Raw genomic sequence first — 57,671 nt, 5'->3', positions numbered from 1 at the left:
GGCGGGGATGATCGCGGCGATCATGCTGGGCTTTGCCACACCGGTCGAGGCCGGCGTCGCCGCCATCGCGCTGACCCTTCTGGTCGGGGCCGCGCTGTACCGCACGCTTACATTCGGGCGGATCTGGCAGGCGCTTCTGGTCAGCGCCAAAATGAGCGGCGCGATCCTGTTTCTGATCGCGGCGGCCAGCCTTTATGCATGGATCATCGCCTTCGAGAACCTGCCCGCGCTGGTGGCACACTTCCTGTGGACCCTGTCCGACAATCCGCTGGTCTTCCTGCTGCTGGTCAACCTGCTGCTGCTGGGGTTGGGAATGATCTGCGATCCGCTTCCCGCATTGATCCTGACAGTGCCGGTGCTGCTGCCTGTCGCGGTGGACCATTACCATATCGACGCCATACATTTCGGTCTGGTGGCCTGTTTCAACCTGACCATCGGCCTGATGACGCCGCCGGTCGGGGTCGGGCTGTATACGGCCGCGTTGCAAAACAACCTGCCCACCGCCGCGCTGATCCGCGTGCTACGCCCGTTTCTGGCCGCCGCGCTGGCGGTGCTGGCGCTGCTGACCCTCTGGCCGCGCTTCGCGCTGGCCATTCCCTCGTTTTTCCAGTGACCCACCACGGAGACCCCTTTCCATGTTCCGCAGTCTCGCTCTGGCCGCCATTGCCCTTTCAATCCCGCTGGCCGTTTGCGCCCAGCCTTTCCGTCTGGGGCTGATCACCCCGCCCACCCATCAATGGACCAAAACCGCGCAAGAGATCAGCCAAGAAATCGCGCAAGGCACCGAAGGGCGCGTGCAGATCATGGTCATGCCCTCGGGCCAGCTGGGCAACGAGGCGCGGATCTTGCAGCAGGTGCAGACCGGAGCGGTGGATTTCGCCTTTCTGACCGGTGGCGAATTCGCCAATCGCGATCCCGATTATGGCGTGTTCTACGCCCCATATCTGGTCAGCAACACGCAGGAGGCCGCCCAGATCCTGCAAGGCGGTGTGGCGCATACGCTTCTGGACCGGCTGGATGGCTTCGGCCTGAAGGGCTTGGGCTGGGGCATGGCGGGAATGCGCCAGATCGTGATGTCCGGCCCCATCGAGACCCGTGACGATCTGCGGGGCAAACGCATCCGTACCGTGCCACTGGCCCCCGAGATGGCGTTCTGGTCAGAACTCGGTGCCGCCCCGACACCGATGCCGCTGCCCGCGCTTTATGACGCCTTCGCCAATGGCCAGATCGATGGCATGCAGATCGACCATGAAGGCACATGGACCGCCGGATACTGGCGTAATGCCAAGGTTGTGCTGAATTCCAACCATATGATCTTCCCGATGCTTGCCGTCGCCTCGCAGCGCAGCTGGGCCAAGATCTCGCCCGAAGACCAGACCCGAATCACCGCAATCATGGAGCGCGAACTGGCCCAGATGAATGCCGCCTATGCCCGGATCGATGCCGACAATCTGGCCGAACTCCGGCAGGCAGGGGTGGATGTTCGAAATGTTGATCGCGACTGGTTTGGCGCGGCGGTCGATCGCTGGTATGCCGCATGGCGACAGAAAGCGCCGCTTCTGACGGTGCTGGAACAGGAGATCAACGAATGATGTATCGTCGGGAGATGGTCATGGGCAGCATTCTCACTCTGGCCCTTGCCGTTCCGCTACGCGCGCAGCCCTCGACCAAGCCGCTGCCCCCGTCGCAACTGGATACCGGATCGGCAGTCCGCGATGTCTACAGCTTCACCTTGCCAGCGCCCGCCGCACCCGCCCCCGAGGAAGGGGCGGCCAATCCGGATTACCGAATCGGCGTGCTGGTGCCGAAAGGGCCGGCACCGGCCAAGGGCTGGCCGATCCTTTACATGCTGGATGGGCAGGCCGTGATGGAACGGCTGACCGACGAGATTCTGGCCAAAATCCCGCAGGCCGCACAGCGGATCATTGTCACGGTGGGCTATCAGACCCCGCAGCGTTTCGCGACGGCGGCCCGCGCCCGCGACTACACGCCGCCGGACCCGAAAGGCCTTGCCATCAAGGACCCGCGCACCGGCACCTCGGCGGGGCATGCCGACAGTTTCCTGCATTTGCTGGGCACACAGATCATCCCGCGCGCCGAAAGCTTCGCGCCTGTCGACCCGCAGGAGCGCACATTATGGGGCCATAGCTATGGCGGGCTTTTCGTCCTTTACGCCGCAAGCCAGCCCGACAGCCCCTTCGTGGCCTTCACCTCGGCCAGCCCCGCCCTGTGGTGGGACGAGGCGCGCATCGGCCCCGCCTTCGAGGCACAGATGCGCGCGGGCCGCTGGTCGCGCCGCCCGCTCGACATCCATATCGGCAGCGCCGAACGCGCCAAGGCCACCGATCCGGGCACGAAACAGACGGAAGCTTTCGTGAAAATGCGCGGGGCCTTGCCCGAACATGCGCTGGAAGATCTTGTGAGCACCGCACGCGCCGCCGGTATCCCCGGCCAATTCACCCAGTTTCCGGGCCTCAGCCACGGCCAGAGCTTCGTCGCCTCCCTCTATAAGACAGTGGGGGTTGCAGAATAGGTTTCTTCTCCGGTAAATGCCGGAGCAGAGACGTAAACGGGCCGCCCTGGCCCGGTTCGCCCCGACATCGGGGACGACAAACGCCACGGAGAAGTCCGAAGCCAGAGGGTCATCCATCAGAACTTGCACACCTGAAAGGGCGCAACATGACACACTCTCTTCTCCGGTCTCCGGTCTCGGCCAAAGGTCAGGCTGTCGGGGCTGCCGCAACGGCATTGCTTCTTGTGTGGAGCAGCATCGCACTGGCCGACCCCTTCACGACCCCCGGCGGGTATGAGGGCCGCATCTCGGCGCAGGGCGCGAACCGTTCGCCGATCTTTGCCGGAAGCAAAGCCGAGATCGAGGCACAGGGCCTTGCCCCCAATCAGCCGGTCTCGCTGCGTCAGGCAGGTGAAGTGCTGGGCAATGGTGCCAGCTTTGCGGCCGATGACAAAGGCAATCTGAAGGCCGAGCTCGAGATCCCCGCAACCGCCAAGGCCGGGCTTTATCCTGTGGTGGCAGAACTGGGCGGCGACACCCCTTCGGCCACCGTCTTCGATCTGAAAGTCTCGAAACAGCTTCCCTTCAGCGGCAGCGAGAATTACGCGCTCAAATCCGTTGAAATCGTGCGCAACCCCTATCAGGTAGCGGTTGGCAAGGACGCGATCTATGTGACCGGCGCCGTGGGCCGCCCGCCCGTCAAGGAAAGCGAGCTGGCAAAGATCGACCCGCAATCGATGGAAATCACCACCCGCGTGACGCCGCAGGCCGCCCCCTCGAAAGGGGATCGTGAAGGCGGTGTCTTTGCGGTTTACGGTATCGGTCTGGACGAGCAGGACCATCAGGTCTGGGTGACCAACAGCCGCCAGAACACCGTGGCCGTCTATGACAGCAAGGACCTGTCGCTGATCAAACAGTTCCCCGAAGACAGCGTCGACCACCCGCGGGATGTTCTGCTGGCCAATGGCAAAGCCTATGTCAGCGCGACCTTCACCCCCGAGATCTATGTCTTCGATGCCAAGCATCTGGATGCGGAACCGGCGGTGATCGAAATCCCGTCCTCGCAGCGCGGCCAGCGTTTTGCAGCCGCCAGCCTCTCGCTTGCCCCCGAGGCGAACGAGCTGTTCGTCTCGTCGCTGGGCAGCAATGAGGTTGCGGTGATCGACCTGAAAGATGACAGCGTCAAAGCCACGTGGAAAGTGCCCCATTCGGTCAGCACGATCGGTGTGGCCGCCAGCGCCGATGGCAGCAGGGTCTATACCGTTGCGCAGGGCAATGATGCGGTCTCCATCCTTGACGGAAAAACCGGCGCGCTGATCAAACAGGTCAATGTTGGCGCGAACCCGCTGAATGCCGTGGTCGAGCCGAAAAGCGGCAATATCTTCGTGGCCCTGCGCGGCGCGCATGCGGTGGCGGTGATCTCTCCCGAGGGCGAGCTGCTGGCCAATCTGGATGTCGGCTCGACGCCGAACCATCTGACGCAGGACGGCGCGGGCAATGTCTATGTCGTCAACAAATCGGGTGGCGAGGATGATCCCACCGCGAACCGTCTGACCCGCATCAGCGCAAAATAACCCCCAAAGCAAAACATTGTGCCGCGCAGCCCTCTGCGGATTGCGCGGCCCCTCTGTTTATCGGAGAGTGACATGTCCAACCCGACCCAGATCTGGCCCGCCGACCGTGCCCGCAGCTATCGCGAAAAGGGCTATTGGCGCGGAGAAACCTTCCCGGCCTTGCTGCGCCAGCGCGCCGCGGCCCATCCCGACCGCATCTGCCTGACCTCCGGCACCCAAAACTGGAGCTATGCCGAACTGCACACGCGCGCGCTGCGCTTCGGGGCGGGGCTTGTGGCACTGGGGTTGCAACCGGGCGAGCGTATCCTGATCCAGATGGGGAATGTGCCCGAATTTTTCCAAGCCGTGTTCGGTGCCTTTGCCGCAGGGCTGGTGCCGGTTTACGCGCTGCCCGCGCATCGTCGCGCGGAAGTGCAGCATCTGGCCGGAAAATCACAGGCCCGCGCGATCGTGGTTCAGGACAAGATCGACCGTTTCGACCATGCCCAGCTGGCGCTGGAGGTGCAGGCCGAGCTTGACGGGCTGGACCATGTCATCATTTCCGGCACCGCCCCCGAGGGCACATTGACGCTTGAGGATATTCAGGGCGATCCCGCCTGCCTTCCCGTCGACCCCGATCCGCAATCGGTGGCCTTCCTGCAGATCTCGGGCGGCTCGACGGGCCTGCCCAAGCTCATTCCCCGCACCCATGACGATTACATCTACTCCCTGCGCGGCAGTAACGCGCTTTGCGGGATGGACGAGAACAGCGTCTATCTGGCCGTGCTGCCCAATGCGCATAACTTCACCATGTCCTCGCCGGGCACCTTCGGGACCTTCTATGCCGGCGGGCGGGTGGTGCTTTGCCCGACACCGCTGCCACAGATCGCCTTCGGGCTGATCGCGCGGGAAAACGTCACCATCACCGGCCTCGTGCCGCCGCTGGCCCTGCTGTGGCTGGACGCTGCGGAAAAATTGCAGCCCGATCTCTCCAGCCTGCAAATCCTGCAGGTGGGCGGGGCGAAATTCCTGCCCGAGGCCGCGCGCCGCGTGACCCCCGTTCTGGGCTGTCGCCTGCAACAGGTTTTCGGCATGGCCGAGGGTCTGGTCTGCTATACCCGCGCCGAAGACAGTGACGCGCTGGTCATCGGCACTCAGGGCCGCCCGATCTGCCCCGATGACGAGGTTCTGGTGCTGGACGATGCCGGTCATCCGGTTCCCGACGGCCAGCCGGGCAACCTGCTGACCCGCGGCCCCTATACGATCAGCGCCTATCACGACGACCCGTCCGCCAATGCGCGCAGCTTCACCGAAGATGGGTTCTACCGCACCGGCGATATGGTGATCCGTCTACCGTCGGGGCATCTGGTGGTGCAGGGCCGCAGCAATGACCAGATCAACCGCAATGGCGAGAAGATCTCGGCGGAAGAGGTCGAGGATCTGCTGCTCAGCCATCCTGCGGTCTTCGACGCGGTGGTGGTATCGATCCCCGATGCGCGTCTGGGCGAACGGGCCTGCGCCTTCATCCAGCCGAAAGAGGGTCAGAGCACCGATGCCAGCGCGCTGCGCGCCCATCTGCGCGCGCGCGATGTGGCGGCCTTCAAGATCCCCGACGAAATCCGCATGGTGACAGGGTTTGCCACCACCGCCGTCGGCAAGATCAGCCGCCGCCAGCTGCGCGAGAGCCTGCGCGCCAGTGTTCTGGCCGAAGAAGCTGCGGCACAGGAGGCCTGATCATGCGCGACACCCTGACCTTTGCCCAAATGCTGGATGATCTGGCCGGTGTTCTGGATCTGCCGGCCAACGAGATCGACCCCGAGGGCCATCTGGGCGATCTCGGGCTTGATTCCATCGCCCTGATGCGGCTGCTTCTGCTCTGGCAGGAAACCCAGCCCGATCTGCCCGTCGAGCGGCTGTATGAATGCGAGACCCTGAACGAGTTCTGGGCCATCGTCGAGGCGGCGCCATGAAAGACCATCTGTCGCAGGATAGCGGTGTCCAGCTCTGGTCGCCGCTGACAGAGGCGCAGGAGGGGATCTGGTATGCGCAAGCGCGTATGCCGCATAACCCCGCCTTCATGACAGGGCAGGCGCTGCATCTGCACGGGCCGCTGGATCGCGCCCAGCTTGAGGCGGCGCTGGCCGAACTGGGGCAGGAGGCGCACTGCCTGTCGCTGCGGTTCCGGCAGGTCGCGGGACAACCCGAGCAATCGCTGGATCCGGCCTTTGCGCCACGCCTGCAGCACATCACCTTCGACACGCCCCCCTCCGAAGCGGACCTCCGGACGCGCCTTCTGGCCGAGGCCCGCCGCCCGCTGGATCTGGCACACGATCCGCTGGCAAGTTTCACCCTCTGGCAGATCGCCCCCCAGCACCACATCCTGACCGAGCGCATCCACCATCTGGCCGCCGATGGCCGCGCGATGGTGGAGATCACCCAGCGTCTGGCGCAGCTTTACAACGCCCGTATCACAGGGCAGCCCGCAGGCACGCCGCTGCCGCCACTTGCACGCGCCTTCGAGGAAGATGCGCGCTTCCGCGCCTCCCCCGCCCGCGCGAGCCAGCACCGGTTCTGGCAGGAGAAAATCCGCCTTCTGCCCGAGGTCGAAGACATCGCCGCCCGTGGCGGGCAGGGCGACGGCACATGGTTCCACCGCCACGAACTGCCGCTTTCCGCCGAGCTTTGTGCCGATCTGGCGCAGCTCGCGCATATTGCGGGGGTGCATTGGACCGATGTTCTGGTCGGGCTGGCCGGCGCATGGCTGGGGCGCCATCTGCCCTTGGTCTCACGCGGGGAAAGCGACGAGGTGGTGATCGGTCTGCCATTGCAGAACCGTATGGGCAAGCTGGCCCGCGTGCCCTCGACACAGGTCAATGTCCTGCCGCTTGCCCTGCGCGTGCAGGAAGACGCACCGCTGGGGGACTGGCTGCAGGAGGTGGGCCGGTCTCTGGCGGAAATGCGCCGCAACCCCCGTTATCGCGGCGAATTGCTGGCCCGTGAGGCAGGGCGCATCGGGGCAGGGCGCAGGCTCTGGGGGCCGCTGATCAATATCCTGCCCTTCGAGGCCTGCCCGACATTCTCCGGTTGCACAAGCCAGCTACAGATCCTGTCGGCGGGCTCGGTCGAGGACCTGACCATCTGCTATCGTGGCACGCCCGAAACAGGGCTTTTGCTGCAGATCGATGCCAATGATGCCCGCTACAGCGCCGAAGAGACCGAAACGATGACACGGCGTCTGGGCTGTTTTCTGGCCCGTGCCGCCCTTGCGCCGCAGTTGCGCCTTGTCCCGACCCTGACCGCAGAGGAAACGCAGGCCCATCTGGTCGCGCGCAACCAAACCGCCCATCCCCTGCCCGAGACCACGCTTTGGGACCTCATCGCCACGCAGATCGCCCGAAGCCCCGACGCCTGCGCGCTGCGCTTCGGTGATCAGGCGGTGAGCTATCGCCAGCTTGATGCCCGCACCGAGGCTCTGGCGCAGCATCTGGCCGCTCTCGGGGCCGGACCGGGCCAGATCATCGCCGTGGCCCTGCCGCGCTCGGTCGAACTGGTCGTGGCATTGCTGGCGGTGATCCGCGCGGGGGCGGCCTATGTACCGCTCGACCCCGAGGACCAAAGCGCGCGCAGCGCCGGTATTCTGGCACAGGTCGCGCCTCTGGCGGTGATCGCGCAGGACGGCTACCCCTGCGGCGACTGTCCACAGATCGACTGGCCACAGATCGACTGGTCACAAGTCGATTGGCAGCACGTCTCTCCGACCACGACAGGCGGCCCCGGCAAAGGCACCACACCGCGCCCTGCCGGCCCCGACGATCTGGCCTATGTGCTGTTCACCTCTGGCTCGACCGGCGCACCGAAAGGTGTGATGATCGAGCACCGTGCCATCGTGAACCGCCTGCTATGGATGCGCGAGACCTATGGTTTCGGACCCGCAGACCGGATCCTGCAGAAAACTCCCGCAACCTTCGATGTCTCGGTCTGGGAGTTTTTCCTGCCCTTCCTCTGCGGGGCCAGCCTTGTGGTCGCCCCGCCCGGCGCGCATCGCGATCCTGTGGCGCTGGCGGGGATCATCCGCCGCGAAAAGATCACCACCCTGCATTTCGTGCCCTCCATGCTGGAGCTGTTTCTGGCGGCCCCTGCCTCTGAAGGGCTGACAATCGCGCGGGTCTTTGCCAGCGGCGAGGCGCTGCCCACACGTCTGGCCCGCCTGTTCGCACAGCGTATCTCGGGGGCGCTGCACAATCTGTATGGCCCGACAGAAGCGGCTGTGGATGTCACCTATGCACCGGCAGATCCGGCACAAAACGGCCCGCAGATCCCGATCGGTCATCCGGTCTGGAACACCGGCTGCTATGTGCTTGACCATTGTCAGCGCCCCGTGCCCGACGGGCTGGCAGGGCGGCTCTATCTGGCGGGGGGGCAGCTTGCCCGTGGCTATCTGGGCCGCCCCGATCTGACCAAAGAGCGTTTCGTGCCCAACCCGTTCCCCGCCGCACCGTTTTCACCGAAAACCGCGACCGGAACGGCGATCATGTATGATACCGGCGATCTGGTCACCGCCGATGCGCAGGGCAGCCTGACCTTTGCCGGTCGGGTCGACCATCAGATCAAGATCCGTGGGGTGCGCATCGAACCCGCCGAAATCGAGGCCCGCATGGCGCAGGCGCCCTGTCTGAAACAGGTGGCGATGATCGTCGATCAGGATGCAACGGGGCAGGCGCGCCTGCTGGCCTATGTGGTCCCGCGCGAGGATGCCTCGGCGGCCGATATCCGCAAGGCCTTCGAGACGGCGCTGCCTGCCATGATGCAACCGGCCCATATCCTGACCTTGCCCGCGCTGCCGCTGAACAGCAGTGGCAAGCTGGACCGCAAGGCCCTTCCCGCACCGCAGACGACGGCAGGCGAGACCAAGGCACTGCCCCGCGCAGGCACCGAAACCCTGCTCTCGCGGCTGTATGCGGAAATTCTGGGGCTGCCCGAGCCGGTCGACCGCAAAACGGATTTCTTCCTTGCGGGCGGGGAGTCGCTCAGGGCGGTCCGGCTGTCTTTGCGCATCGAAGAGGAAACCGGTCGCGATCCGGGGCTGGGGGTGTTGCTCGAGCATCCGGTTCTGGCCGATCTGGCAGAGGTGCTGGATCAGGGCGCAAACCGGAGCGCCGCGCCGCAAGATCACGGCACGAAACCTGTCTTGCGCTTGCAAAAGGGCGCGCCAACGGGGCCTGTCATTTTTGCCATCCACCCTGCGGGCGGTCTGGCATGGTGTTATCGCAGGCTGGCGCAAAGCCTGCCCGAAGCCACGGTCTACGGGCTGCAATCGCCGCTATTGGAACACGGCGGCCCGCTGCAAGGCGATCTGAACGCGCTGGCCCGCAGCTATCTTGACGAAATCGCCGCTTTGTGGCCGCGCGAGGGCAAGGTCTATCTGCTGGGCTGGTCTTTGGGCGGCATCATTGCGCATGCGATGGCCGCCGAAGCCGAGAGACGGGGGTGGCCGCTGGCACGGCTGGTGCTGATGGATGCCTATCCCTCGGCCTGCTGGCGCGATCAGCCCGAACCCGATGACGGTACCGCCCTGCGGGCCATTCTGGCCATTGCGGGCTTCGACCCCGAAGCGCACCGGCATCTGGAAACGGTCGCCGAGGTCACCGGCTTCCTTGCCGCCCGTCAGCACCCGCTGGCCCAGCTTCCCGCCGCCATTCTGGCGGGGGTGATGCGCTCGGTGCGGGCGACCAACCGCTTGGTGCGCGACCATCACGAACCGCAGGTCCATTGCCCGACGCTGCATCTGGCGGCGCTACGGGACCAGATCGGGCAGGGGGGCGCGCAGGGGCAGGGGGGCGATCCGCAAGGCCATCATGCCGGATTGTGGGACAGCTATTGCCAGACGCTGGAGCGGATGGAGTTCGACTGTCACCATCCCGATATGATCGGGCCGGAGGTGGTCGAGGCGCTGGCTGGAACCCTGCGTCTCCCCAGCCCGAAATAAGGTCACCGGCAGCGCGGGAGGGTCCGCGCTGCCGGTCTGTTTCCGGCCGATCTCCGGTCAGGCCTTCAGGTCGGCATTATAGACCGTCCCATCCGGTGCCTCCCCCTGCGGCGCGGGCAGGGCGCTCGGGTCCTGATGCAACGAACGCAGCAACCCGAATGCCATCAACAGCACCAGCACCGAGATCGGCAGGGCTGCGGCAATCGCGGCTGTCTGCAACGCCGAAAGGCCGCCTGCCGCCAGAAGGGCCGCCGCAACCACGCCCTGCGCCGCGCCCCAGATGATCCGGTGGCGGGTCGGCGGATGCGGATTGCCCATCGACAGGATTGTGGTCACCACAAGCGTGCCGCTATCGGCGCTGGTAATGAACCATGTCGCCAGCAGGAAGGTCGCCAGCGCCGAAACGCCCCATGCCAAGGGGCCATTGCCCGCAAGACCGTCAATCGTGGCGTAAAGCGTGCCGCCGAGATTCCAGTTGTTGACCATCTCCAGAAGGCCCGCCGTTCCCACCCCATTCGGTGCGGTCAGCTCTTGATAGAGCGCGTTGCCTCCGAAGATCACGATCCAGAGAAACGCGATAAAGGTCGGCACCAGCATCGCGCCACACATGAACTGACGGATCGTGCGGCCATAGGAGATCCGCGCGATGAACATGCCAACAAAGGGCGCCCAGCTCAGCCACCATCCCCAGTAGAAGATCGTCCAGCCGCCCTGCCATTTGACATTGCCCGGCTCGGAGGCGGTCCAGAATCCCATCGGAATGAAATGGGTGACATATTGCCCGACCGAATTCAGCAGGAAATCCGTCAGCCAGCCCGAGGGGCCGACAAGGAAGAAAAACGCCACCAGCAGCAGAGTAAGCAGGATATTCCACTCCGACAGGATCCGCACGCCGCGACCAAGGCCGGACACCGCGCTCAGCGTGGCCACCGCCGAGATCAGCAGCACCAGCGTGATCTGCATGCCGGTTCCGGTCGAGGTGCCAAACAGCACGTTCAGCCCCTGCACCATCTGGGTGGCCCCCAACCCCAGCGAGGTGGCGATGCCGAAGACGGTGCCAAACACCGCCAGCAGGTCCACCGCATGGCCCAAAGGCCCGTAGATCCGCTGGCCCAGCAACGGATAGAGCGCCGAGCGGAAGGTCAGCGGCAGCTTCTTACGATAGGCAAAATAGCCAAGCGCCAGACCGGTCAGCGTGTAGATCGCCCAGCCATGCAGCCCCCAGTGGAAATTGGTCACGCGGACTGCATCAAGCGCACGCTCCAGCGTCATGGCGTGATGGCCCTCGGCCTCGGCAAAGGGATTGTTGGGATAGCCCCAAGCGGCGGTATTGTCGAAATAGAACAACGGCTCGGCCACACCGAAGAACATGATCCCGATCGAGACGGAGGCCGAGAACAGCATCGCGAACCACGAGAAATTGCCGAATTCGGGGCGGCTGTCATCATCGCCCAGCCGGATCGCGCCGAAGCGCGAACACATGATATACAGGGCAACGGCCAGAATCGCGAGGATCGTGGCGATATAATACCACCGCAGCACGCTTTCGACCCATGCACGGATCGCTCCGAACACATCCGTCGCCATATTCAGATTGAGGATCGTGAACAGCACGAAGACGGCCACCATAACCTTGGCCGCGACACTCATTCCATTATGCAATCCGCGCATGGGACCGCGTTCCGCGACGCGAGGCGGCGCGGGGATCTTGTCTGGCTGTTGCGCCATTGTCATTCTCCCTGTTGCAACAGGCGCGGCACTGGTCTGCGCCACGCCCAGCCTTTCAACGCCTCAGCGCATGATGAAAGGATCGGGGATCGGATCATCGCTGGTCCGAAGCCACACAGTCTTGACGGTGGTGTAATCCAGCGCCGCCGCCAGACCACCCTCGCGCCCGTGGCCCGAAAGCCCGTGCCCGCCGAAAGGTGCCATAGGCGAGACCGCGCGATAGGTATTGACCCAGACGATCCCCGCACGGATCTGCCGGATCATCCGGTGTGCCCGTGTCAGATTCCGGGTAAATACCCCCGAGGCCAGCCCGAAGGCCGTGTCATTGGCCAGCGCGATGGCCTCTTCCTCGGTGTCAAAGCCCACGACCGACAGCACGGGGCCGAAGAATTCGCGGGTCACACACTCGGCGTCGCGCGCCGCCGAGCAATCCAATATGGTGGGCGGGAAATAATAGCCCGCGCCCTCGGGGGCCTTACCACCCGTCACCAGCTTGGCCCCCTGTTCCAGCGAACGGGCGATCAGCGCTTGGGCCGTGTCGCGCTGGCGTTTGGTGCAGAGCGGGCCGATCTCGGTCGCCATATCATCGGGCGTACCGATCACGCAGGCTTCGGCCTTGGCCTTGAGCCTTTCCAGAAACGCCTCTTTGACCGAATTCTGCACCAAAAGCCGCGAGCCTGCGACACAGCTTTGCCCCGTGGCCGCGAAAATCCCCGAGACCTGCGCATTGGCGGCGCTGTCCAGATCGGCGTCGTCAAAGACGATAAAGGGCGATTTCCCGCCCAGTTCCAGCGAGGTCGAGGCAAGGTTTTCCGCCGAGTTCCGCACGATATGCCGCGCGGTTTCCGGCCCGCCGGTAAAGGCCACATGGGCGACCTTGGGGTGGCTGGTCAGAACCGACCCGCAGTCTGCGCCAAAGCCCGTCAGGATGTTCAGAACACCCTTGGGGAAGCCCGCCTGATCGAAGATCCGCGCGAATTCCAGCATCGGCGCCGGACCCTCTTCCGAGGCTTTCAGCACCATCGTGCAGCCCGCCGCCAAAGCAGGGCCGATCTTCACCGCCGACAGGAACAGCTGCGAGTTCCAAGGCACCACAGCCGCCACCACACCGATAGGCTCACGGCGCAGCCAGACCTCCATATCGGGCTTGTCGATGGGCAGATGCGCGCCCTCGATCTTATCGGCCAGACCGGCGTAATAACGGTAATATTCAGCGACATAGGCGATCTGGGCGCGGGTCTCGCGGAGGATCTTGCCGGTGTCGCGGGTTTCAAGTTCGGCCAGCACCTGCGCGTTTTCCGCGATCAGATCGGCCAGCCGCAGCAGTAGCTTGCCGCGTGCGCTTGCGGTCATGCCCGCCCATTCGGGCGCCAGAAAGGCGCGATGGGCGGCTTCGACCGCGCGGTTGACATCATCGGCCTTGGCCTCAGGCATCAAAGCCCAAGGCTGGCCCGTAGACGGATCAAGGCTTTCGAATTGCGCGCTGGCGTCTTCGAACTGGCCGTTAATGTATTGCTGAAAGCTCCGCATCGGCCCCCTCCTTCTGGAAGGCGGGCATCACCTCGTTGATGAACCGCAACAGCGAGGCCTTTTTCCGCTCGAAGCTCTGGCTGGAATCGATCCAGAAGGAATATTCGTCATAGCCCTGCGCCTCGTAGTGGCGGAGGCGCTGGATGACTTGATCGGGGGTGCCGATGACCAGATCGCGCTCCATCGCCTCGGGGGTATAGAAGGGATGGGCTGCGATTTCTTCCTCATTTAGCGGTTTGATCAGCCCTTGGGTGATCTCGCGCTTATTCATGAACCATGCGCCGAAGTAATTGTAGAAGCGGTTGAATTCTTTCGCCGCCTGTTTCGCATCTGCCGCATCCTCGGCGACATAGCTATGCATCAACAGCATGATCTTGGGGCGCGGCACCTGCGGATTTTTGGCGCAGGCCTCGTTGAACGTGTCGATCAGATGCTGGACCTCTTCCTCGCCCTTCCACAAAGGCGCGACCTGCACGTTGCAGCCATTGGCCACGGCGAATTCATGGCTATTGGGGTCGCGGGCGGCCACCCAGATCGGCGGGCCGTTTTCCTGCAAAGGCAGCGGTGCCGAGGTGGTTTTGGGGAATTGGAAGAATTCGCCCTCATGCGCGTAATCGCCCTTCCACAGCGCCTTGACCGCAGGGATCAGTTCGCGCAAGCGCTGGCCCGCGCCCCAAGCATCCAAACCCGGCATCATCCGGTCATATTCAAATGTATAGGCGCCGCGGGCAATGCCCAGATCCAGCCGACCCTCTGTGATGATATCGGCCATCGCGGCCTCGCCTGCCAGCCGGATCGGATGCCAGAAGGGTGCAATCACCGTGCCGGTGCCAAGGCGCACGGTCTTCGTATGGCGCGCCACATCCACAAGGCTGAGCAGCGGGTTGGGCGCGATGGTGAAATTCATCCCGTGATGTTCGCCCGTCCAGATGGCATGCATGCCGCCCTCATCGGCAATCTTACACAGTTCGATGAATTCGTCGTAAAGCTGTTTCTGGTTATCTTCGGAAGAGATGCGCTCCATATGCGCGAAAAGCGAGAATTTCATACCGTTAGCTCCCGGCAAAGACCCCGCGGACCTCGCCGCTGGTCTGATTTCCGTAATAGACCCCGAAGCTGCCGATGCGGGCTTCCTCGACGAAGCGCTTGAGCATCTGGCAGGTGGCTGGATCGGCAAGATCCATCAATGTCGACGGGACGAGTTCGGTAAAGGCGCCAAGCGCGGGCGCCTCTCCTTCGGCATCACAGTGAAAGGTAATATGCTGGCACGATCTGGCGGTATCTTCATAGACCGCATAGAGAAATCCCGGCTGGGCGTTGAGCCCCGTGGCGGCAAGCAGTCGCGCCAGCGCCGCCGAGACCCCTTCCGCCCCGACCTTGACTTCCGGCAGGGTCAGACCGCCCTCCCGGTCATTGACCAGCAGAACACGCTCGCCCTGCCGGATCAGCGCCGAGACCCTGACCTCGACCCCAGCCTCGATCCTGTCGAGCGCCTTGGTCTCCACCTGCGGGCGCACATAGGCCCCACGGGCATAGCCCAGTCCGGAGGCGGGGCTTGTGTCAAACGCCTCGACACGGCCAAGCAAGATCACATGGTCGCCCGCCTCGATGATCTGGTGCAGCGCGCAATCAAACCATGCAGAGACATCACCGATCACGGGCGCTCCATGCGGCCCGGGCCACCAATGCAGATCGCGGAAGCGGTCCTCGGAGGGTCTGGCAAAGGTGTTGGAAATATCCTTCTGGTCTTCGGCAAGGATATTCACCGCAAAACCCCGCCCTTGGGTAAAGGCCTGATAATTGCGCGAGCTATTGGCCAGACAGACCAGCAGAAGCGGCGGGTCCAGCGACACCGAGGTAAAAGAATTTGCCGTAAACCCCAAAGGATTGCCGGTGCCGTCATGGGTCGTGACCACGGTCACACCGGTCATGAAGGCGCCAAATGCGTCGCGTAGGGCGCGTGGATCGATTGCGGTCATGGTACGACCTCCCCGAGAACCGGTGTTGCAAGCCATTCCTCCAGCGCGGCATTCACCCGCGCAGGGTCCGTCAGATTGACCATATGGCGCTGGCCTTCGATGGTCAGCGCGTGCCCATAGGGCGCGGCCTTGGCCATGGCTTCGGCCATTGCAGGGGTCGAATTGGGGTCGCCCGATCCGGTCAGGGCCAGCAGCGGGCAGCGGATCTGGCCGAACCTGTCGGCATAGAGACTGTCGCCTTCGGCAAAGGCCCGATAGGCGGTGGCATAGCCTCTGGGATCAACCGCACGCAGCCAATCCGCCACCTGCGCCCGCACCGCCTGTTCTTCCGGAGCATCCGAAAACCAGCGCGCAAGCGGTGTGGTCAGATCGAAGACACCCTTGGCAATGAGGGCGGCACGGGCAATCACCGCCTCGCGAGCCGCCACGTCACGGCGGAAGACCCCGTTCAGAAGCGCGACCCGCGCCACCTGATCGGGATGCTCGACCGCCATGCCACCACAGACCAGCGCCCCCATCGAATGGCCCGCCAGATTGACCGGCCCCAGATCCAGCGCCTTGAGCACCTGATGCAGCCAGTCCACAAAATCAGGCAGGCGGGCGGCGTCGGGCAGGGGGGAAGACCGCCCATGACCGGGCATATCAAGCGCAATCACCCGATAGCGCCCCGCCAAGGCGTCAACCTGCGGACCCCAAGCGGCGGAGTTCATCCCGACGCCGTGGATCAGCACCAATGGCGCGCCTGTCCCTGCCTCTGTAACCCCGAGCGTCCCCAGACGCTCAGACAGATGCAGGGTTGTCGACATCGCCACCCATCTCCTTCAGATCCTGATAGCGGTCACCAATGCGGTGATGCGGACGGCCACCGATCGAGGCCCCCAGCGCGATGACGATCTCGTCTGCGGCGGGGGCATCGGCCACCGACAGCTGCATGGTCAGATAATGGCTGCGACGGCCGCCATCATTCTTGTCCATCAGCGGGATATAAAGGGGGGCATTGGCCGGACCGCGCGTATTGCAGAAGGCCAGATAGGATTTCGCACCGACCGCTTCGCGGTAGTGGTTGCCAAAGCGCAGCGTATGGATCAGCGCCGAGGCATGTTCGACCTCGCCATTCAGGCCGACGATGGCCGATTTGCCATAGCCCTCGACCCTGTCGCCGCCACCTGCGGCCTCAAGGATCATCTTGGTCAGTAGGGCCCCGAGACCCGGTGCGCAATCAAGGATTTCAGGGCGGAGGTCTTCAACAAAACCCTTTCCTGCCCAAGGGTTACGGATAACCGCAATGGCCGCGATCATGCGCAAGGGGGTCTCGGCCACCTTTCCGCCCTCGATCAGCGTGTCTTCGATATGCAGCAATGTCTTGCGAATCTCAGCAGGCATTGAACGCTCCCAGTTGGATATTTTTTAGTATTATGGACTCATGGGATACCGTAATACAATCTTACAATCAAGCTTGTCGTTGCGCCGTGGCTCTGTTACGAAGGGGCATGACAAATCTTGGCCTGAATAAGATCGACCAACAGCCTGTCACCCTGCGCGAAGTGGTGCTGGACCGGCTGCGTGACGCGATCATCAATGACGTGTTCAAACCGGGAGACCGGCTGATAGAGCGCGTGCTGTGCGAACAGCTTGGCGTCAGCCGGACGGTGGTGCGCGAGAGCCTGCGCTATCTCGATGCGGAAGGACTGGTCGAGCATGTGCCCAATCGTGGCCCGATCGTCGCGCGGATGACATGGGATGATGCCCGCCAGATCTATGACATCCGTCGCAAGCTGGAAACCGACGCCGCCGAGGCCTGCGCGCGCAATATGACACCGGCGCAGGAACGCCGCCTGCGGCAGGCACTGGCGGAGCTGGAATCTGCCGCGCTCCAGAAGGAAAGCTCGGCCCTGTTCAAAGCCACCACACGATTTTACGAGGTGATCTTTGAAGGCGCAGGGCACACGATTGCATGGGAAGTGGTCAGCCGCCTCAACAGCCGTATCTCGCGACTGCGGATCATGACGCTCACCAGCGACGACCGCGCGACATCCGGTCCAAGCCATATGCGCAAAATCTGCGAGGCCATCGCCGCCCATGATCCACAGGCCGCGCGACGCGCCGTGGAAGAGCATGTCACCGATGCATCGGCCATCGCCCAGAAACTGCTAGCCCAAACATCCGGCACTTGAGGAGAAACCGCATGGCCAAAGCCTATTGGATCGCCCGCGTCACCGTCACAGACCCCGAAGCCTATACCGGCTATCAGGATCTGGCACCGGCGGCGTTCCGGAAATATGGCGCGGTGTTTCTGGCACGGGGTGGCCACACCCACAGCGTGGAAGGCCCCGAATGGGAACGCCATGTGGTGATCGAATTCGCGGATATGGCCACGGCGCGCGCCTGTTATGACTCGCCCGAATACCGCGCGGCCCGCGCCGCGCGTGCAGGTGCCTGCCATGCCGAGATCTTCCTGACAGAAGGTCTCTAGGCGGAAGTTCGTGCGCCCACGCACGGTTTAGGTGAATTGGTTTACATAATGCCGATTAATCGCCATATCTTGTGTAGCGGCATAGCTAAAATGCCCCTTATGAACAATTCAGGAATGCCACGGTGTTGATGATGTAACCGCCCCCCCGACGGCATTTATGAACGAAGGTGGGATCGCGATAATCCATATTGGAAAACGGTCGTGTCTGGGATTATCACGGTCGGACTGGATCTGGCGAAGTATGTGTTTCAAATTCATCGGCCCGATATCGCTGACAAAGAGATCTCTCGCAACAAGCTCCGGCGAGGTCCTGATCCTAGAGTTCTTTGCCAAGCTTTCACCCTGCCTTGTGGTAATGGAGGCCTGTTCAGGCGCTCATTCTTGGGGCCGCAAGCTTACGAGGCTTGGAAAAGAGGTCAGGTTCATTATGGCACGGCGCTACTGACCGAACAGCTCGAGAAACGCCTCGCGATCCGTCCGGGCGATGGCCGGCTCCCGCCGGACTGGCTCGAGGACAGACAGCCAGTTGCGCGCAAGCCTCCCGCAGGTCAGGATCTCGACGAGCGACAGCTATAATTACAATACCGCTCAGGGTTTTCTGCCGCTGCGCCAGCGCATCGCCACCACGCTCGCCGAACGCGCCATCCCCCGCCGCCCCGAGCAGATCCTGATGACCCATGGTGCCAATCACGCGCTCGATCTGGTCATCCGTCGCCATGTCAGGCGCGGCGATGCGGTGCTGGTCGATGATCCGGGCTATTATCCGCTTTTGCCAAGCTCAAGCTCGCCGGTGCCCGCATCATCGGCGTGCCGCGCGACGCCGATGGCCCCGCCCCACTCTGGCCTTCGCGCAGACACAGGCCAGAGTGGGGCGGGGCTTTTCTTCACCCAGTCGCTCCTGCATAACCCCACAGGCAGCTCGATCTCGCTGCCAATGCTTTCGCCATCCTGCATCACATGACGGCTACGAGGATGACCATCATCGATGACAACCCGCGGGCCGATCTCATCGCGCAGGACCAGCCGCGTCTGGCGGCACTTAACGGACTGAAGTCGGTCCTCCATGTGGGGAGCTTCTCTAAAACGCTCGCGGGGAGTTTCCGCTGCGGCTATATCGCGGGCCCGCCCGATTGCATTGCCGAGCTGACCGTGCTTCTGGTCATCACCAGCGTCTCGACCTCGACCCATAACGAGCGCATCCTGCAGGCGCTGATCGAGCGCGGGCTCGACCCGACGCTACGGGATGTGACATGGCAAGGGCGTTTTCCAAGAGATAAATTCAGCTAAGCAGCTTTGCACGAAATTGGCTCTCTCCTGACGCTGTTCAGAGTGAAGAGGCATGCTTCAGAGTTCCTCTTAAAGGTGCAGCTGGGGAGTACGCCAGTCATCACTGATGAAGCTGAAGACGAAGTTACCGATAATGACACCGCCACCGCTTCTGCAGCCATACAGGCCGAGGCCAGTACCAGTGACTTTGCCATCAAACGGCTAATGAGTGATCTCTCAGGGCACCAATTTGAGGAGTTTATAGCCCGTCTTTTAGAATGCATGGGTTACACCACACGCGTGCCCCCGAAGTCGGGCGACGGAGGGGGCGACGTGATCGCGCATATGGATCTTTTGGGCTTTCAGCCGCCCATCGTAAAGGTTCAATGCAAGCGCACAACCAGCCAGCCCTCCACCCTGATGTTGACCGACTTCTTGCCACCTTGGGGGACGGAGAATATGGCCTTTTCGTAAATTTTGGTTCCTATACCAATGGGGCGGTCGAGTAGGAACGCAACAGGGCCAAGCTACGACTGATTGGCGGAGATCAATTGGTCGAACTGGTTATGGAAAATTATGAAAACTTGTCGCCCCGCTATCGGGCAATTACACCATTGAAGCGGATTTTTGTTCCCTATCTTCAGCCGGATTGAGCGATCACTCGTCTCCGAGTGAAAATGCGAGCAGTAAATGCTGGAGATTGAAAATTCCGCCAAAAAGACCGGTATTTGGAGGCAAGCTTTGCTCGTCGCTTGGGAACGACCCTTATTACAAGAGGTTTAACCGCAACACAGTCACGCACACTTCTGCCGACACTAAAGAATTCGCATTATGGCACTTTGTGATGCCTGTCAGGCGTTGTGGTGCAGCAGCGTTGCCGGATAATCCGGACGCAGGACCGGCATGTGCGGCATCTGCGCTTGCGCAATATTCACGCGCCCCAATCGGGTCGGCACCCCGTCGAATTTCCGCGCATCACCGATATAATCCACGTCATATCCGGCGCGACGGATCAGCCTTTCGAAAATGAATTGCGGCATGACCATCAGGAAATGGTCCAGATCACGGTTCTGGCCGAATTCATAGATTGTCCGGAAAAGCGAGCTGATCGCATCCTTACGCTGTGCGGCATTCAACTCGGCAGAACAGCCAAACCTTGTCGCTTCCCAGATCTTCGGGGATTTCGGACAGGCCGGTCCGGGCCATTCCGGCCAGAGCGTCTCGATCATATAGGGCGAGGTTGTCGGCACCAGACGCGACAGGGCGCAAACATGGTCATCCTCGTCCAGCGCCACCACATAATGGGCGGCAGGTGTGTCGAAGCTGTCAAATTCCAGATCCCCGTCCTCCGGCAGATCCCATTCGAGACGTTCCACGAAAATGCGACGGCGGAGCTGGAAATGCTCCAGCCAATAGCGGTGGAATTTCCCCAAATTCAAAGCATTGATCACAACGGTACGCATTCGGTCGGCTCCAGTTTGACACGAGGGTTCAGTCCGAGGTCGTCGCGCCGCAAAAGCCGAAAAGTGCTTATAACCTGACATGATACAACTTTAGGTCACTACGTCACTTCGCAGAGCTTGCGCCACCGGAAGTCGATATCGAAATATCTCATCCATAATTTTTATTAGTTATCCGTGATTTAATGATAAATAACCAATTTTGGTGGTTTTGTTAACCAAAACTTTACGCCTTCATGGCGCAGAAATCGCCGCCGGACGACTCAGCTTAAGGTTGATCTTTGGCGACGTAGTGGTAACGGTTGAGGACGTTATGGGGCAGAAAAAACCGCGTGATCTTGTCGATTATGCCCGCTGGATCTCTGGCGGATTATGCCTGGCCGCTGGCATCGCCAAAGCCTTTCCGCAGGTCGAGGATGTTGCCGCCACGCTCGAACTGATGGCCGCCGCCAATGCCGCCAACCTGCTCGGGCCGCTCAGCGCCTTTATCGTCGCACATGTCGCGCTGGTGACAACCCTTGTGGGGCTGGCCCTCGGGTTGACGGGGCTGGCTTTCCTGACCAACCGCTATCTGGTCGTGGCCTGCCTGATCCAGCTCGTCCTGTTCAGCTGTTTCGTGACATTTCTTTTTAGTGCCATTCCCGCCATCCTACTGGTCGATGCGCCCTTCTTTGCGGTCACGCTCTTGGTGCTGTGGCGGGCGCTTGCGGCCCCCCGTGCCCACTCCCACCCCTCGCTTATCAAGGAATAGACCGTGGACCGGCGCATATTTCCAGACACAGCCCCGCGGGTCCTGCCCCTTGTCGATCCGGGGCTTCCCCATATTGCCGTGGTCGGCGCGGGCCTTTCGGGGCTGCGGGCCGCCTACGAGCTGATCAAGGCGGGCGCGCGGGTGACCCTTTACGAGGCCGCCTCGAGCCCCGGCGGCAATGCCTGGCTGGAAACGCATGGCCATCTGGAATTCCCGACGGCGGGCTCGTGCTTTCGCTTTCCGGCACCGGGTTCGGATACGGACACCCTGCTGCGGGAGATCGGGCTGCGCGACAGCTGTCACTCGACGACGCGCTCCATGCAGGTGCTGTTCCGCACCTCGGCTTTGGTCCGCAGCCTGCCGACAATCACTCTGGCCTGCCTCAAGCATCCCAGATCGCTTCTGGACCCGAAGCTCTGGGGGCTGACCGCCAAGCTCTGCCTTGCCAGCCTGACGAACCAGCCGCTGGTCAAGGCGGACAAGTCACTCGGGGATCCGATCTTCCATGATCTCTATACTTTTCTGGACCGCCTCGCGCCGGACGGGGGCAGCTACCCTGCCCTGCCCTGGACGGAAAGCTGCGGTATCTCGCGCGAGGATATGGAACGGCTCGACCGTCTGAGCATAGAGCAGTTCCTGTTCGATCCCGCCGCGCGGCAGGCGCTGCCCCGACATCTGCAACCGCCCGCAAAGATCGGTGCGCTTGCCCGCACGGTCATCACCACGACACTGGCGGTCGAGGGGCTGTTGCTGAGCAACTGTTCGGCCTATGTCGGCCTGCATTTCCTTGTAGGCTATCTGCGCGGCGACCTGTTCAGCTGTCGTGGCGGAAACGGCGCCGTGGCCCGCCGTCTGCTGGAGCATCTGTCGCAGACCCAGCGCTTCACCCTGCATCTGGAGGCCGCCGTGTCGGAGGTCTCGCAGAACGAGCGCCGCTATAGCCTCTGCGTCAACGAAGGCGGTCAGGACCGCATCTTCGCCTTCGACGGCGTCGTGGTGGCCACGCCCAAGGATGTCGCGATGCAGATCGTGCAGGGGTTGCCGGTCGGCCAGCTTTCGGCCATGCGCGAGATCGAATATTCGGATTACGCTATCGTCAATGCCGAGCTGTCCCAGCCGATCTGGACCGAGACCTTCGGCGGTTATTTCATTGGCGACACGGCCCCGCGCGCCCAACCCGGCAGCTATTGTCAGGCGGGGGGCATCGTGAATGCCAGCTGGTCGGCCTTCGGGGCGCAGACCGAGCGCGGCGGCCTGACCTTCCTGAAACCCGTGCCGCAGCGCGCCGATCAGGGACGGCTGGCCAATGACCCGCCCGCACAGCTACGGCAGGCCGCCGAGGCCGAGGTCCGGCGGGCGCTGCGGGCCATCGGCGTTGAAGAGACCCTGCTGGAGATGGTCTGGCTGCATCGCTGGCCACGCGGGCTTGTGTCCCCCCGCCCCGGTCAGGTGGCACGCGATCTGTTCAAACAGGCCAGCCAGCCTCTGGGCGCGATCACATTCGCCAATCAGGACAGCGTCGGGGTCGGCGCATTGGAATCCGCGATGGAGGCCGGACATCAGGCCGCCCAGTATCTGATCACCCATCTTGCCATCCCCCCCCAACGCGCCGAGCGCGCTGGCTCTACCCGCGTATACAAGGAGACACCGCAAGATGTTTATACACCAGCTTGACGGACGGGCCCCCGATCAGCGCAGCCTGCTTGGCGGCAAAGCCCTGTCACTGAACAAGATGGTGGCCGAGAGTCTGCCGGTGCCAGAGGCCTTCTGTATCACGACCGAGGCCTTCACGCATTTTCTGCAAGCCAACCGGCTTGATCCGCAAGATCCCGAGATTGCGGGCAAGGTCACATCCGCGGCCCTTCCTGCCGATCTGGAGGCCGATCTCCGCGCGGCCTATGCGCGTTGGGGCGACCGGCCGGTGGCGGTCCGCTCGTCTGCCGCCGCCGAGGATTCCGCGCAAAGCTCCTATGCGGGGCAGTTTCTGACCTGCCTGAACCTGCGCGGCGCCGACGCGGTCATCGCCGCCATGCGCGCCTGCTGGGCGTCCTATTTCAACGGCGCGGCACAAAGCTATGCCAAACAGCGCGCCGAAGACAGCAGCGCGCCGCTGATTGCGGTTGTCGTGCAGCATATGGTGGATGCCGATATTGCGGGTGTGCTGTTCACGCAGGACCCGATGGCCAATAACGCCCAGACCATGCGGATCGAAGCCGCATGGGGCGTGGGCGAGGGGCTGGTCTCCAGTCAGGTCAGCACCGACAGTTATATCGTGGCCCGCGACAGCCTGACACTGCTCTCGCATACCATCCGCGCCAAGACCATGAGCACCCTGCCCCAGCGCAGTGGCGGCATCGCCCTTGTCGAGACGCCCGCCCACAAGATTGACAGCCCGACCCTGTCGGAAGACACCGCCTGCAGACTGGCGGGGCTGGCCGACCGGCTTATGCGCTCTGCCGCCTATGCGGGGCTGGATCTCGATATCGAATGGGCCATACAGGGGGACACGCTCTGGATCCTGCAGGCCCGCCCGATCACCACACTGGCACAGGACCAGAACACGAAGGTCTATGCCGATAGCGACGAGACCGACCCCGAGCGCCGTGAAAACGCGCTGTTCTCGCGGATGGATACCGGCGAGATCGTGACCGGCCTGATGTCGCCGCTGGGCCTGTCCTTCTGCCGCTTCTACCAGAACCATATCCACGGGCCGGCGGTCAAAACGATGGGCCTGCGCAAGCTTCTCGAACCGCATACCTTCATGGGGTATGTGCGCGGCCATGTCTATCTGAACATCTCCGCCTCGGCCTTCATGCTCACGCAATGCCCGCCGACCCGCGACATGCGTAAATTCACCCAGCGCTACGCCACCGACGATGTGGATCTGCGCGCCCATACCAACCCCTATGGCGTGCCGCCCAAGGGGCTGGAATATCTGCGGGCGGTCGGGCATTGGGCCCGCCAGCAGGTGCATAACCTGCGCACGGCCGACAAAACCGCCCAGGCGATGGTCCAACAGCGCAAGGCCCGCACCGCCGCCTCTCTGGCGCTGGACCTGCCACAGATGAGCCTGCCCGAACTGAATGCCGAACTGGAGCGTATCGATATCGCCTTCCGCGCGGCCTGCGCGGCCTATATGCCCTTTTTCCTGCAGAGCTTCGCGCTTTATGATGCGCTGGCCGAGACCTGCCAGAAACTGTTCAAAACGCAGGGCAAGGGGCTGGAAAACCGGATCAAGGCCTCGCTCAACAATCTGCGCACCATCGAGGTCACACGCGGCATCGCGGCCCTTACGGAAACCGTGCGCGCTCAGCCCGCCCTTGCCGACCTGATCCGCCGCACCCCCAGCGCCGATCTGGGCAGGGCGCTGGACAGCACCGCCGAGGGCCGCGCCTTTCTGACCGGCGCGTTCAAGACGTTCATGGAGGAATTCGGCTCGCGCGGGCGGCAGGAATTCGAGCTGACCCTGCCCCGCTGGGCCGATGATCCCTGTTATATCTTCGATGTGATCCGGCTCTATCTGGAAAACCCCGTGGATGTCGATGCCATCATGGCCCAGAGCGAGACCCTGCGCGGGGCCGATACCGAGGCGCTGATGGCCAGCCTGTCGCGCAAGGACCGGATGAAGCTGCGCTTCATTATCAAGACCTATGCGAAAATGGCCGATCTGCGCGAGACGGTGCGCCCTGCCTTCATTTGCGAGACATGGTTCTATCGCCGGATCATCGTCGAGGTTCTGGGTCGGCTGGAACGGCAGAATATCCTCAAACAGTCCGATTTGCCCTATATCGACTTTGCCCTGTTCCGCGATTACGTGGCAGGCCGCAAAACCGCGCAGGAGGCCTTCCCTCCGGCGCTGATCATGGCCAACCGCCGCGAGAACCTGATCAACCTGCGCTCGGAAGAGCCGCCGATGGCCCTGCTGGGCGGCTATGTCCCGCAACCCGCCGAAAGCGTGAAAATCGCGGAAGATGGGCAGCTGAACGGCATGGGCGCAAGCCCCGGCATCACCGTGGGCACCGCCCGCGTGATCACCGATCTGCCGCATCAGGCGCAAAGCTTCAAGAAGGGCGAGATTCTGGTGGCCCGCTTTACCGATGCCTCATGGACGCCGCTGTTCACGCTGGCCAGCGGCGTGATCACCGATATCGGTTCGGCGCTGTCGCATAGCTCGATCGTGGCGCGCGAATTCGGCATTCCGGCCGTGGTCAATACCCGCACGGCCACAGCCCAGATCCGCACCGGCGATATCGTCGAGATCGATGGCGACCGTGGCATCATCTCGGTCGAACGCCAGAGCGCCGCCAGCCCCCTCCAGCCCCCCGTCGATCTCCCCCTGACCGTTCCGGCCTGACAGGTCCAGCAGACATCCCTTCGACCCTAAGGAAGATATTATGGATATTTGCGTCAGCGTCATAGTTGTCACGCGCAATGCAGACCTGTTCCATGCCGGTGCCTCGGTGATTTCCGACCTGCGCGACACATTGTTCGACGAGGTCACGCTGGACAGTGACTGGAGCGTGCTGGACCACGCCATGCCCGAGGCCGGACCGCATTACCAGACGGCGCGGACCCGCGCGATCCGCGCCCTTGCGGGGCATCAGAACCGGCTTTCGCTGAATGTCGTGCATGCCCAAAGCCTGTCGGGCGCGCTCGACAGGCTTCAGGCCTGTGACCGGCGCGATAACGTGCATCACATCGGCATGGCCTATATCGATTATTCCGACCCCTATCACGCAGGGCGTTCGACCGCCGAGATCGAGAATGATCTGAACTGGTTCTATGACCGGCTGCGCGCGCGCAACCTGCAGGCGTTCCAGACGCCGACCTCGACCGCCGTGTTCCAGTCGGCGGAGATGCCGCATTACCATATCCACCCGATGAATTTCATCCGCTGCCTGCTGCCCGGTGATATGGATGTGCTGCGCGCCCATCTGCTGTCGCTATGGATGGATTTCTACGAACTGAGCCTTGCCAATCGCAAGATCCGTCCCGGTAGCCAGAAACGCCCCACCAGCCTTATGGCCTCGACGCTTGCGGCGTTTCTGGCGCAGCAGGCGGGGTCGAACTGGGTCTTGCAATATTATACCGGCTCTGTGGTCTCCAGCCTGATCACAGCGTTCGAGGATCAGGCCGCCGCGCAGAACGTGCCTGTCCTGCGCGGCCCGAACGAGCATTCTCTGGCCTGCGGGGCGATGGCCAACTGGCAGCTTTACGAAAAGCCCTCGGTCACCATCGTCACCTCGGGAATGATCGATGAATTCCGCGGCACTTTTGCCAATCTCTACGAGACCCGCGCGCGCGGTTTCCTGATCTGCGCCGAACAGAAACCGGCGCTGTGGTATGCGTTCCAATCCACCATCAACCCCGAATTCGACAGTCGCGACGTGCTGCATGCGCGCGGTGTGCCCTTTGTCTATATCAGCGAGCCGCAGGATCTGGCGCGGGGGCTGGAACAGGCGATGGCGCTTTATGCCGCAGATCGCGGACCGGTGGTCATTCTGGCCACGCAGGCCGTCATGAATATGGCCGCGCCGCCCACCCCCCGCGTTCCCTCCCCCTGCGTCCCCACCCCCTGCGTTCCCGTCCCCGCACAGGACCAGACGCAAAGCCACGCGCCGCCCGCCGCGCTGGATGATATGGTCGATCTGGTCAATGGCGATGCCGAAGGCCTGCTTTTACAGCCCGGCGCATTGCCGCCCCGCTGCCGCCAGCTTGTGACCGAGCTGGCCGAGGCAAGCGGCATCGCGCTGGTCGACAGCATCCTGCATCCGGGCATGGTGGCCAGCCATCACAACGGGCGTCCCAACCCCAACTATCTCGGCACGCTTGGTGTTTATGGCTTTTCCGATCCGGTCTACCGCTATCTGTATCGCGGCGGCCGGATTGCCCCGCGCGAGACGCAGGCGCTGATTTTCATGGAGGACAAGATCTCGCAGGCGGCCACGCCTTTCGGTGAAAGCAAGCTGCGCCAGCAGTTCCAGATCGCGCAGATCGTCCGCCGCAGCGACCACCTCGCCCCCTTTGCCGATCTGGCGATCCGCCACGACCCCGAAGCCGCCCTTGCCTATCTTCTGGCGCGGCTGGATATCTCCGACGCCCTGCTGGCCCGCCGTCGTGCGGCGATCGCACTGGCCCGCGAGGGCGAGAAGGACCTGTCCAGCAGCCTGCCCGTCCTGCCGATGACACCCAATTATTTCTTCGGTCAGCTGGGCGCGCTCCTGCGCCATATGATCGAGGCCGAGGGCTACGATTTCACGGGGCTTTACGATGTGGGACGCTGCGGCATCTCGGCCATCCGCAACCTGCCCAGAACCCGCGCGGGCTTTTCGGGCTGGTACGGGAGGGCGCTGATGGGCGATGCCTATACCGCAACGGTCGCATTGGCGCAGACCGCCGCCACCGATCTGCTGGTCTTTGTCGGGGACGGGGCACGCGCTCTGGTGCCCGACATCCTGCCCAGCCTGCTGGAAAACGCCCTTGCCAACGGGGCGCGCCGCGACCTGAGCGTGACCATTTTCGTGCTGGCCAATAGCGGCCTCTCGGCCATCAATTCGTATCAGGAGCGGATCCTGTTCAACCGCACGTCCCGGCAGATGCGGGTGCTCAATCTGGGCACGCAGGACAGCCAGCAGGATATGTGCGGCTATCAGGTCGTGACCCGCGCCATCAACACATTCGACCCCGACGCCCTGCGCCATGATCTGCGCAAACGCGGGCGGATCAATCTCTTTACCGTCAATCTGGCCCATAACAACGAGGGCGACGGCATGTCTCTGGCCCATGTTTCGGGCTGGCAGCAAGACCAACTGGCGGGACGGCGCAACCGCCCGCTCCGCGCCCATACCGAAGAAAGGATCTAGCCATGCGCTTCGGTTTCATCGCCCATCCGACCTCTGTCCCTTTGAAACGCTATGTGAAAATGCTCGATCTGGTGCAGCGCAGCAGCCAGGATTTCCACAGCGGCTATTCCCGCGATCTCTGGTCGCATAACAACCTTGTGCCCTTCATGAATTTCGACCGCATCGTCAGCGCGACAGGGGCCGAGACCTCGGGGCAGGTGCGCTATCTGCCGCTGACCGCACAGGAAATGATCCATGACGCTCAAGGCAGCCTGCGCCGCGTCATCCAAGGCACAAAATCGCTGGCCGCTGACGGGGCCGATCTGGTGGGGCTGGGCGGGTTCACCTCTATCGTCGGGCGTCGCGGGATCGAGGTCGCCAATGCCAGCCCCGTTCCTGTCACCAGCGGCAATTCCCTGACCGCTTATGCCGCCTATCGGGCGCTGCAACAGGTCATGCGCTGGATGCAGCTACGCCCCAGCGATCACCGTGTCTGCATCGTGGGCTATCCCGGCTCTATCGCGCTGGTGATTGCGCGGTTGCTGCTGGAGGAAGGCGTCGAACTGGATCTTGTCCACCGCCAAGGGGCCAAACCCGAGGATCTGCTCGCGCATCTGCCCGAACGCTGGCACCACAAGCTGCGCCTGAGCGGCGATATCTCGGCCTTCTATGGCGAGACCCGCTTTTTCGTGGCCGCCACATCGGCGGGCGGGGTGATCGACGCACATCGCCTTGCCGCCGGTTCAATCGTGATCGATGTGGCGCTGCCGCGCGATGTCGAGGAAAGCGTGGCCACCCAGCGCGAGGATATCCTGATCATCGATGGCGGCTGTGTGACCGCTTCCGATCAGGTGCGGATCGGCGGCGAAAGCCTGAATCTAACCATCAAGCAGCAACTCAATGCCTGTCTGGCCGAAACGCTGGTGCTGGCTCTGGAAGGCCGCGCCGAGATCTATTCCATCGGGCGCAGTCTGGACAGCGAGAAGGTGCTGGCGATTGGCGAGATCGCCCAGCGGCATGGCTTTGCCCCCGATCCGCTGGCCTCCTATGGCCAGCGCGTCGAGCCCTCGTTCGTTGCCAGCTTCCGCCGCTATCACTGCACCGACCGCCCAAAGGAAAGCGGGCTGACCGCGCAACCGATCCTCCCCGAACGCCACAGCCAGACCCATTATGATACCGCGCAGCGTTTCCGCCGCCATATCAACCCCTATCTGGCCGATTTCCTGCAGACCCTGCATTGCGACCGCGTCTTCGAGACGGCGCAGGGCGTGGTGCTGACCGATACCGAGGGGCAGGACTATCTGGATTTCGTGGCGGGCTATGGCTGCCTCAATCTGGGGCATAACCCGCCCGCCGTGGTGACCTCGCTACAGGCGTTTCTGGCCGGATCGCAGCCCAATTTCGTGCAATATGTCTCGTTCCCAAAACAGACGGCGCTGCTGGCCGAGCGGCTTTGCCAGACCGTGGGCGGGCGGATGGAGCGGGTGTTCTTCTCGAATTCGGGCACCGAGGCCATCGAGGCCGCGCTGAAACTGGCGCGCGCCGCCTCCGCGCACCACATCATCGCCCATGTCGAGAACAGCTATCATGGCAAGACCCTCGGCGCGCTTTCGGTGACCGGACGCGACAAACACCAGCGCCCGTTCCGCCCGCTGCTGCCGGGCACGGTCTCTGTGCCCTTTGGCGATCTGGACGCGCTGGAGGCGGTTCTGTCGCAAGGCGATATCGCGGCGTTCATCGTCGAGCCGATCCTGGGCGAAGGCGGGGTGCATGTGCCGCCCGAGGGCTATCTGCGCGGCGTCCGCCAGCTGTGTGACCGCTATGGCGTGCTGCTGATCCTTGACGAGGTGCAGACCGGTATGGGGCGCACGGGGCGTTTTCTGGCCAGCCAGTGGGAGGGCATCCATGCCGATATCCTGTGCCTGTCGAAATCGCTCTCGGGCGGTCTGATGCCGATTGGCGCGACGCTGTGCCGTGCGGAGACATGGGACCGTGCCTATGGCAGCAGTGACCGCTTTGTGGCGCATAGCTCCACCTTTGGCGGAGGCAATATGGCCGCAGTTGCGGGGCTTGCCACGCTGGAGGCGATGGCCGACGGGACGGTGATGGACAATGCCCATCGGGTCGGTGAGGCGCTGCGCCACAAGCTGGCCGAAGCCACCGCCGAATTCCCCTTTATCGGCGAGATCCGCGGCAAGGGTCTGATGCTGGCGGTGGCCTTTGCCGCCGACTTCTCGGGGGCGGTCTCGGCCGGGGCGCATGAATTTGCCACCCGCCTGCCCGGCGACTGGCACATGACATGGCGCTTCCTGCCCGATCAGGTCCGCGAGAACCTGCTGGACGCGATGCGCCGCTTCGAAGGGTCGCTGTCGGAAATGTTCTGCATGCGCTTCGTCACCAAGCTGGCACAGGATCACAACATCCTCACCTTCGTCACCGCGAATTCCAACACCGTCATCCGTCTGCAACCCCCTCTGACGCTGACGCAGGATCAGGCCGACCGTTTCGTCGAGGCCTTCCGTGCCGTCTGCGCCGACATGTCGACCTTCCTGAACTGAGGACCAATTCATGGACACTCCCCTTGCCCATGTCAGCGGCACCCTGTTGTCATTTTTCAACGCACAGGCGCTGATCAGCGGCTACGAGCTTGGCATTTTCGAGGCCGCCCGCGACGGGGCCCAGGCCCGCGAGATCTGCGCCACCTGCGCCCTGCCCGAAAGTTCGGGCCAGCAACTGCTGATCGCGCTGGCAACGATGGGCTTTCTGAGCCGCACCCAAGCGGGCTTCGCGCTGCCCGCCGATCTGCGCCCCTATCTGCTGCGGGACGGCGCAGCCTATATGGGCGGGCTGGCCCGCCATGCGGCCAAATTCCTCTACCCGCTCTGGGGACAGGCCGCCGCTGGCATCCGCGAGAACCGCAACCAGCGCGAGAAGGTCTTCAACGACCCGCGCAAATGGTTCGAGATGCTGTATTCGGACCCTGCCGATGTCGCGGATTTCCACGCCTTCCTCAGCGTGCTGGCCGATCCTTTCGTGGAAAGCTTTACCCGTGACTTCGACTTCACCCCCTATCGCAGCTTCCTCGATATCGGCTCGGGGCGTGCCGCATTGCCGCGCGCGGTGCTGGCGGCCAATCCGCAGCTTGACGCCGCGGTCTGCGACCTGCCCGAGGCCGCGACCCATATGCGCAAGGAACTGGCGCAGGCGGGCATGGACGGGCGCATCGCGGTGTATGAAGGGGATGTGATCACGGGGAACCTGCCCGAGATTTCGGCCGATCTCGTGCATATGGGCTGGATGCTGCATGATTACAGCGCCGAGACCCAAGCCACGATCCTGTCCAACCTCTTTGCAGCCCTGCCCCCCAAAGCCACCTTCATCGCCAGCGAGACACCGCTTGATGATGACCTGTCCGGCCCCGCCTTTGTCGCGCTGTTGTCGATCAATATGCTCGTCTCCTGCGATGGCGGCATCGAAAGCACGACGGGGCAATATCTCGAACGTTTCCGCGCGGCGGGCTTTGTGAACGTGCGTGCCGCATCGCTGGCGGGACCGCGTGTCCTGCTGATCGGCGAAAAACCCTGACCCTGAAGACTGGACCCGATTATGGAACAACAGATCCTTGAGATTATCGAAGAGAATTACGGCCTTGGCCAAGATCAGGCGCTGACGCCCGACACGCCGCTGCTGGAGCTGAACATTCTCGATTCCAGCGCCTTCTTCGACCTGATCGAGCTGCTTCAGGCGCAGTTCGACATTCAGGTGCCGCTGACGAAAATCGTGCCGGAAAACTTTGCCGATATCCGCGCGATTGCCCGCATGACCACCGAGTTGATGACACCGGGCGTGGCCTGACACGTCCTGCGGACGCCCCCAACAGGAGAGATGAGATGAGCGACGACCAGACCACCCTGGACCTTTCGCGTGACGAAACCGCGCTCGCGCTGACCCTTACGGTCGTGCAGCACCATACCGGCTACAGCCCCGAACAGCTTTCGCCCGAGGCCGAATTCGAGGCCGATCTGGGCATTGACAGCATCGTCCTGCTGGAGATCCATTCCGATCTGATGGGCCGGTGCAACTGTGCAGGGGGCAGTCTGGACGGGATCCGTTCGATCCGTGATCTCACCCGCCAGCTGCTGGAGCGGCTTGGCGCTGCGCCCCTGCCCGAATTGGCGGCGCAACCGGCCCCGAGCGGGGCGGCGGATCTGGTCGACACCCTGCTCAATGCCGCGCAGGACGCCCCCACCGAGGACGTGCGCCCCGTTGCGCCGCAAGACACCCGCACCATGCGCGATTTTGCCGACCTGCCCAGCCGTGACCTGTTCCATAAGGCCAGGGAATTCAGCGCCTTCTATCAGGCCCAACGGGCGCAGGGCTATTACTGGTACGGAATGCCGCTGGAGACCCCCTGCCAGAACCGCGCGGTGATTTTTGACGAGGTGGCGGGCCGCCCCCGCGAATTCCTGATGTTCGCTTCGAACAACTATCTCGGGCTGGCCAATGACCCGCGGGTGCTCGAGGCCATCCGCGATGCCGCAACCCGCTATGGGGCGACCAATACCGGCTGCCGCCTGATTGGCGGGTCGAATATCCTGCATAAAGAGCTGGAAACAAAACTGTCGCTGCTGAAGGGCACCGAGGATTCCATCGTGTTCCCCTCCGGCTATTCCGCCAATCTGGGCACGATCTCGGCGCTCTGTTCGCAGCGTGACATGGTCTTTACCGATGCGATCAACCATATGAGCATCCAAGATGGCTGCAAGCTGTCGGGGGCCTCGCGCAAGATCTACCAGCACAGCATCGCCTCGCTGGAACGCACGCTGGAACGCAGTGCCGATGCCGAGGGCGGGCGCCTGATCGTGACCGATGGCGTGTTCTCCATGCATGGCGATATCGTCGATCTGCCGCGTCTGGTGGAGCTGGCGCGCAAATACGACGCCAAGGTGCTGGTGGATGATGCCCATTCCACCGGTGTGCTGGGCAAGACGGGGTCGGGCACCAGCGAGCATTTCGGGATGAAGGGGCAGGTCGATCTGGAACTGGGCACCTTCTCGAAAACGCTCGCAGGCGTTGGCGGCTTTGTCGCGGCGCGGGCCGAGGTGGTGGAATATCTGCGCTTCTACGCCAATTCCTATGTGTTCGCCGCCACCATCCCCGCCCATGTCGCGGCAGGGTTGATCATGTCGATCGAGCTGATGATGACCGAGCCGCAACGGCTGGCCACACTCTGGCGCAATATCGACCATCTCAAGAGCCGCCTGCTGCGGGCGGGCTTCGATCTGGGCGAGACCCAGAGCGCGATCCTGCCCGTCGTCATCGGTGATGACCGCAAGACACTGGAACTGGGGCGTGCGGTCCGGTCCCGCGGGATGTTCTGCCAGACCGTGGTCTTCCCCGGCGTGGCGGTGGGCGATGCACGGCTGCGTATTTCGGTCACCTCGGAACATACGCTGGAAGATCTCGATCTGGCCGCCCAGATCCTGATCGAAAGCGCCAAGGAAGTGGGGATCGAGGTCGATGACTGACATCTCCCGCCAGCAGGCCGCGCCGTTCACACCGGTCACACAGGGGCTGCGCGTTCATGCAGCCCGCACGCCCGAGGCCCCGTGCCTGAAGGGCGAGACGCCGCTGTCCTATGGCGCGCTTTACACACAGGTCGCGCGTCTGGCCGGTCACCTGCAGATCGCGGGCCTCTCGGAAGGGCATCGCCTCGCGATCTGGACCCAGAAGGGCCCGCAGGCGATCACCGCGATCTGGGGGGCGCTGGAAGCGGGGCTTGCCTATATCCCGCTTGACCCCTCGCAACCGGGCGAGCGGGCGGCAAGAATTCTGGCCGAGGCGCACCCCGAGGTGCTGGTGGTCTCGCCCGATCTTCTGGCCCATCTGCCCGGTCCGCTGCCCGACAGCCTGCAACTGGTCATCTTCAGCGATTGCGCCGACACGGCGGAACTGCCCGCGCTTCCGGTGCCCAGCCTGCGGCTCGACCGGCTGGCTCCGGTGCCGCACCACCCCGCACAGCCGCAACCCGACTGGATTGCCGCGATCCTGTTCACCTCGGGCTCGACAGGTGTGCCGAAGGGCGTGCAGATGTCCTATCGCAATCTCGATGCCTTTATCGGCTGGGCGGTCAAGGAATTCAGCCTCGGCCCCGCCGATGTGATCGGCAACCATGCCAGCTTCCACTTCGATCTCTCGACCTTCGATCTGTTCGCGGCGGCGCGGGCGGGGGCCTCTGTCTGGCCGATCCCCACAACAGAGCAATCCAATATCATCGCCATTTCCGAGGGGCTGAAGCGGTATAGGGTGACAACAGTTTATGCCGTGCCCTCGATCCTGACCATGCTGACCCGTGCCAAGCGGCTGGCCCCTGCCCATGCCCCGGCGCTGCGCCAGATCGCCTTCGCAGGCGAGGTCTTCCCGATTGGCGATCTGCGCGCGATGGCCGCGCAGGTCGGGGCGGATATGCCGCTTTACAATCTCTATGGCCCGACAGAGACCAATGCCTGCACGTTCCATCGCATAACCCCTGCCGATCTGGCAGCCGACCATCCCGCCCCGATTGGCCGCCCCCTTCCCGGCCAGCGCGCGTTCATCCGCGACCCCGAGACCGGCCATGCCGTAGCGCCGGGCGAAAAGGGCGAACTGGTCATCGAAGGGACGATGGTCACGCCCGGCTATCTCAACCATCCCGACCCCGCGATCCAGCGCGATCATGCGGCAGGGCGCCATGCGACGGGGGACATCGTGTCCGAACAGCCCGAAGGTCTGGTCTATCACGGGCGCATCGACCGGATCGTCAAGATCAACGGCAACCGTGTCGAGCTGGGCGAGATAGAGGCCGCGCTGGCCCGCCATCCGGCGGTAGCCCAAGCGGCCGTGGTGCAGATCCTCGGCCCGCGCGGGGCGGCACTGGTGGCCTTTGTGACTCCGGTCCATGCCGCGCATCCGCCCGCGCAAATGGAGATCTTGGAGCATCTGCGCGACCTCCTGCCCCGTTTCATGCTGCCCCGCCATATGAAGATCATGTCGGATCTGCCGCGCACCCCCAATGGCAAAACCGATATGCGCCACCTCCAGCGTATCGCGGAAGATGCCTTCCTGCCGGGCCCGCGCCACAGCCACAGAGTCGAACCCGTATGACCCAGCCCTCCCGCACCCTTGCAGGCGCCAGCCCCGCAATGCCATATCCACAGACCCGTCTGGCCTGCAAACTGGCGATTGTCGCGGCCAGACACGCGGTAGCGGGGCCGGTGCAACCCTATCCGCCGAACCGGCTGGCGGCCTGCGACCCGCGGATCGCGGCGGAACTGTCCGGCCTACGGGTGGCGCTTCTGCCCCCGCCTCCCTGCCCGGCGGCAAGTTTCCGGATCCCGCCGATCTACGAACGGGCCGTCTCTATGCTGACGCTCAATCTGCTCTGGCTCGCGCGCGAGGCGGTTTCGGCACAGCCGCTTTCGGACCATGCGGACCGCACCGATATCCTTGTCACCATCTGCGGCGGGTTCGATGCCACATTGCGCAATGCGCTCAAGGTGGCGGGCGTGCGCGCATTGGCCCAGTCCCCGCCCGAGCCTCTGGCGCAGGGCCGCAAGCGTTTGCAGGAGGCCTTCGGCTCGACCACCCATGACAAGGTCGGCGAGATGGCCAGTATCATCGCCGCCCGCATCGGCATCGAAACCAAGGCACGGGGCCGGATTCTGGCGCTGGAAAATGCCGAGGCCGGTCTGGTCAACGCCTTGCAGATGGCCTCGCTCAACCTGAGTGACGGAAGCAGCGACAGGGTGATCATCGGCACCGGCCAGCGTATCGAAGGGGCGCATATGGCGGCGGTGCTACAGCATCGCTTCGGGCCGGATCTGGTGCTGGAGGAAGGCGCAAGCCTTCTGGTCCTGCGCAGGCTCGATCTGGCGCAAAAGGACGGCGACCCCATTCTGGGCGTGATCGAGACCGCCGATCTTGGTGCAGTCGACCCCGTTCAGCCCCCCGCTCCGACAGGGCGTTACGGGCTGGGCCACGAGGTCGCACGCCAGTTGCGGGACGCGCTGGAAACCCTGCCACAAACCGGACAGGCCGTGCTTGCGGGCCGTTCGCTTTACGGACAGCGCTGGCAGTTGCGCCTGTCGCGCGACGCCCAGCACGGCACTGAGAACGGCGCACAAACCAACGCATCCCCCCCACCGCGCGCCGCCCCCTTGGCCATTCTGGGCAGCGGGGCCTGCTATGGCCCCTTCACCACGCGCGCGCAGGTCGGTCAGGCGTTTCGCGACGGCGAAAATGGCATCGGCCCTGTCAGCGCGGAAGCCCTGCCCCGCAGCTGTGCCTTCGATCCCCAGAAACAAGCCCCCCTGACCAGCTATTCCGATCAGGGGGCCGAAAGCCCTGTCACGGCGGCTCCCGATGCCACCCGCGCCTTGGCCTACAGGGTCGCGAAGGAGGCGCTGTCTCAGGCGGGGGCCACGCCGGACTGGGGGCGCTGGTCGATCATTCTGGCAACGCAGCTTTGCACCAATCTGGAACGTCAGGTCTCGAACGCGGTGCACCAAAGCGCGCTCGAGGCCATTCTGGGCAGCGATATCGCCCCGCCGCCCACCCCGACGCCCGCCCCGCTGCCGCAGACCCCGCTTTGCGAGATGCTCCCGAGCCATCTGGTCAGGCAGCTCAGTGTGGAATTCGGGCTGGCGGCCAGCGGCCTGACGGTCGAAAGTGCCTGTGCCTCATCACTGGCGGCGCTGGATCTGGCCCGCGCCCAGTTGCGCGCGGGGCAGGCCGATGCGGTGCTGGTGATTGCGGCGGAAACCCCGATCAACCAGCGCGATTTCACGCTCTGCTCGGCGCAAAGGATGCTCTCGGCGGGCCGCATCGCGCCCTTCTGCCAGACTGCGGATGGTTTCTCGCCCGGGGACGGGGCGGGCGCGGTGGTGCTGCGGCGGCTGGCGGATTGCGCCACCGAGACCAGCGAGGCCAGCACGATCGAAGGGGTCATTCTGGGCATTGGCGGGTCGTCGGATGCGCTGTCCTTTACCGCCCCCGATGCCAGCGGCCAGATGCGGGCGATGCAGCGTGCGCTGGAAGATGCGGCCATTGCCCCCGAGACGGTCAGCTATGTCGAGGCGCATGGCACCGGCACCCGACGCGGCGACGGGATCGAGATCGAGGCGCTGAATGCGGTCTATGCCGCGCAGCGCCACGGACCGGCCAGTCTGGGTTCGGTCAAATCGCTGATCGGGCACAGCTTTGCAGCCGCCGGTATGGCGGGACTGTTCCGTGCGCTGGAGGCCGTACAGACAGGACAGACCCCGCCCACCCTGCTGCGCGGCGCGCTGAGCACGGAACTGGGGCTGGAGGCTGGCGGCTGGCAGATCCGTCCGACGGCGGACACCTCTTCCCCTGCGGACCGCATGCCCGCCCCCCATCGCCGCGCCGCCGTCAATGCGCTTGGCACGGGTGGCACGAATTTTCACATGATTATCGAAGCAGCCCCCGCTGCATTGGACGAAACGGATCATATATGCATTTGATTATCCACAAAATCCGCCTGCTCGCCCCCGAACAGGCCGCGGCCTTCGAAGCATGGGTGCTCGGCACCGATTACGCGACTTGCCCGCAGCTGCCCAGCGTCGAGGCCTTCAGCGTCCAGCGTGCCGATGCCGGACAGGGCTTCGACTATTTCGAGGTCATCACCGTCACCTCGCAAGCCGCCTTCGAGGCCGATATGGCCAGCGCGACCTTTGCCAGCCTCGTCGCGGCATTTTCCGGCATGGCCGAGGTTGTCGAAGAGCTTTCCGGCGCGCAGCTTGGCCAAGGCTACCGGCGCGCGGCCTGCCTATGATCACCGTCACCCATCTGCGTCTTGGCCCCCATTGCCCCACCGCCCTGACGCTACAGGACGGGCCAAGCGACAGGCTGCGCAGCTTGGCCGCAAAGGTGCTGTCCCCACCCGAGCACGATCTGTGGTACAGTTTCGGACAGCACAAGAAGCAGCGCGAGTGGCTGGCCGGTCGGCTGGCCGCCAAGATCGCATTGCGGCGACAGATGCCCCGCTTGGGCCCCTTGCGGACGCTCTCGCTGCTGCCGCGCGAGGGGCGCAGCGGGCCGGTGGCGGGGCCGCAGGGCTGGCAGGTGTCTCTGGCCCATAGCGGCGCATACGCGCTGGCTGCCTGCGCGCGCCATCCTCTGGGGGTCGATATCGAGACGCGGACCACGTTCCGGCCCGAGATCCTGCCCTATTTCCTGAGCACGACCGAGCGCGATCTGCTGGGCCCGCTCCCCCCGGACGACCCGCGTCTGCCAGTGCTCTGGGCGGTCAAGGAAGCCGTGTTGAAAACCCGCCTTGCCCGCAGTCTTGCCGAGATTTCCGACATCTTCTGGACAGGCTGGGGCCACGGGTGCCGCATCGCCGTCAGGGATGCCCGCCTGCCCTGCCTGACCGCGTTTGGCGGGATCTGGCGCGGCACGGCGGTTGCGGTGGCCTCGGCACATATCCACACGGAGGCCCGCGCATGACGCAGATCCCACCGCTGATCACCCAAGCCGCCTCGATCGCACGATGGGCACCGTCATCTCATAATTGCCAGCCGTGGCAGGTCAGCCTGCAGGCCCTGCCGCAGGAGCGCAGCTATCAGGCGCTTCTGACGCTGGATGAGACGGCCCGTCTGGCGGCGCTGGACACGCTTGCGGCGGAGATGGCCCTGAGCCTCGGGCTGTTTGCAGGCATTTTCTGCCATGTGCTGGACTTGGGCGGCGCGCAATGGCGCTGCCATGTCGAAGGGGACAGGGCGCTGCGGATCACGATCACCCTGCCGGCTGTGGAAACGCGCACGGGGCTGGATGCCTTTGCCGAACAGGTCCGCAACCGGCGCACCACCCGTGGCCCCTTCGCCGCAACCCCCATCAGCCGCGCCGATTGCGCGCGTCTGGCGGCACGCCACTGGCCACTGCTGGGCACCGGCCAGCCGGCCGACCTAAGGATCATCCAAGACCCGCAGACCCGTCAGAAGGTGGCGGCTCTTGTGGCCCATTACGGGGCGCTGGATTTCTCGAATTTCGCTGCATGGTCAGAGACCTACCGCCATATCCATTTCCAGCCCGCGCCACAGGTCGCAAAAACGCGCGGCTTCCCGATCGAGGCGCTGCTCGGGCCGCTACCGACGCTCAGGCGCAAGCTGCTGCAACTGCTTCTGCATCCGGTCACGATGCAATGCCTGCGCCCGTTCGGGCTGGCGCGGACATTGGCACGCGAACTGGCCGATCTGGTGCGCACCACCCCTGCCATCCTGATTTTGCAGGCACGGACACCGAACCTGTCCTTTGGCGATCTGCTGGAAACCGGCAACCGGCTGGCCGAGCTGTGGCTGGCGGCGGCGCATCTGGGGTTGCAGATCCATCCGCTGAGCGTGCTTCTCCAACACGCGCGCCCGCGTGACGCATTGCGCCTATCGCTCCGGCTCACGGAGTGGCCCTGTTTCATCGCCCGTCTCGGAGCACAAAAACCGGCGGAGATCGTCACCCCGCGCGTGGAAACCAGTGTGATCCTGCATGCGACCTCCGCGCAGCGCGACCCCTGTGCCGCTCCCTGTGCCGACCATTCCCCCTTACTGTCTGACTGAAGGTCTGTCATGGATTTCTCCCTTTCCCCCGAACAGCAGGAGCGCAACAGCCATCTGGCGCGCTTTGCCCAAGATTTTGCCGCAACCTGCGCCAAGGACCCGCAGTCCCCGTCTGGCTTCTCGCGCCCGCAATGGGACAGGCTCTGCGCGATGGGGCTGGCGGGGCTGCCGCTGCCCGAGACCTATGGCGGCACCGCGGCAGGTGCGCTTGAAACCATCCAGAGCTACGAGACAATCGCCCGTCATGTCCCCGATCTGGGCTTGTTGTTTTCGCTTTGTGCGCATCTCTTCGCCTGTGTCATTCCGGTCTGGCGGGGCGGCACAGACAGCCAGAAAACCGACTGGCTGCCCGCAATGGCACAGGGCCGCAAAATCGCCGCCAACGCGATTTCAGAAGAGGGGTCCGGCTCGGATGTCTTCGCCATGAAAACGCGGGCAGAGAAACAGGGGGGGCACTATATCCTCAACGGCACGAAGCGGTTTATCACCAACGCCCCTGTCGCGGATATGCTGGTGGCCTATGCCCGGACCGATGCGACCTCTTCCTTTTTCGGGATCAGCTGTTTCGTGCTGCCCACCGATCATCCCGGCGTGACGATCAGCGCCGAGGAAAGCAAGTCAGGCCTGCGCTCCAGCCCGTGGGGCAGCGTGCATTTCCAAGATTGCGCGCTGCCGGAAAGCTTCCGGATCGGGCCGGAAGGTGCCGGAGCCAGCCTGTTCCACGAGAGCATGGTCTGGGAAAGATGCTGCCTGTTTTCCATCTATCTGGGCGCGATGGAGCGCATTCTGGCGCTCTGTCTGGAGCATGCGCGCACCCGCGTGCAATTCGGGCGCCATATCGGGGCCAATCAGGCCATCTCGAACCGGCTGGTCGATATGCGCCTGAAAATCGAGACCGCACGGCTTTTGCTGTATAAGGCGGCATGGCTCTATGATCAGGGCAAGCCCTGCGAGCAGACCGTCGCCCTGAGCAAGATCTGGATCGCGGAATCGGCGGTGCAGATCGGACAGGATGCAATGCAGATTTTCGGCGGCGAGGCGATGACGGCTACCCATCCCGTGAACCGGTTTCTCAATGACGCCATGCCCGCGCGGATTTTCTCGGGCAGCTCCGAAATGCAGCGCGAGATCGTCGCCCGCGCGATGAAATTACGTTAACCATTCAAGAAAGATATAGAAATGACCCCTGTCTATTGGATCATGATCGCGATCACCGTGCTGTTCACGCTTTTGAGCATGCTGTCGGCATGGCGCACGGGCGACACCAAATGGCCCTTTGTCTTCGGCTTTTTCAGCATCCTGCCCGTCACCATCGTGCTGGCCGTTCAGGGCGAGGGCGCTGCGTGGCGGCGCTGGATGATCGTGGCGCTGGTGGCGGTCTATGTGGCGCGGATGCTGTATACGCTGCTGATCTGGTTCAATGCGACAGGGGCGGCCAAGCTGAAGGATCAGGTCAAACCCAGCCAGTTTCTGGTCCTGCCGCTGGTCTTGGTGCCGGTGTTCTGCTGGCTCTATCCGCTGCCCTTCTTTGCCGCGATGGACCGCACCGATCCGTTCGGGCTTTATGATGCGCTGACGCTGATCTGCTATGCTTTGGGCACGCTGTTCCATCTGGGGGCGGATTACCAGAAATGGGCCTTCAAGCAGAACCCCGAAAATCGCGGCAAGCTGCTGCATGGCGGGTTCTGGGGCCTGTCGCGCCATCCCAATTATTTCGGGGATTTCCTGATTTACCTGTCTTTCGCACTGGTCTCTGTCTGGCCTTGGGGGCTGGTCGCGCCGGTGGTGAACCTCTTGCAGTATTTCTTCGATGCGATCCCGAAAAACGAGAAACTCTCGCAAGAACGGCATGGCGAGAACTGGGCGCGCTACTGCCGCTCGACCCCGCTCTTCCTGCCCTATGGCGCGTTCAAATCCTGACCACCGCGCGGGTTGATCGCGCCAATATCTCTCACGACAATAAAGGCAGAATGTCCATGTCGGGTCTTCCCTCTTTCCACCCTCGCTTGAGGATCTTCATGGCCGTTCTGGCACTGGGCACGGCACAGGCCTGGCCCGCGCTGGCGCAGGACGCGCCAAGCGTGCAAAGCCCCGCCCGCGTGTCGGGCTTTGCACGGCTGCGCCCGCAAGATGGCGTGCGCTATCTGACGGGGCCTGCGGGGGATACCACCTATCGCATCAGCAAGGTGCTGGTGCATGAGGGAGAGATGGTCACGGCCGGTCAGCCGCTTCTGGAACTGGATACCGGCGGGCCTCTTTCGGCCACCGTGGCTTTGGCCGAGGCCGGTGTGACCGAGGCAGAGGTCTCGGTCAATTTCGCCCAGATCGATATCGAACGGAAATCGCGGCTGCGCAAATCCTCGGTCTCGCCGATCTCGCAAAGTGATTACGACACCGCCCTGCAAACGCTGGAACTGGCCAAAGCCCAGCTGGTTACGGCGCAAAAACAGCTTGATTACGACAAGATCCTGCTGGAACAATCGGTGATCCGCGCGCCCACTGACGGAATGATCCTCGACCTGAACAAGCGCATGGGCGAAGGGGTGATTGCCGGAGAGGACCTGATCGAGATGGGCGATGTCGCCCATATGGAGGCACTGGCCGAGATTTTCGAGACCAAGGCCCGCTTTGTCGCAGTCGGGCAGACCGCCAGATTCGAAAGCCCCGCGCTGGCGCATCCCGTCAGTGGCAAGGTGCTTCGGGTCCTGCCGAAAGTGACCGAAACGACGATCTACGCCACCGATGCGCTGGAAAATCTGGAAAAACGGGTGGTGCAGGTGGTTATCGCGCTGGATCGCCCCAAAGATGTCCTGCTGCTGAACGGTTTTCAGGGGACCGTGCTGATTGAGACGCGTGGGGCGGCCCGATAATGCCCGCACGCAACCAAAGATTTTCGCTGGCATGGCGGCTGCTGAGCTTCGAGCCGCGGCGGCTGCTGGCGGCCATTTGCGGCGTGGCGTTCGCTGTGGTGCTGATCCTTGTGCAGATCGGTTTCTACAACGCCATGATCGACAGCGCCACCAAGGTGCATAGCAGCCTTGAGGCCGATCTTGTCATGCTGCCTGCCGATTTCGAATATTTCGGCGCCGAGCACCAGTTCTCCCGCATGCGTCTGCACGAGGCGATGGCGACCGAAGGGGTGCAGGAGGTGGCCCCGCTTTATGTATCGCTGATGAATTTCAAGAATATCGAGAACGGCTATTCGCGGTCGATCATGGCCATCGGCGTAGAGCCGGACAAGCCCGCGATCAACCTACCGGAACTGGTCGCGGCGCAGGACCAGTTTGCCGTCAGCGGCGCGGTGCTGTTTGACCGTAAAAGCCTGCCCGCCTATTTCGGCGACATCACCGGTGCCTTTGCGAAAACCGGCCATGTCGATACACAACTGGCCGACAAGCCGGTGCGGATCACCGGACTTTTCGATATGGGCACCTCGTTTATCGCCTATGGCACCGTCGTTATGGGCAGCCCCACCTTCTTTGCGCTCCGCCCCGATCTGAGCGCGGCGGAACCCAGTCTGGGGCTGATCAAACTGGCCCCCGGATATGATCCGGCAACGGTGCGCGACAGGTTGCAGGCCGATCTGGAGGCCAAGGATATCAAGATCGTGACCCGCGCCGATTTTGTGGCGCTCGAAGCGAATTACTGGAATACCACCGCCGCTATCGGGTTTATCTTCATCACCGGTGCTTTGATGGGCATTCTGGTCGGCTCGGTGATTGTCTACCAGATCCTTTACACCGATGTGACGGACCACCTGCCCGAATATGCCACCCTCAAGGCGATGGGCTATCGCGACAGCTATTTTTCGGCGCTGGTGCTGAAACAGTCGTTGATCCTGTCCTGTCTGGGCTATGTGCCGGGCGTGGCGATTTCGGCGCTGATCTATTATTTCACGGCCCAGAGCACCGGCTATGCGCTGCGACTGACACCGGGCTGGTCGCTTGCGGTGTTCCTGATGACCTCTGGCATGTGCCTGTTCTCGGGCATTCTGGCCCTGAGACGCCTGCGCAAGGCCGATCCGGCGGAGCTTTTCCAATGACACATCCCGTAATCGAATTTTCCGGCCTGTCGCATAGCTATGGCAGCAAGGCATTGCGCCGGCAGGTTCTGTTCGACCTGAGCGGCAGGTTCGATCCCGGCGAAATCGTGATCGTCAAAGGCCCCTCCGGCTCGGGCAAGACCACATTCCTAACCCTGATCGGCGGGCTTCGCGCCACTCAGGAAGGCCAGATCAGCGTTCTGGGCCAGCGTCTGGATGGCACATCGGCGCAGCAGCGACTGCAAATCCGGCGTCATATCGGTTTTATTTTCCAGATGCATAACCTGATCGGGGCGCTCACGGCCACCCAGAACCTTCTGATGGCGTTACGGCTGCATCCCGAAATCCCTGCGCCCGCCAAAGCGGCCCGCGACCTGCTGGAACAGGTCGGCCTGTCCCACGCGCTGGACAAATATCCGCGCGAGATGTCGGGCGGCGAACGCCAGCGGGTGGCCATTGCGCGGGCGCTGGTCACCCGTCCCAAGATCGTGCTGGCCGACGAGCCGACCGCCTCGCTGGATGGCAAGACCGGCAAGATGGTGGTGGAGCTGTTGCGCGATCTGGCGAGCCAGAACGGCTCTGCGGTGCTGATGGTGACCCATGACGCGCGTATCCTCGATACCGGAGACCGCGTGCTTGAAATGGAAGACGGGCGCATCCGCGCGGCGTGATGCCGGACGGGTCGCGTCGTCAAACTGTCATCCTCTTTACGTTATCCTACCTTTGAAGAGTTTCTGTGCGCCGGTTTTGGTGTTACGGTCGCGTCAGCAATTATCGACCCCGCTCAAAAGCGCCGTAATTATTTTATCGGATATGTTCAGAACCGCGTTTGGGTAGCTATTTGACGTCATAGACGAGGATTTAGAGATGCGAGACAGCACAGGCGCGGCAGCCACGAAATTGACGGACACAATCGAGCATAATCTGGCGCATCTCGATTTCGACTATTACGCGATTTGCGCCATCGGGGCACAGGATTTCACGGCGGCAAAATCCCTGCCCACCATGCATGTGACGAATTACCCCGAAGAATGGGCCCGCCATTATGCCAGCCAGCAGCTTTATAGCTATGATCCGGTGCTGCAATTCGGGCGCCTTGTGTCCTATCCGGTTAAATGGTCGGATCTGAAACATGCGTCGGGCTATGGCGACACGCATGGCCATGTCCAACGGCAGGCGCAGGATTTCGGGCTGTATTCCGGCATCTGCATGAGCATCCACAATCTTGATGGGAGCCTGCTTCTGGCCTCGCTGTCCAAAGCCAATCCCTGTGCGTTGAACGACACGTTGATGAACGAGGCCGCGCGCGCCTTACAGTCTCTCAACGGGGTGTCAGCATCGCTGAAGCTGGCCGGAAAAAACGATTACGACCTGACCAAACGCGAGATCGAATGCCTGAGCTGGGCGGCCATCGGCAAAACCTCCAGCGATATTTCCGCGATCCTGCATATCAGCAATAACACGGTGGATTGCCATTTCAAAAGCGCGATGCGCAAGCTTGCGGCCAATAGCCGGACTTTCGCGATCATCAAGGCCATGCGCAGCGGCATTCTGTCGATCTGAGGCGACCGGAAACACAACGCCTCCGCTTCGGACATCCAAAGCGGAGGCGCAGGACATACGGGATGACGGGTCTTAGAAATCCCAGTCTTCGTCTTCGGTGGCCACGGCCTTGCCGATCACATAGCTCGACCCCGAGCCCGAGAAGAAGTCGTGGTTCTCGCTATCGGGCGAAAGTGCGGCCATGATCGCGGGGTTCACCTCGCAGGCTTCCGGCGGGAAGAGCGGCTCATACCCCAGATTCATCAGCGCCTTGTTAGCGTTGTAATGCAGGAAGTGGCGCACATCTTCGGTCAGCCCGATACCGTCATACAGCTCTGCCGTATATTGCGTCTCGACCTCATAAAGGTCGAACATCAGTGCAAAGGCAAAATCCTTGACGGCGGCGCGCTCTTCTTCCGAGACTTTCTCCAAAGCACGCTGGAACTTATAACCGATGTAATAGCCATGCACCGCCTCGTCGCGGATGATCAGGCGGATCATATCGGCGGTATTGGTCAGCTTGGCGCGGCTGGACCACCACATCGGCAGATAGAAACCCGAATAGAACAGGAAGCTTTCCAGAAAGACCGAGGCCACTTTTTTGCGCAGCGGATCTTCGGCCTTATATTCATTCAGGATCAGATTCGCCTTGCGCTGCAGATGCGGATTTTCTTCCGCCCAACGGAAGGCCTCATCCACCTCTGCGGTCATGCACAGCGTCGAGAAGATCGACGAATAGCTGCGCGCATGCACGGCTTCCATGAAGGCAATATTCGACAGAACCGCCTCTTCATGCGGCGTCACCGCATCTGCCATCAGCGTCGGCGCACCAACGGTATTCTGCACCGTGTCGAGCAGCGTCAGGCCGGTGAAAACGCGGATCGTCAGTTGGCGCTCTTCGGCTGTCAGATTGGCCCAAGAGGGCACGTCATTCGACAGCGGCACCTTCTCGGGTAGCCAGAAATTCGAGGTCAGGCGGTTCCAGACCTCAAGGTCCTTATCGTCCTGAAGCCGGTTCCAGTTCACGCCCTTGAGCGGCGCTTTTTTCGTTTGATCAAGCATAACTCTTCCTTTCCCGACAGTTACAAGCTGCAGGAGACACAGCCCTGCACTTCCGTGCCTTCCAGCACGGCCTGACGGAGCCGGATGTAATAGATGGTCTTGATCCCCGATTTCCACGCGCGGATCTGCGCGCGATTGATATCGCGGGTCGTCGCGCTATCGGGGAAGAACAGGGTCAGCGACAGGCCCTGGTCCACGTGCTCGGTTGCCGCCGCATAGGTATCGATCAGCTTTTCGGGGCCGATCTCATAGGCATCCTTGTAGTATTCAAGGTTGTCATTATCCATATAGGGTGCCGGATAGTAGACGCGGCCGATCTTGCCTTCCTTGCGGATCTCGATGCGCGCGGTGATCGGGTGGATCGAGGCGGTCGCATTGTTGATATAGCTGATCGAACCGGTCGGCGGCACGGCCTGCAGGTTACGGTTATAAAGACCATGCGCCATCACATCATCCCGCAGCTGCGCCCAATCGGCGCGGCTGGGCAGAGTGATGCCGAATTTCTCGAAAAGGGCTGTCACCGTCTCGGTCTCGGGCAGCCAGTCGCGGGTGACATATTTCTCGAAGAATGACCCATCGGCATAGGCCGATTTTTCAAAGCCCACAAAGCTTTCGCCCTTCTCGCGGGCAATCAGATTCGAGGCCCGCAGCGCGTGATAGGCCACAGCCGCGAAATAGGCGGAGGTGAAATCGATCCCCTCTTCCGAGCCGTAATGGATACGCTCACGCGCCAAGAACCCGTGCAGGTTCATCTGGCCCAGACCAATCGCATGGCTCTGGTCATTGCCCTTACGGATCGAGGGCACAGCGTCAATCGCCGACATTTCCGACACGGCGGTCAGCGCGCGGATCGCGGCCTCGACGGTCGCGCCAAGGTCACCACCATCCATCGCGCGGGCGATGTTCAGCGAACCGAGGTTGCACGAGATATCCGTGCCCATATGCGCGTAGCTGAGGTCTTCATTGAAGGTCGAGGGCTCGGCCACCTGCAGGATTTCCGAGCAGAGGTTCGACATGGTGATGCGCCCGTCGATCGGGTTGGCGCGGTTCACCGTGTCTTCGAACATCAGATAGGGGTAGCCGCTTTCGAACTGGATTTCGGCCAGAATCTCGAAGAAGCGACGCGCGCGCATCTTGGTCTTGCGGATACGGGCATCAGCGACCAGTTCTTCGTATTTCTCGGTGACCGAGATTTCCGAGAAGGCACAGCCATAGACTTTCTGGATGTCATGCGGCGAAAAGAGATACATCTCGGCATCGCGTTTCGCCAGCTCGAAGGTGATATCGGGGATCACCACGCCCAGCGACAGCGTCTTGATGCGGATCTTCTCGTCGGCATTCTCGCGCTTGGTGTCGAGGAATTTCAGGATATCGGGGTGGTGGGCGTTCAGATAGACCGCCCCTGCCCCCTGACGCGCACCCAGCTGGTTGGCGTAGGAGAAGCTGTCTTCGAGCAGTTTCATCACCGGAATGACGCCCGAGGACTGGTTCTCGATGCCTTTGATCGGCGCACCGGCTTCGCGCAGGTTGGTCAGCATCAAGGCCACACCGCCACCGCGCTTCGACAGCTGCAGCGCCGAGTTGATCGAGCGGCCGATGGATTCCATATTGTCTTCGAGACGCAGCAGGAAGCAGGACACCAGCTCGCCGCGGCTTTTCTTGCCCGCGTTGAGGAAGGTGGGTGTCGCCGGTTGGAAACGGCCTGCCAGCATCTCTTCGGTCAGCGACAGCGCCATCTTGCGGTCACCCCGCGCCAGCGACAGAGCCACCATCACCACGCGGTCTTCATAGCGTTCGAGGTAACGCTGACCGTCACGGGTCTTCAACGTATAGGCAGTGTAATATTTGAACGCGCCAAGGAAGGTCGGGAAGCGGAACTTCTTCTTGTAAGCGGCATCCCAGATCTGACGGCAGAAGTCGCGATCATAAAGCTCCAACACAGCAGCGTCGTAATAGCCCTCGTCCACGAGGTAATCGAGCTTCTCATCCAGCGAGTGGAAGAACACGGTGTTCTGGTTCACATGGTTGAGGAAATAGGCGCGCGCGGCCTGCTTGTCGGCCTCGAAACGGATCTTTCCATCCGCATCATACAGGTTCAACAGCGCGTTCAGCGCGTGATGGTCGAGCCCTTTTACGGCGTCTGCTTTGTCAAGCATTGTGCTCTCCAGAATTTCTCGAGCCCGTCTCTGACACGGGCAATATCTAGGTCGGTGCCACTCAGCTCGAATCTATAGAGCAGAGGAATCTTGCATTTTTCGGCAATCACTTTGCCCGCATAGCCATAGTAGATCCCGAAATTGGTGTTTCCGGTGCCGATCACCCCTTTGATATTCTTGCGTATCTCGGGGTTGTTCAAAGCATGGATCACGGGTTTCGGAACCGCCCCCCGACCCTCGCCATCGCTATAAGACGGGCATATTAGCACAAAAGGCAGCTCGGCCAAACTGGCCGAGCGATCTTCTGTACCACCAATGCGGATAGCGGGCAGTCCAAGTCGGGTGATGAAGCGATGCGTGTTTCCGGTGGCCGAGGAAAAATAGGCCAGCCCGGTCATCGGATCGGGTCAGGCGCCAAGGCTTGCGATGCGGTCCGGACGGAAGCCTGCCCAGTGGTCGGCACCCGCCACAACAACAGGTGCCTGACGGTAGCCAAGGCCGGTCACTTTTTCCATCGCTTCGGCATCCAGCGTCAGATCGATGACATCATGCTCGATCCCACGGGCATTGAGCGCGCGGATGGTCGCAGTGCATTGAACGCAAGCGGGCTTGCTGTAGACGGTAATAGACATAGGCTCTCGACCCCGAAGCAAAGGGGCGGACATTCGGGAAGGTGGATCGCATTTCTGCCAAACTCCCCCCGGACGCACCGCCCGTGGACATTATCGCATTCAGGCTGGCCGCTGACAGGCCAGAGACGGCCTGCCCACCTGTCCGCTCCGGCATTGCAACAGGATAGCCTGCCACAGCGGAGATTTCGGACGGGCCGGAACTGTAGCGGCCCTTTGCGTGAGGCTGATATGGTATCCAACCCCACCTGATGCGCTATATATAGTAGCCACTTTGCGCTCAAAGTCCAGTGCCTTTTTCATCCGGCCCTCTGCAGGCCGAACGGGGTATATCACCTTGGCCCTGCATCTGAATCGCGGGACTTTCGAGTTACAAAGAACCCCGCCCAAAGCAAAGCGCAAAAAAATAATTCTGGGGCTAGACGGGGTTTTCCGACAGCGCACACCGAATCGACGCTCCGGATTCGTTCACGGGAGGTTCAATCTCGGGCTGAAAACCGGAGACGGCCTCGCTCTGCAAAACATAAAAGGGCCGCCCCGAAGGACGACCCGAACCGGCATGCGGCCACTATATCTTGCGGAAAGACGCGCGCCTTAGCCCATACGCTCCGACGAGAACGATCCCGGAGAGGCAGGAAAGACCACCGTTTTCGACCCGTTGATGAAGACGCGGCGATGGGCATGGGCATGGATCGCCCGCGCCAGCACCTGACTTTCCACATCGCGCCCCAGCGAGACGTAATCCTCGGGCGATTGCGCATGGGTCACCCGCACGGTGTCCTGCTCGATGATCGGGCCCTCGTCCAGATCGGCGGTCACATAATGCGAGGTCGCCCCGATCAGCTTCACCCCGCGGGCAAAGGCCTGCTTATAGGGGTTCGCGCCTTTGAAGGACGGCAGGAAGGAATGGTGGATATTGATGATCCGCCCCGACATCTTCTGGCACATCTCGTCCGAGAGGATCTGCATATAGCGTGCCAGCACGATCAGCTCGGCACCTGCCTCCTCGACCACCTGCATGATGCGGGCTTCGGCCTCGGGTTTGTTTTCCTTGGTCACCTTGATGCAGTGGAAGGGGATATCCTGATTCACCACGACCTTCTGGTAATCCATATGGTTCGAGATCACCGCCACGATCTCCACCGGCAGCGCGCCGATGCGCGCACGGTACAGAAGGTCATTCAGGCAATGCCCGAAGCGCGACACCATGATGACGACTTTCATCTTGGTGGCCTCGTCGTGGAAGGCGAAATTCATACCGAAACTTTTCGCAGTCTCGGCAAACTCGCTGCGCAGGCTTTCACCATCATTCCCCGTTTCCGAGGTAAAGCTGACCCGCATGAAGAAATTCCCCGTCTCGAGATCGTCGAACTGGGCGCTATCGGTGATGTTGCAGCCTTTATCGGCCAGAAAACCCGAGATGGCCGCGACGATGCCGCGCTGGGTAGGACAGGTTACAGTCAGGCAATATTTGGTCATGTGAGTATCCGAAAGTCTTTCGCCAGAGAGGTATAGCCCCATCGGAGGCATGAAGAGAAGAGGAACCGGTCAAAGACCGCCCCGATTGCACGTGATATTCCCGGACGCCCCGCCCGCAGGCAGGCCGCCAGCCGCAAGGCCTGATCTCGGGCCCCGCCGCATCAGGCCCCGCATCAAGACAGCCGCGAAGCCACCTCGTAAAGGGCATGCCAGAGGCTGCCAGCATAAGAGCGCATGCCCCAGATCCGGCAGTGGTCGTCTGCAAGCCGCAGCAGGAAGACCGACATATGATGCAGGCCGGTGCGGGTGGCCTGCCCTGTGGCCTTGGCGCTATCGGGCAGGTTGACCAAACGTTCCAACAGGCGGTCCATCTCGGGGCCTGCGATGTCGAAGGCCACCCAGCCATCGGTCTGTTCGGTGACCGAGGCCGCAGGCACTTGGGCTTTGACCCATGCCGCAAAGTCTTCCTCGGCGCGGGCCTCACCCTCGATCAGCCATTGCTCCGGTCCCGCCCAGAAGGCAGTCAACCCCGCGCCTTGGGTCAAGGCCCCCGGTGCAGGCAGTGGCAGCCCCGCCACTTCGGTCAGGCTTTGCCCGTGGCGCGCCGCCACAGAGGCCAGCGCGATATCGGGGCGTTCGGTCAGGGTCATCGACCCGAGGGTTTCGGTTTTCGGACGGGTGCCGCCAAGGGCGGTCTGTGCAATCAGATCAGTCACGGGCTTAGTCACGGAGACGCTCCCCTTCGGGGTCAACAAAATGGGCAGGCACAATCCGGCAGTCACAGCCCGAATTTTCCAGCGGGTTATAGGCGACGATCACCTCACCGATCCGCTTGTCGCCCTGTTCGACAAAACCAAGCGCGATATGGCTTTTGACATGAGGCGAATAGCAGGCCGAGGTCACCCAGCCCTGATCGCTCTGCATCGTGCGCTGATCGCCACGGGTGAACAGATGCGAGCCCGCAAAGATCCGCTCTTCGGCATTAAGCGGTTGCAGCCCCACCAGACGGCGCTTGTCAGCGGCCAGACCCTCGCGGCGCGACATGATCGCCCCGATGGAATCTTTCTTGGCCGAGACCATCTTGCCCAGACCCAGCATCTGCGCGGTGGTCTGCCCGTTCAACTCGGCGCCCGCAGCATGGCCTTTCTCGATCCGCAGCACGGCCAAGGTTTCCGTGCCATAGGGGGTGACACCCAGATCCTGACCCTGCTCCATCAGCCGTTCCATCAGCGCATTGCCGTAACGTGCCGGCACCGCGATCTCATAGGCCAGTTCGCCCGAGAAAGAGATGCGGAACAGACGCGCCCGCAGCCCGCCACAGAGGGTGATCTCGGCACAGCCCATGAAAGGGAAGGCCTCATTCGACAGATCCACCCCATCCATCACACGCGACAGAAGCGCGCGCGAATTCGGCCCCGCCACGGCAATCTGCGCCCAAGCGTCGGTGGTCGAGATCAGCTGCACATCCAGCTCCGGCCAGAGGCATTGCCGCGCGAATTCCATATTGCGATAGCATAGCCCCGCATTGGCGGTGGTGGTGGTGACCACATAATGGTCCTCGGCCAGACGCGCGCAGGTGCCATCATCATAGATATGGCCATCCTCGCGCAGCATCAGCCCGTAGCGGACTTTGCCAACCTTCAGGCTGCCCATCATATTGGCGTAAATCCGGTTGAGGAATTCGCCCGCATCCGCACCCTGCACATCGACCTTGCCCAGCGTGGTCACATCGCAAAGCCCCACGCCCGAGCGCACGGCCAAGGCCTCGCGGTCCACGGTTTCGCGCCAGTCTTCCTCATTCCCTTGCGGGAAATACTGCGCCCGCATCCATTGGCCGACCTCGACAAAGACCGCCCCGCGCGCCTTCGCCCAGTCATGGGTCGGGGTCAGGCGGGTCGGGCGGAAGTCCTTACCCGTATCGCCGCCACCCAGCACGCCCAAAGACACGCCGGTATAGGGCGGGCGGAAGATGGTGGTGCCGGTTTCGGGGATGGATTTGCCGGTGAGCTCGGCCATAACAGCCAGCGCCGAGACATTGGCCGTCTTGCCCTGATCGGTGGCCATGCCCAAAGTGGTCCAGCGTTTAAGATGCTCGACCGGACGCATGTTTTCCTTATGCGCCAGCGCGATATCCTTCACCGTCACATCGTTCTGGAAATCGACCCAAGCGCGCCCTTTGCCGGCCACATGCCAGAAGGCCGTGGGGGTAACAGGGCTATCCTCGGCCTTGGGCAGATCGGGTGCCATGGCCGTTATCCCCAGATCCGCCAGCGCCGCAACAGCCGCCTTCGCGCCCGAGGCCAGCGCTTGCGCGGTCGTGCCCTCGCCATTGCAGGCGCCTGCGGGGATCAGCCCCTGTGGTCCACCCTCGCCCGGCACAAAGGCCAGCAGATCCTCGCGCCAGACCGGACGCCCACGATGATGCGAGGCCAGATGCACATTGGGGTTCCACCCGCCCGCGACACCCAAAGCGCCACAGTCGATCCACTGGCTAGCGCCGCCGCTGGTGATCTGCACCTTGCTCACGCCTAGACGGCCCTTGCTGTCCGAGACCACCGAGCCAGCATAGACACGGTAATCGCCCAGCGACTTCGCATCAGCCCTCGTGTCGATCACGCCCGCAATCTGCGCGCCCTTGGCAATCAGATCCAGCGCGGTGCGGTGACCATCGTCGCTATTGGTGAAAATGGCGATCCGGTCCTCCGGCTGCCGCACAGGCGCCACCGCCCAGCGGTTGGCATAGGCACGCATGGCACCCGCCAGCATGATGCCCGGACGGTCGTTATTGGCAAAGGGGATATGACGCTCGGTCGCACCCGCCGCCAGAACCGCCCGCCGCGCGGTGACCCGCCAGAGCGTCTGGCGCACCTTCCCGCCTGCATCGGACAGGTGATCCGAGACCCTCTCGACCGCGCCATAGACGCCATGGTCATAGGTGCCGAAAACCGTCATCCGCGTCATAACACGAACATTGGGCATCGCGCGAAGTTCTGCCTCGGTCGCGCGCAGCCAGTCGGTCGCGGGCGCGTCATCCAGCGCATGGCTTTCGGCCAGAAGACGCCCGCCCAAGGCGAAATCTTCATCCGCCAGAATGACCTTGGCCCCCGCACGGCCAGCAGTCAGCGCCGCCATCAGCCCCGCCGCGCCGCCGCCGATCACCAGCAGGTCGCAATGCAGATATCCGCGATCATAGGCATCCGGGTCAGGCAGACCCGACAGCGCCCCTAGCCCTGCCGCCTTGCGGATCATCGGCTCATAGAGCTTTTCCCAGAAGGCGCGCGGCCACATGAAGGTCTTGTAGTAGAAACCCGCCGCAAAGAAGGGCGACAGCAGGTCATTCACCGCCAGCCAGTCATGTTCCAGCGAGCCCGCATAATTCTGCGATTTGGCCTCGAGCCCGTCATACAGCTCGGCCACGGTGGCGCGGGTGTTCGGTTCGGCCTGCGCGCCCGTGCGCAGGGTCACCAGCGCGTTTGGCTCTTCAGAACCGGCGGCTACCACGCCGCGCGGGCGGTGGTATTTGAACGACCGCCCCATAAGCTGCACGCCATTGGCCAAAAGCGCAGAAGCCAGAGTATCGCCCTGAAAGCCCGAGTAATCGGCCCCGTCAAAGCGGAAATTCAAAGGCGCATTGCGATCTACCAGACCGCCAGACAAACGGCTCATTTCGCGCCCTCCGGTTTCATCGCAAGCTCGGCGCCCAGAATTTCGTGGGTCAGCGTGTTACGGGTGACAATCAGCCACGAGCGGTCGCCCTGCTCGTGATACCAAAGCTCGCGGTGCACGCCCGCCGGATTGTCGCGCAGAAAGACGTAATCGGCGAAGGCGGCCTCGCCCGCCTCAGGCGCGGGACGGTTCATCAGGCTGGCATCGCCCAGATAGGTAAACTCCTGCGCATCCCGCAGGCCAAGAAGAGGATGGGGTATCAGCATGATCGTGCCTCAGTGCAGGTTCGGTTGGGCACCAACGCCCTTTTCATCAATGACATAGCCGCGCGCAAAACGGTCAAGCCGCATCTGCGCGGTGACCTCATGCGACCGCCCTGTGGCCAGAAGATGCGCAAAGCAGAAGCCCGAGGCAGGCGTCGCCTTGAAGCCGCCATAGCACCAGCCCGCATTCAGATAGAGGCCCGAGACAGGCGTCTCGTCGATGATGGGCGAGCCATCCATCGACATATCCATGATGCCGCCCCAGCTACGCAACAGCCGCGCCCGACCGATCATCGGCATCAGGGCCATACCGCCCTCCAGCACGTCTTCCACCACCGGAAGATTGCCGCGCTGCGCATAGGAATTATAGCCGTCGATATCGCCGCCAAAGACAAGACCGCCCTTATCGGACTGGCTGATATAGAAATGCCCCGCCCCAAAGGTGATCACATTATCGATCAGCGGTTTCAGCCCCTCGGACACAAAGGCCTGCAGCACATGGCTTTCGATGGGCAGGCGCATCCCCGCCTTCTCCATCACGCGACCGGTCGAGCCTGCGACCGCAACCCCCACCTTCTTCGCGCCGATGAAGCCACGGGTCGTCTCCACCCCTTCAACCTGACCATTGGTGATGCGGAAACCGGTGACCTCGCAGTTCTGGATGATGTCCACACCGCGCTGATCGGCGCCACGCGCATAGCCCCAGACCACGCCATCATGCCGCGCCGTACCTGCACGCGGCTGGATCAAAGCGCCCTTGATCGGGAAACGCGCATTGTCGAAATTCAGATAGGGCAGCCTCTCGCGCAGGTCGGCGGCATCCACCAGTTTCGCACCCGCCCCCGAGATCATCATCGCATTGCCGCGCCGACGGTAGGCATCGCGCTGGCCGTCGCTATGGAACAGGTTGAAGATCCCGCGCTGGCTGACCATCGAGTTGAAGTTGGTTTCCTGTTCAAGGTTTTCCCAAAGCTTCATCGAAAGCTCGTAGAACGGCTGGTTCCCCGGCAGCAGGTAATTCGAGCGGATGATCGTGGTGTTCCGCCCGATATTGCCCGACCCGAGCCAGCCCTTTTCCAGCACCGCCACCTTCAGATGGCCGAAATTCTTCGCCAGATAGAAGGCCGTCGACAGGCCATGGCCGCCGCCACCGACGATGATGATATCATAGCTGGGTTTGGGGTCGGGATTGCGCCACAAAGGCCCCCATCCCTTATGTCCGGTCAGCGCTTCTTTCAGCACCTTGAACCCTGAAAACTTCATGACCTGCGCTCCTTTGTCCCAGACAGGCTAGGCGAGGCAAGATGAATAAACTTCTTTATAAGTGACATTTTTTATCCTAAAAATGCCGTTAGGATTAATCGAGTAAGCCTATGCAAAATATCGCCTTTCTTCTACTGGATGGCCATGCGCTGATGTCGACGGCCTCGGCGCTTGAACCTTTGCGCGCGGCCAATCAGTTTCGGGCGGGAACCTACCGGATTACGATTCTCTCGGGGTCGGATCGGGCGGTGTCTTCCATCGGGTCCGAATTTCCGGCCCTGCCCTTCCGCGCGACCCCGCCTGATTTCGATCTGGTCTTCGTGGTGGCGGGCGGAGACCCTGCGCGGGTGAATGATCCGGCGCTGATGGCTTGGCTGCGCGAGGCCGACCGGCGGGGCGTTGCCTTGGGGGGGATCTCGGGCGGGGCGATGATCCTTGCGCGGGCAGGTCTGCTGGAGGGGCGGCGCTTCACGCTGCACTGGCATCACTATGACGATATTGCCGCACTGCCGGGCGAGTGGCTGCTGGAGCGGCGGCTGTTTGTGATCGACCGCAACCGCTATACCTGCGCGGGCGGCATCGCGCCGCTGGATATGATGCATGCGCTGATTGCGCGCGAACATGGTACGGGCTTTGCGCAGCGCATTTCCGACTGGTTCATCCAGACCGAGATCCGCGGTGCCGATGCGCCCCAGATGGCCTCGATCGAGGCGCGTTACGGGGTGCTGCCCAAGGTGGTGGCCGCGACGCTGGAGCTGATGGAAAGCCATATTGCCGACCCGCTGGACCAAAGCCAGCTTGCGGGGCTTGCGGGGCTGTCGCTGCGCCAGTTGCAACGGCAGTTCCGGCAAGAGATGGGCGCGCCGGTGATGGAGGTTTACCGCCGCATCCGTCTGGAAAAAGCCCGTGAGCTAATTGCTGGCACGCGGCTGCCGCTATCAGAGATCGCGCATCTGACGGGCTTTGCCAGCCAGTCGCATTTTGCCGACCGTTTCCGCGAGGCCTATGGCCACGCCCCGCGCGTTTTGCGCGACAAAAAAAGCCCGACGTCACCGAAGTGAACGCCGGGCATCAGGAGGGGTAAATCAAGCTCAGATATCGAGCGTATTATCTTTCTCCCATTGGGAGAAATGCGACACGAAGGCGGTCCATTCCTGCATCTTCATCTTGATGTAGGAGGCCGAGAATTCGGCACCCAAAGCAGCTTTCAGCCCCTCATCCGCGTCAAAATTGCGCAGCGCGTCCAGCAGGTTCAGCGGCAGACGCGGCGCGTCCTTGATCTTGAACCCTTCGGCATACATGTCGATATCGTGACGCGGCCCCGGATCGGCTTTGGATTTGATCCCCGACAGACCCGCCGCGATGATCACCGCCTGCAGGAGATAGGGGTTCACCGCCCCATCGGGCAGGCGCAGCTCGAACCGGCCCGGACCGGGGACGCGGACCATATGGGTGCGGTTATTGCCGGTCCATGTCACCGTGTTCGGCGCCCATGTCGCGCCCGAGGTCGTGCGCGGCGCGTTGATCCGCTTGTAGCTGTTGACCGTGGGGTTGGTGATCGCGGCCAGCGCTTCGGCGTGCTTCATGATACCGCCCAAGAAGGTGCGGCCCTGATCCGAGAGGCCCAGCTCTTTGGACTTATCGGCAAAGGCATTGACCTTACCGTCCAGATCCCAGACCGAGATATGTGCGTGGCAGCCATTGCCCGTCAGCCCCTCGATGGGTTTGGGCATAAAGGTGGCGCGCATCCCGTGCTTCTCGGCCACGGATTTCACCATGAACTTGAAGAAGCTGTGGCGGTCGGCGGTGACCATCGCATCGTCAAAACCCCAGTTCATCTCGAACTGGCCATTGGCATCCTCGTGGTCGTTCTGATAGGC

At 62.7% G+C, this 57,671-nt stretch carries 49 protein-coding genes (2 of these 49 cut by a window edge); 32 read left to right on the top strand and 17 right to left on the bottom strand.

The window, feature by feature from the left end:
- The 7 genes from AC2ISB_RS16480 to AC2ISB_RS16450 form a co-directional block, all read left to right on the top strand.
- A protein-coding gene (locus AC2ISB_RS16480) for a TRAP transporter large permease (protein WP_330647096.1) crosses the window boundary here: on the top strand, positions 1-613 show its 3' end. The gene continues 683 nt to the left of window position 1, outside the view; only the last 613 of its 1,296 coding nucleotides appear in the window; its start codon lies off the left edge, out of view; its stop codon occupies positions 611-613.
- Between the two features lie 22 nt (positions 614-635).
- Positions 636-1,592, top strand: a complete 957-nt coding sequence (locus tag AC2ISB_RS16475) for a TRAP transporter substrate-binding protein (protein WP_330647097.1) — start codon at positions 636-638, stop codon at positions 1,590-1,592.
- Positions 1,589-2,533, top strand: coding sequence for an alpha/beta hydrolase (locus AC2ISB_RS16470; RefSeq protein ID WP_341485744.1), 945 nt, complete (start codon positions 1,589-1,591; stop codon positions 2,531-2,533). Before AC2ISB_RS16475 ends, AC2ISB_RS16470 begins: the two co-directional genes overlap by 4 nt.
- Positions 2,534-2,679: 146 nt before the next feature.
- The gene (locus AC2ISB_RS16465; protein WP_330647099.1) at positions 2,680-4,086 is read left to right on the top strand and encodes an ATP-binding protein; all 1,407 of its coding nucleotides are present in this window, start codon (positions 2,680-2,682) and stop codon (positions 4,084-4,086) included.
- Positions 4,087-4,158: 72 nt separating this feature from the next.
- A complete protein-coding gene (locus AC2ISB_RS16460) occupies positions 4,159-5,799 on the top strand; it encodes a (2,3-dihydroxybenzoyl)adenylate synthase (protein ID WP_486577254.1) in 1,641 nt (546 codons plus the stop codon).
- 2 nt (positions 5,800-5,801) lie between these two features.
- A complete protein-coding gene (locus AC2ISB_RS16455) occupies positions 5,802-6,035 on the top strand; it encodes an acyl carrier protein (RefSeq protein WP_330647101.1) in 234 nt (77 codons plus the stop codon).
- A complete protein-coding gene (locus tag AC2ISB_RS16450) occupies positions 6,032-10,051 on the top strand; it encodes an amino acid adenylation domain-containing protein (protein ID WP_486577253.1) in 4,020 nt (1,339 codons plus the stop codon). The genes AC2ISB_RS16455 and AC2ISB_RS16450 overlap by 4 nt, the downstream gene beginning before the upstream one ends.
- Before the next feature lie 57 nt (positions 10,052-10,108).
- Here AC2ISB_RS16450 and AC2ISB_RS16445 read toward each other — a convergent pair whose 3' ends face one another.
- The 6 genes from AC2ISB_RS16445 to AC2ISB_RS16420 all read right to left on the bottom strand — a co-directional run bounded on the left by AC2ISB_RS16445 (position 10,109) and on the right by AC2ISB_RS16420 (position 16,671).
- Positions 10,109-11,779 carry a BCCT family transporter gene (locus tag AC2ISB_RS16445; RefSeq protein WP_486577252.1) on the bottom strand — a complete coding sequence of 557 codons (1,671 nt, stop codon included), beginning with the start codon at positions 11,777-11,779 and terminating at the stop codon, positions 10,109-10,111.
- A gap of 63 nt (positions 11,780-11,842) precedes the next feature.
- Complete coding sequence (locus tag AC2ISB_RS16440; RefSeq protein WP_486577251.1) at positions 11,843-13,309, bottom strand: aldehyde dehydrogenase; 1,467 nt, start codon at positions 13,307-13,309, stop codon at positions 11,843-11,845.
- Entirely contained in the window at positions 13,284-14,357 is a 1,074-nt protein-coding gene (locus AC2ISB_RS16435; protein ID WP_486577249.1) for an LLM class flavin-dependent oxidoreductase, read from the bottom strand. Before AC2ISB_RS16435 ends, AC2ISB_RS16440 begins: the two co-directional genes overlap by 26 nt.
- A gap of 4 nt (positions 14,358-14,361) precedes the next feature.
- Positions 14,362-15,288, bottom strand: a complete 927-nt coding sequence (locus tag AC2ISB_RS16430) for a flavin reductase family protein (RefSeq protein WP_339109610.1) — start codon at positions 15,286-15,288, stop codon at positions 14,362-14,364.
- Positions 15,285-16,094 (bottom strand): alpha/beta fold hydrolase, encoded by an 810-nt coding sequence (locus AC2ISB_RS16425; RefSeq protein WP_486577248.1) that lies wholly within the window; start codon positions 16,092-16,094, stop codon positions 15,285-15,287. The genes AC2ISB_RS16430 and AC2ISB_RS16425 overlap by 4 nt, the downstream gene beginning before the upstream one ends.
- Positions 16,069-16,671 carry an amino acid synthesis family protein gene (locus AC2ISB_RS16420; RefSeq protein ID WP_330647108.1) on the bottom strand — a complete coding sequence of 201 codons (603 nt, stop codon included), beginning with the start codon at positions 16,669-16,671 and terminating at the stop codon, positions 16,069-16,071. Before AC2ISB_RS16420 ends, AC2ISB_RS16425 begins: the two co-directional genes overlap by 26 nt.
- 107 nt (positions 16,672-16,778) lie before the next feature.
- On the opposite strand from AC2ISB_RS16420, the gene AC2ISB_RS16415 reads away from it, so the two are divergent.
- The 5 genes from AC2ISB_RS16415 to AC2ISB_RS16395 all read left to right on the top strand — a co-directional run bounded on the left by AC2ISB_RS16415 (position 16,779) and on the right by AC2ISB_RS16395 (position 19,501).
- A complete protein-coding gene (locus AC2ISB_RS16415; protein WP_339109607.1) occupies positions 16,779-17,462 on the top strand; it encodes a GntR family transcriptional regulator in 684 nt (227 codons plus the stop codon).
- 11 nt (positions 17,463-17,473) lie between these two features.
- Positions 17,474-17,761, top strand: coding sequence for a DUF1330 domain-containing protein (locus AC2ISB_RS16410; RefSeq protein WP_339109606.1), 288 nt, complete (start codon positions 17,474-17,476; stop codon positions 17,759-17,761).
- A gap of 526 nt (positions 17,762-18,287) precedes the next feature.
- Complete coding sequence (locus tag AC2ISB_RS16405) at positions 18,288-18,722, top strand: aminotransferase class I/II-fold pyridoxal phosphate-dependent enzyme (protein ID WP_486577247.1); 435 nt, start codon at positions 18,288-18,290, stop codon at positions 18,720-18,722.
- Between the two features lie 11 nt (positions 18,723-18,733).
- On the top strand, positions 18,734-19,048 hold the full coding sequence (locus AC2ISB_RS16400) for a hypothetical protein (RefSeq protein ID WP_486577246.1): 315 nt from the start codon (positions 18,734-18,736) through the stop codon (positions 19,046-19,048).
- Between the two features lie 6 nt (positions 19,049-19,054).
- A complete protein-coding gene (locus tag AC2ISB_RS16395) occupies positions 19,055-19,501 on the top strand; it encodes a restriction endonuclease (protein ID WP_486577245.1) in 447 nt (148 codons plus the stop codon).
- A gap of 377 nt (positions 19,502-19,878) precedes the next feature.
- Here AC2ISB_RS16395 and AC2ISB_RS16390 read toward each other — a convergent pair whose 3' ends face one another.
- A complete protein-coding gene (locus AC2ISB_RS16390) occupies positions 19,879-20,490 on the bottom strand; it encodes an acyl-homoserine-lactone synthase (RefSeq protein WP_330647120.1) in 612 nt (203 codons plus the stop codon).
- Positions 20,491-20,800: 310 nt separating this feature from the next.
- Here AC2ISB_RS16390 and AC2ISB_RS16385 point away from each other — a divergent pair, with 310 nt between their 5' ends.
- The 19 genes from AC2ISB_RS16385 to AC2ISB_RS16295 all read left to right on the top strand — a co-directional run bounded on the left by AC2ISB_RS16385 (position 20,801) and on the right by AC2ISB_RS16295 (position 45,294).
- Positions 20,801-21,238: a DUF6041 domain-containing protein gene (locus AC2ISB_RS16385; RefSeq protein ID WP_339109605.1), complete on the top strand. Its 438-nt coding sequence runs from the start codon at positions 20,801-20,803 to the stop codon at positions 21,236-21,238.
- Positions 21,239-21,241: 3 nt separating this feature from the next.
- Positions 21,242-22,912 carry a protoporphyrinogen/coproporphyrinogen oxidase gene (locus tag AC2ISB_RS16380; protein WP_486577243.1) on the top strand — a complete coding sequence of 557 codons (1,671 nt, stop codon included), beginning with the start codon at positions 21,242-21,244 and terminating at the stop codon, positions 22,910-22,912.
- Positions 22,893-25,592: a prodigiosin ligase PigC gene (gene pigC, locus AC2ISB_RS16375; protein ID WP_486577242.1), complete on the top strand. Its 2,700-nt coding sequence runs from the start codon at positions 22,893-22,895 to the stop codon at positions 25,590-25,592. The genes AC2ISB_RS16380 and pigC overlap by 20 nt, the downstream gene beginning before the upstream one ends.
- 40 nt (positions 25,593-25,632) lie before the next feature.
- A complete protein-coding gene (pigD, locus tag AC2ISB_RS16370; protein ID WP_486577241.1) occupies positions 25,633-28,101 on the top strand; it encodes a prodigiosin MAP biosynthesis protein PigD in 2,469 nt (822 codons plus the stop codon).
- Between the two features lie 2 nt (positions 28,102-28,103).
- Positions 28,104-30,638, top strand: coding sequence for a prodigiosin MAP biosynthesis aminotransferase PigE (gene pigE, locus AC2ISB_RS16365; RefSeq protein WP_330647125.1), 2,535 nt, complete (start codon positions 28,104-28,106; stop codon positions 30,636-30,638).
- A 10-nt stretch (positions 30,639-30,648) separates the two neighbouring features.
- Positions 30,649-31,665, top strand: a complete 1,017-nt coding sequence (locus tag AC2ISB_RS16360) for a methyltransferase (RefSeq protein WP_486577240.1) — start codon at positions 30,649-30,651, stop codon at positions 31,663-31,665.
- Between the two features lie 21 nt (positions 31,666-31,686).
- On the top strand, positions 31,687-31,935 hold the full coding sequence (locus AC2ISB_RS16355; protein ID WP_330647127.1) for an acyl carrier protein: 249 nt from the start codon (positions 31,687-31,689) through the stop codon (positions 31,933-31,935).
- A 35-nt stretch (positions 31,936-31,970) separates the two neighbouring features.
- Positions 31,971-33,608, top strand: a complete 1,638-nt coding sequence (locus tag AC2ISB_RS16350) for an aminotransferase class I/II-fold pyridoxal phosphate-dependent enzyme (protein WP_486577239.1) — start codon at positions 31,971-31,973, stop codon at positions 33,606-33,608.
- The gene (locus AC2ISB_RS16345) at positions 33,601-35,223 is read left to right on the top strand and encodes an AMP-binding protein (protein ID WP_330647129.1); all 1,623 of its coding nucleotides are present in this window, start codon (positions 33,601-33,603) and stop codon (positions 35,221-35,223) included. Before AC2ISB_RS16350 ends, AC2ISB_RS16345 begins: the two co-directional genes overlap by 8 nt.
- A complete protein-coding gene (locus AC2ISB_RS16340) occupies positions 35,220-37,601 on the top strand; it encodes a beta-ketoacyl synthase N-terminal-like domain-containing protein (protein ID WP_486577238.1) in 2,382 nt (793 codons plus the stop codon). Before AC2ISB_RS16345 ends, AC2ISB_RS16340 begins: the two co-directional genes overlap by 4 nt.
- The gene (locus AC2ISB_RS16335; protein ID WP_486577237.1) at positions 37,592-37,912 is read left to right on the top strand and encodes a hypothetical protein; all 321 of its coding nucleotides are present in this window, start codon (positions 37,592-37,594) and stop codon (positions 37,910-37,912) included. The genes AC2ISB_RS16340 and AC2ISB_RS16335 overlap by 10 nt, the downstream gene beginning before the upstream one ends.
- Entirely contained in the window at positions 37,909-38,586 is a 678-nt protein-coding gene (locus AC2ISB_RS16330) for a 4'-phosphopantetheinyl transferase family protein (protein WP_486577236.1), read from the top strand. Before AC2ISB_RS16335 ends, AC2ISB_RS16330 begins: the two co-directional genes overlap by 4 nt.
- Positions 38,583-39,689, top strand: coding sequence for a nitroreductase family protein (locus tag AC2ISB_RS16325; protein WP_486577235.1), 1,107 nt, complete (start codon positions 38,583-38,585; stop codon positions 39,687-39,689). The genes AC2ISB_RS16330 and AC2ISB_RS16325 overlap by 4 nt, the downstream gene beginning before the upstream one ends.
- Before the next feature lie 9 nt (positions 39,690-39,698).
- Complete coding sequence (gene pigA / locus AC2ISB_RS16320; protein WP_486577233.1) at positions 39,699-40,847, top strand: prodigiosin MBC biosynthesis dehydrogenase PigA; 1,149 nt, start codon at positions 39,699-39,701, stop codon at positions 40,845-40,847.
- A 21-nt stretch (positions 40,848-40,868) separates the two neighbouring features.
- Positions 40,869-41,609, top strand: coding sequence for a DUF1295 domain-containing protein (locus tag AC2ISB_RS16315; RefSeq protein WP_486577231.1), 741 nt, complete (start codon positions 40,869-40,871; stop codon positions 41,607-41,609).
- Between the two features lie 98 nt (positions 41,610-41,707).
- A complete protein-coding gene (locus AC2ISB_RS16310) occupies positions 41,708-42,559 on the top strand; it encodes an efflux RND transporter periplasmic adaptor subunit (protein WP_330647136.1) in 852 nt (283 codons plus the stop codon).
- Entirely contained in the window at positions 42,559-43,731 is a 1,173-nt protein-coding gene (gene devC, locus AC2ISB_RS16305; protein ID WP_330647137.1) for an ABC transporter permease DevC, read from the top strand. Before AC2ISB_RS16310 ends, devC begins: the two co-directional genes overlap by 1 nt.
- Positions 43,728-44,402: an ATP-binding cassette domain-containing protein gene (locus AC2ISB_RS16300; protein WP_330647138.1), complete on the top strand. Its 675-nt coding sequence runs from the start codon at positions 43,728-43,730 to the stop codon at positions 44,400-44,402. The genes devC and AC2ISB_RS16300 overlap by 4 nt, the downstream gene beginning before the upstream one ends.
- A gap of 196 nt (positions 44,403-44,598) precedes the next feature.
- Positions 44,599-45,294, top strand: coding sequence for an autoinducer binding domain-containing protein (locus AC2ISB_RS16295; RefSeq protein WP_330647139.1), 696 nt, complete (start codon positions 44,599-44,601; stop codon positions 45,292-45,294).
- 72 nt (positions 45,295-45,366) lie between these two features.
- Here AC2ISB_RS16295 and nrdF read toward each other — a convergent pair whose 3' ends face one another.
- The 9 genes from nrdF to AC2ISB_RS16250 all read right to left on the bottom strand — a co-directional run bounded on the left by nrdF (position 45,367) and on the right by AC2ISB_RS16250 (position 55,791).
- The gene (gene nrdF, locus AC2ISB_RS16290) at positions 45,367-46,335 is read right to left on the bottom strand and encodes a class 1b ribonucleoside-diphosphate reductase subunit beta (protein ID WP_330647140.1); all 969 of its coding nucleotides are present in this window, start codon (positions 46,333-46,335) and stop codon (positions 45,367-45,369) included.
- 20 nt (positions 46,336-46,355) lie between these two features.
- Complete coding sequence (nrdE, locus tag AC2ISB_RS16285) at positions 46,356-48,491, bottom strand: class 1b ribonucleoside-diphosphate reductase subunit alpha (protein WP_486577230.1); 2,136 nt, start codon at positions 48,489-48,491, stop codon at positions 46,356-46,358.
- Positions 48,467-48,889: a class Ib ribonucleoside-diphosphate reductase assembly flavoprotein NrdI gene (gene nrdI / locus AC2ISB_RS16280; RefSeq protein ID WP_330647142.1), complete on the bottom strand. Its 423-nt coding sequence runs from the start codon at positions 48,887-48,889 to the stop codon at positions 48,467-48,469. Before nrdI ends, nrdE begins: the two co-directional genes overlap by 25 nt.
- Positions 48,890-48,898: 9 nt before the next feature.
- A complete protein-coding gene (nrdH, locus tag AC2ISB_RS16275; protein ID WP_330647143.1) occupies positions 48,899-49,123 on the bottom strand; it encodes a glutaredoxin-like protein NrdH in 225 nt (74 codons plus the stop codon).
- 591 nt (positions 49,124-49,714) lie between these two features.
- Entirely contained in the window at positions 49,715-50,599 is an 885-nt protein-coding gene (gene purU / locus AC2ISB_RS16270; RefSeq protein WP_341485722.1) for a formyltetrahydrofolate deformylase, read from the bottom strand.
- Between the two features lie 173 nt (positions 50,600-50,772).
- Positions 50,773-51,327 (bottom strand): sarcosine oxidase subunit gamma, encoded by a 555-nt coding sequence (locus AC2ISB_RS16265; protein ID WP_486577229.1) that lies wholly within the window; start codon positions 51,325-51,327, stop codon positions 50,773-50,775.
- Positions 51,320-54,265, bottom strand: a complete 2,946-nt coding sequence (locus tag AC2ISB_RS16260; protein WP_486577228.1) for a sarcosine oxidase subunit alpha family protein — start codon at positions 54,263-54,265, stop codon at positions 51,320-51,322. Before AC2ISB_RS16260 ends, AC2ISB_RS16265 begins: the two co-directional genes overlap by 8 nt.
- Positions 54,262-54,531: a sarcosine oxidase subunit delta gene (locus AC2ISB_RS16255; protein WP_486577226.1), complete on the bottom strand. Its 270-nt coding sequence runs from the start codon at positions 54,529-54,531 to the stop codon at positions 54,262-54,264. Before AC2ISB_RS16255 ends, AC2ISB_RS16260 begins: the two co-directional genes overlap by 4 nt.
- Positions 54,532-54,540: 9 nt before the next feature.
- Complete coding sequence (locus AC2ISB_RS16250) at positions 54,541-55,791, bottom strand: sarcosine oxidase subunit beta family protein (protein ID WP_486577225.1); 1,251 nt, start codon at positions 55,789-55,791, stop codon at positions 54,541-54,543.
- A 110-nt stretch (positions 55,792-55,901) separates the two neighbouring features.
- Between AC2ISB_RS16250 and AC2ISB_RS16245 the strand changes: the two genes are divergently transcribed.
- Positions 55,902-56,852 carry a GlxA family transcriptional regulator gene (locus tag AC2ISB_RS16245; RefSeq protein WP_486577224.1) on the top strand — a complete coding sequence of 317 codons (951 nt, stop codon included), beginning with the start codon at positions 55,902-55,904 and terminating at the stop codon, positions 56,850-56,852.
- A gap of 30 nt (positions 56,853-56,882) precedes the next feature.
- Here AC2ISB_RS16245 and glnT read toward each other — a convergent pair whose 3' ends face one another.
- Positions 56,883-57,671, bottom strand: the 3' portion of a protein-coding gene (gene glnT, locus AC2ISB_RS16240) for a type III glutamate--ammonia ligase (RefSeq protein WP_486577223.1). It continues 516 nt past the right edge of the window; the window shows 789 of its 1,305 coding nt (coding positions 517-1,305); its start codon lies beyond the right edge, outside the window; it ends in the stop codon at positions 56,883-56,885.

Source organism: Thioclava sp. NS-SX20 (assembly GCF_057380695.1).
The sequence above is the reverse complement of the archived record's forward strand: the minus strand, read 5'-3'. Positions and strand labels throughout refer to the sequence as shown.

Bases quoted from the DNA above. Each gene is read 5' to 3' on its own strand.
- AC2ISB_RS16410 (WP_339109606.1), top strand. From the start codon at position 17,474: ATGGCCAAAGCCTATTGGATCGCCCGCGTCACCGTCACAGACCCCGAA.
- AC2ISB_RS16445 (WP_486577252.1), bottom strand. From the start codon at position 11,779: ATGGCGCAACAGCCAGACAAGATCCCCGCGCCGCCTCGCGTCGCGGAA.
- AC2ISB_RS16250 (WP_486577225.1), bottom strand. From the start codon at position 55,791: ATGAAGTTTTCAGGGTTCAAGGTGCTGAAAGAAGCGCTGACCGGACAT.
- AC2ISB_RS16325 (WP_486577235.1), top strand. From the start codon at position 38,583: ATGACGCAGATCCCACCGCTGATCACCCAAGCCGCCTCGATCGCACGA.
- pigC (WP_486577242.1), top strand. From the start codon at position 22,893: ATGTTTATACACCAGCTTGACGGACGGGCCCCCGATCAGCGCAGCCTG.
- AC2ISB_RS16435 (WP_486577249.1), bottom strand. From the start codon at position 14,357: ATGAAATTCTCGCTTTTCGCGCATATGGAGCGCATCTCTTCCGAAGAT.
- AC2ISB_RS16455 (WP_330647101.1), top strand. From the start codon at position 5,802: ATGCGCGACACCCTGACCTTTGCCCAAATGCTGGATGATCTGGCCGGT.
- AC2ISB_RS16425 (WP_486577248.1), bottom strand. From the start codon at position 16,094: ATGTCGACAACCCTGCATCTGTCTGAGCGTCTGGGGACGCTCGGGGTT.
- pigA (WP_486577233.1), top strand. From the start codon at position 39,699: ATGGATTTCTCCCTTTCCCCCGAACAGCAGGAGCGCAACAGCCATCTG.
- AC2ISB_RS16385 (WP_339109605.1), top strand. From the start codon at position 20,801: ATGGGGCAGAAAAAACCGCGTGATCTTGTCGATTATGCCCGCTGGATC.
- nrdF (WP_330647140.1), bottom strand. From the start codon at position 46,335: ATGCTTGATCAAACGAAAAAAGCGCCGCTCAAGGGCGTGAACTGGAAC.
- AC2ISB_RS16255 (WP_486577226.1), bottom strand. From the start codon at position 54,531: ATGCTGATACCCCATCCTCTTCTTGGCCTGCGGGATGCGCAGGAGTTT.
- AC2ISB_RS16310 (WP_330647136.1), top strand. From the start codon at position 41,708: ATGGCCGTTCTGGCACTGGGCACGGCACAGGCCTGGCCCGCGCTGGCG.
- AC2ISB_RS16465 (WP_330647099.1), top strand. From the start codon at position 2,680: ATGACACACTCTCTTCTCCGGTCTCCGGTCTCGGCCAAAGGTCAGGCT.
- AC2ISB_RS16355 (WP_330647127.1), top strand. From the start codon at position 31,687: ATGGAACAACAGATCCTTGAGATTATCGAAGAGAATTACGGCCTTGGC.
- AC2ISB_RS16315 (WP_486577231.1), top strand. From the start codon at position 40,869: ATGACCCCTGTCTATTGGATCATGATCGCGATCACCGTGCTGTTCACG.
- AC2ISB_RS16440 (WP_486577251.1), bottom strand. From the start codon at position 13,309: ATGCGGAGCTTTCAGCAATACATTAACGGCCAGTTCGAAGACGCCAGC.
- pigD (WP_486577241.1), top strand. From the start codon at position 25,633: ATGGATATTTGCGTCAGCGTCATAGTTGTCACGCGCAATGCAGACCTG.
- AC2ISB_RS16350 (WP_486577239.1), top strand. From the start codon at position 31,971: ATGAGCGACGACCAGACCACCCTGGACCTTTCGCGTGACGAAACCGCG.
- AC2ISB_RS16470 (WP_341485744.1), top strand. From the start codon at position 1,589: ATGATGTATCGTCGGGAGATGGTCATGGGCAGCATTCTCACTCTGGCC.
- AC2ISB_RS16335 (WP_486577237.1), top strand. From the start codon at position 37,592: ATGCATTTGATTATCCACAAAATCCGCCTGCTCGCCCCCGAACAGGCC.
- AC2ISB_RS16400 (WP_486577246.1), top strand. From the start codon at position 18,734: ATGACCATCATCGATGACAACCCGCGGGCCGATCTCATCGCGCAGGAC.
- AC2ISB_RS16460 (WP_486577254.1), top strand. From the start codon at position 4,159: ATGTCCAACCCGACCCAGATCTGGCCCGCCGACCGTGCCCGCAGCTAT.
- devC (WP_330647137.1), top strand. From the start codon at position 42,559: ATGCCCGCACGCAACCAAAGATTTTCGCTGGCATGGCGGCTGCTGAGC.
- AC2ISB_RS16420 (WP_330647108.1), bottom strand. From the start codon at position 16,671: ATGCCTGCTGAGATTCGCAAGACATTGCTGCATATCGAAGACACGCTG.
- AC2ISB_RS16415 (WP_339109607.1), top strand. From the start codon at position 16,779: ATGACAAATCTTGGCCTGAATAAGATCGACCAACAGCCTGTCACCCTG.
- AC2ISB_RS16295 (WP_330647139.1), top strand. From the start codon at position 44,599: ATGCGAGACAGCACAGGCGCGGCAGCCACGAAATTGACGGACACAATC.
- AC2ISB_RS16360 (WP_486577240.1), top strand. From the start codon at position 30,649: ATGGACACTCCCCTTGCCCATGTCAGCGGCACCCTGTTGTCATTTTTC.
- nrdI (WP_330647142.1), bottom strand. From the start codon at position 48,889: ATGACCGGGCTGGCCTATTTTTCCTCGGCCACCGGAAACACGCATCGC.
- AC2ISB_RS16300 (WP_330647138.1), top strand. From the start codon at position 43,728: ATGACACATCCCGTAATCGAATTTTCCGGCCTGTCGCATAGCTATGGC.
- AC2ISB_RS16430 (WP_339109610.1), bottom strand. From the start codon at position 15,288: ATGACCGCAATCGATCCACGCGCCCTACGCGACGCATTTGGCGCCTTC.
- AC2ISB_RS16245 (WP_486577224.1), top strand. From the start codon at position 55,902: ATGCAAAATATCGCCTTTCTTCTACTGGATGGCCATGCGCTGATGTCG.
- nrdH (WP_330647143.1), bottom strand. From the start codon at position 49,123: ATGTCTATTACCGTCTACAGCAAGCCCGCTTGCGTTCAATGCACTGCG.
- purU (WP_341485722.1), bottom strand. From the start codon at position 50,599: ATGACCAAATATTGCCTGACTGTAACCTGTCCTACCCAGCGCGGCATC.
- AC2ISB_RS16390 (WP_330647120.1), bottom strand. From the start codon at position 20,490: ATGCGTACCGTTGTGATCAATGCTTTGAATTTGGGGAAATTCCACCGC.
- AC2ISB_RS16260 (WP_486577228.1), bottom strand. From the start codon at position 54,265: ATGAGCCGTTTGTCTGGCGGTCTGGTAGATCGCAATGCGCCTTTGAAT.
- pigE (WP_330647125.1), top strand. From the start codon at position 28,104: ATGCGCTTCGGTTTCATCGCCCATCCGACCTCTGTCCCTTTGAAACGC.
- AC2ISB_RS16345 (WP_330647129.1), top strand. From the start codon at position 33,601: ATGACTGACATCTCCCGCCAGCAGGCCGCGCCGTTCACACCGGTCACA.
- AC2ISB_RS16450 (WP_486577253.1), top strand. From the start codon at position 6,032: ATGAAAGACCATCTGTCGCAGGATAGCGGTGTCCAGCTCTGGTCGCCG.
- AC2ISB_RS16475 (WP_330647097.1), top strand. From the start codon at position 636: ATGTTCCGCAGTCTCGCTCTGGCCGCCATTGCCCTTTCAATCCCGCTG.
- AC2ISB_RS16340 (WP_486577238.1), top strand. From the start codon at position 35,220: ATGACCCAGCCCTCCCGCACCCTTGCAGGCGCCAGCCCCGCAATGCCA.
- nrdE (WP_486577230.1), bottom strand. From the start codon at position 48,491: ATGCTTGACAAAGCAGACGCCGTAAAAGGGCTCGACCATCACGCGCTG.
- AC2ISB_RS16330 (WP_486577236.1), top strand. From the start codon at position 37,909: ATGATCACCGTCACCCATCTGCGTCTTGGCCCCCATTGCCCCACCGCC.